General features: G+C 35.3%; 38 protein-coding genes (1 of these 38 running past the window's edge). 10 read left to right on the forward strand and 28 right to left on the reverse strand.

Going from position 1 to position 57671, the window contains the following annotated elements; translation table 11 throughout:
- Nucleotides 1-176: 176 nt before the first annotated feature.
- The gene (locus G9Q29_RS04010) at nucleotides 177-1379 is read right to left on the reverse strand and encodes an aminotransferase class I/II-fold pyridoxal phosphate-dependent enzyme (RefSeq protein WP_166133586.1); all 1203 of its coding nucleotides are present in this window, start codon (nucleotides 1377-1379) and stop codon (nucleotides 177-179) included.
- Between the two features lie 231 nt (nucleotides 1380-1610).
- Here G9Q29_RS04010 and G9Q29_RS04015 point away from each other — a divergent pair, with 231 nt between their 5' ends.
- Nucleotides 1611-2069, forward strand: coding sequence for an Lrp/AsnC family transcriptional regulator (locus G9Q29_RS04015; RefSeq protein WP_187038243.1), 459 nt, complete (start codon nucleotides 1611-1613; stop codon nucleotides 2067-2069).
- A gap of 146 nt (nucleotides 2070-2215) precedes the next feature.
- Nucleotides 2216-3619 (forward strand): dihydrolipoyl dehydrogenase, encoded by a 1404-nt coding sequence (gene lpdA / locus G9Q29_RS04020; protein ID WP_166133590.1) that lies wholly within the window; start codon nucleotides 2216-2218, stop codon nucleotides 3617-3619.
- Between the two features lie 50 nt (nucleotides 3620-3669).
- On the opposite strand, the gene G9Q29_RS04025 is transcribed toward lpdA, so the two are convergent.
- Entirely contained in the window at nucleotides 3670-4563 is an 894-nt protein-coding gene (locus G9Q29_RS04025) for a DUF4349 domain-containing protein (protein WP_166133592.1), read from the reverse strand.
- Nucleotides 4564-4813: 250 nt separating this feature from the next.
- On the opposite strand from G9Q29_RS04025, the gene G9Q29_RS04030 reads away from it, so the two are divergent.
- The 4 genes from G9Q29_RS04030 (at nucleotide 4814) to G9Q29_RS04045 (ending at nucleotide 11556) form a co-directional block, all read left to right on the forward strand.
- Nucleotides 4814-6103: an anthranilate synthase component I family protein gene (locus G9Q29_RS04030; protein ID WP_166133594.1), complete on the forward strand. Its 1290-nt coding sequence runs from the start codon at nucleotides 4814-4816 to the stop codon at nucleotides 6101-6103.
- Between the two features lie 24 nt (nucleotides 6104-6127).
- A complete protein-coding gene (tilS, locus tag G9Q29_RS04035; protein ID WP_166133596.1) occupies nucleotides 6128-7438 on the forward strand; it encodes a tRNA lysidine(34) synthetase TilS in 1311 nt (436 codons plus the stop codon).
- On the forward strand, nucleotides 7438-9474 hold the full coding sequence (locus G9Q29_RS04040; protein ID WP_166133598.1) for a protein-disulfide reductase DsbD family protein: 2037 nt from the start codon (nucleotides 7438-7440) through the stop codon (nucleotides 9472-9474). Before tilS ends, G9Q29_RS04040 begins: the two co-directional genes overlap by 1 nt.
- Before the next feature lie 234 nt (nucleotides 9475-9708).
- A complete protein-coding gene (locus G9Q29_RS04045) occupies nucleotides 9709-11556 on the forward strand; it encodes a CocE/NonD family hydrolase (protein WP_166133600.1) in 1848 nt (615 codons plus the stop codon).
- Between the two features lie 137 nt (nucleotides 11557-11693).
- On the opposite strand, the gene G9Q29_RS04050 is transcribed toward G9Q29_RS04045, so the two are convergent.
- The 4 genes from G9Q29_RS04050 to G9Q29_RS04065 all read right to left on the reverse strand — a co-directional run bounded on the left by G9Q29_RS04050 (nucleotide 11694) and on the right by G9Q29_RS04065 (nucleotide 18065).
- Nucleotides 11694-13010 (reverse strand): ammonium transporter, encoded by a 1317-nt coding sequence (locus G9Q29_RS04050; RefSeq protein WP_166133602.1) that lies wholly within the window; start codon nucleotides 13008-13010, stop codon nucleotides 11694-11696.
- 304 nt (nucleotides 13011-13314) lie between these two features.
- Nucleotides 13315-13692 (reverse strand): PH domain-containing protein, encoded by a 378-nt coding sequence (locus tag G9Q29_RS04055; protein WP_166133604.1) that lies wholly within the window; start codon nucleotides 13690-13692, stop codon nucleotides 13315-13317.
- 6 nt (nucleotides 13693-13698) lie between these two features.
- Nucleotides 13699-15006 (reverse strand): amidohydrolase family protein, encoded by a 1308-nt coding sequence (locus G9Q29_RS04060; protein ID WP_166133606.1) that lies wholly within the window; start codon nucleotides 15004-15006, stop codon nucleotides 13699-13701.
- 65 nt (nucleotides 15007-15071) lie between these two features.
- Nucleotides 15072-18065: an amidohydrolase family protein gene (locus G9Q29_RS04065; protein WP_166133608.1), complete on the reverse strand. Its 2994-nt coding sequence runs from the start codon at nucleotides 18063-18065 to the stop codon at nucleotides 15072-15074.
- Between the two features lie 235 nt (nucleotides 18066-18300).
- Here G9Q29_RS04065 and G9Q29_RS04070 point away from each other — a divergent pair, with 235 nt between their 5' ends.
- Entirely contained in the window at nucleotides 18301-19836 is a 1536-nt protein-coding gene (locus tag G9Q29_RS04070) for a YifB family Mg chelatase-like AAA ATPase (protein ID WP_166133610.1), read from the forward strand.
- Nucleotides 19837-20049: 213 nt separating this feature from the next.
- Here G9Q29_RS04070 and G9Q29_RS04075 read toward each other — a convergent pair whose 3' ends face one another.
- From G9Q29_RS04075 to panB, 7 genes are all read right to left on the reverse strand, one after another.
- Nucleotides 20050-21339, reverse strand: coding sequence for a DEAD/DEAH box helicase (locus tag G9Q29_RS04075; protein ID WP_166133612.1), 1290 nt, complete (start codon nucleotides 21337-21339; stop codon nucleotides 20050-20052).
- A 193-nt stretch (nucleotides 21340-21532) separates the two neighbouring features.
- On the reverse strand, nucleotides 21533-22393 hold the full coding sequence (gene ypfJ / locus G9Q29_RS04080) for a KPN_02809 family neutral zinc metallopeptidase (RefSeq protein WP_166133614.1): 861 nt from the start codon (nucleotides 22391-22393) through the stop codon (nucleotides 21533-21535).
- 45 nt (nucleotides 22394-22438) lie between these two features.
- The gene (locus tag G9Q29_RS04085) at nucleotides 22439-26464 is read right to left on the reverse strand and encodes a PAS domain S-box protein (protein WP_225872885.1); all 4026 of its coding nucleotides are present in this window, start codon (nucleotides 26462-26464) and stop codon (nucleotides 22439-22441) included.
- A 179-nt stretch (nucleotides 26465-26643) separates the two neighbouring features.
- The gene (locus G9Q29_RS04090; protein ID WP_166133618.1) at nucleotides 26644-27438 is read right to left on the reverse strand and encodes a hypothetical protein; all 795 of its coding nucleotides are present in this window, start codon (nucleotides 27436-27438) and stop codon (nucleotides 26644-26646) included.
- Nucleotides 27439-27584: 146 nt separating this feature from the next.
- On the reverse strand, nucleotides 27585-28913 hold the full coding sequence (locus tag G9Q29_RS04095; protein WP_166133620.1) for an aldehyde dehydrogenase: 1329 nt from the start codon (nucleotides 28911-28913) through the stop codon (nucleotides 27585-27587).
- Between the two features lie 139 nt (nucleotides 28914-29052).
- A complete protein-coding gene (locus G9Q29_RS04100) occupies nucleotides 29053-29742 on the reverse strand; it encodes an RluA family pseudouridine synthase (RefSeq protein WP_166133622.1) in 690 nt (229 codons plus the stop codon).
- Nucleotides 29743-29769: 27 nt separating this feature from the next.
- Nucleotides 29770-30588, reverse strand: coding sequence for a 3-methyl-2-oxobutanoate hydroxymethyltransferase (panB, locus tag G9Q29_RS04105; protein WP_166133624.1), 819 nt, complete (start codon nucleotides 30586-30588; stop codon nucleotides 29770-29772).
- Nucleotides 30589-30688: 100 nt separating this feature from the next.
- Here panB and G9Q29_RS04110 point away from each other — a divergent pair, with 100 nt between their 5' ends.
- Nucleotides 30689-31132: a nuclear transport factor 2 family protein gene (locus G9Q29_RS04110; protein ID WP_225872886.1), complete on the forward strand. Its 444-nt coding sequence runs from the start codon at nucleotides 30689-30691 to the stop codon at nucleotides 31130-31132.
- Nucleotides 31133-31185: 53 nt separating this feature from the next.
- Here G9Q29_RS04110 and G9Q29_RS04115 read toward each other — a convergent pair whose 3' ends face one another.
- The gene (locus tag G9Q29_RS04115) at nucleotides 31186-32613 is read right to left on the reverse strand and encodes an L-serine ammonia-lyase (protein WP_166133626.1); all 1428 of its coding nucleotides are present in this window, start codon (nucleotides 32611-32613) and stop codon (nucleotides 31186-31188) included.
- A gap of 235 nt (nucleotides 32614-32848) precedes the next feature.
- Between G9Q29_RS04115 and G9Q29_RS04120 the strand changes: the two genes are divergently transcribed.
- Nucleotides 32849-35356 (forward strand): DUF4350 domain-containing protein, encoded by a 2508-nt coding sequence (locus tag G9Q29_RS04120; RefSeq protein ID WP_166133628.1) that lies wholly within the window; start codon nucleotides 32849-32851, stop codon nucleotides 35354-35356.
- A gap of 63 nt (nucleotides 35357-35419) precedes the next feature.
- On the opposite strand, the gene tamL is transcribed toward G9Q29_RS04120, so the two are convergent.
- The 14 genes from tamL to G9Q29_RS04190 all read right to left on the reverse strand — a co-directional run bounded on the left by tamL (nucleotide 35420) and on the right by G9Q29_RS04190 (nucleotide 52969).
- The gene (gene tamL, locus G9Q29_RS04125) at nucleotides 35420-37711 is read right to left on the reverse strand and encodes a translocation and assembly module lipoprotein TamL (protein ID WP_166133630.1); all 2292 of its coding nucleotides are present in this window, start codon (nucleotides 37709-37711) and stop codon (nucleotides 35420-35422) included.
- 4 nt (nucleotides 37712-37715) lie between these two features.
- Nucleotides 37716-42704 carry a translocation/assembly module TamB domain-containing protein gene (locus G9Q29_RS04130; RefSeq protein ID WP_166133632.1) on the reverse strand — a complete coding sequence of 1663 codons (4989 nt, stop codon included), beginning with the start codon at nucleotides 42702-42704 and terminating at the stop codon, nucleotides 37716-37718.
- A gap of 362 nt (nucleotides 42705-43066) precedes the next feature.
- On the reverse strand, nucleotides 43067-43504 hold the full coding sequence (locus G9Q29_RS04135; RefSeq protein ID WP_166133634.1) for an acyl-CoA thioesterase: 438 nt from the start codon (nucleotides 43502-43504) through the stop codon (nucleotides 43067-43069).
- Nucleotides 43505-43728: 224 nt separating this feature from the next.
- Entirely contained in the window at nucleotides 43729-44490 is a 762-nt protein-coding gene (gene trpA / locus G9Q29_RS04140) for a tryptophan synthase subunit alpha (protein ID WP_166133636.1), read from the reverse strand.
- Between the two features lie 84 nt (nucleotides 44491-44574).
- A complete protein-coding gene (locus G9Q29_RS04145; protein WP_166133638.1) occupies nucleotides 44575-44892 on the reverse strand; it encodes a gamma-glutamylcyclotransferase family protein in 318 nt (105 codons plus the stop codon).
- A gap of 136 nt (nucleotides 44893-45028) precedes the next feature.
- Nucleotides 45029-46210 (reverse strand): tryptophan synthase subunit beta, encoded by a 1182-nt coding sequence (gene trpB, locus G9Q29_RS04150; RefSeq protein ID WP_166133640.1) that lies wholly within the window; start codon nucleotides 46208-46210, stop codon nucleotides 45029-45031.
- A gap of 18 nt (nucleotides 46211-46228) precedes the next feature.
- Entirely contained in the window at nucleotides 46229-46894 is a 666-nt protein-coding gene (locus G9Q29_RS04155; RefSeq protein WP_449528477.1) for a phosphoribosylanthranilate isomerase, read from the reverse strand.
- Between the two features lie 37 nt (nucleotides 46895-46931).
- Nucleotides 46932-47714 carry an indole-3-glycerol phosphate synthase TrpC gene (trpC, locus tag G9Q29_RS04160; RefSeq protein ID WP_166133642.1) on the reverse strand — a complete coding sequence of 261 codons (783 nt, stop codon included), beginning with the start codon at nucleotides 47712-47714 and terminating at the stop codon, nucleotides 46932-46934.
- A gap of 75 nt (nucleotides 47715-47789) precedes the next feature.
- The gene (gene trpD, locus G9Q29_RS04165) at nucleotides 47790-48782 is read right to left on the reverse strand and encodes an anthranilate phosphoribosyltransferase (protein ID WP_166133644.1); all 993 of its coding nucleotides are present in this window, start codon (nucleotides 48780-48782) and stop codon (nucleotides 47790-47792) included.
- Nucleotides 48783-48825: 43 nt separating this feature from the next.
- Entirely contained in the window at nucleotides 48826-49392 is a 567-nt protein-coding gene (locus G9Q29_RS04170; protein ID WP_166133646.1) for an anthranilate synthase component II, read from the reverse strand.
- A gap of 126 nt (nucleotides 49393-49518) precedes the next feature.
- Complete coding sequence (locus tag G9Q29_RS04175; protein WP_166133648.1) at nucleotides 49519-50919, reverse strand: anthranilate synthase component I family protein; 1401 nt, start codon at nucleotides 50917-50919, stop codon at nucleotides 49519-49521.
- 347 nt (nucleotides 50920-51266) lie between these two features.
- On the reverse strand, nucleotides 51267-51836 hold the full coding sequence (locus G9Q29_RS04180) for a YceI family protein (RefSeq protein ID WP_166133650.1): 570 nt from the start codon (nucleotides 51834-51836) through the stop codon (nucleotides 51267-51269).
- A 29-nt stretch (nucleotides 51837-51865) separates the two neighbouring features.
- The gene (locus G9Q29_RS04185) at nucleotides 51866-52498 is read right to left on the reverse strand and encodes an NAD(P)H-dependent oxidoreductase (RefSeq protein ID WP_166133652.1); all 633 of its coding nucleotides are present in this window, start codon (nucleotides 52496-52498) and stop codon (nucleotides 51866-51868) included.
- 15 nt (nucleotides 52499-52513) lie between these two features.
- A complete protein-coding gene (locus tag G9Q29_RS04190; RefSeq protein WP_166133654.1) occupies nucleotides 52514-52969 on the reverse strand; it encodes a MarR family winged helix-turn-helix transcriptional regulator in 456 nt (151 codons plus the stop codon).
- Between the two features lie 275 nt (nucleotides 52970-53244).
- On the opposite strand from G9Q29_RS04190, the gene G9Q29_RS04195 reads away from it, so the two are divergent.
- A protein-coding gene (locus tag G9Q29_RS04195; RefSeq protein WP_166133656.1) for a PAS domain S-box protein crosses the window boundary here: on the forward strand, nucleotides 53245-57671 show its 5' portion. Its footprint extends 1615 nt past the window's final position; the window shows 4427 of its 6042 coding nt (coding positions 1-4427); it begins with the start codon at nucleotides 53245-53247; its stop codon lies off the right edge, out of view.

Below are 57671 nucleotides of genomic sequence, written 5' to 3' on the forward strand. Positions count from 1 at the left end.
TGAAATTGGTAGACACGCTGGACTTAAAATCCAGTGAACAGCAATGTTCGTGCGGGTTCAAGTCCCGCTCTGAGTACTATAGCAACATGAAAAACTCCCTATTTTTAGGGAGTTTTTTGCGTTTGTTGTAAGTTGGTAATTTGATTTTTTTTGTACATTTAAAAATTATACTTTAATTAGAAGATGTTTAATTCAATCATACATTGTTTCATGGATTGGTATGTTCTTTCAATGTCATTATCTAATCCAATTGAAAATCTAATTAAGCCATCAGTTAATCCCATTTCTTTTTGTTCTTCTAAAGGAATTTCGCTTGAGGTTGATGTTCCTGGAGCACTAAATAAAGTTTTATAAAACCCTAAACTTACAGCTAGATAACCTAAATTTCTTTCTTGCATCAATTCCATAAGTTCATTTGCTTTTTCAAGTGTTCCTACATCTATGGTCATCATTCCGCCAAAACCGTATTCAGGATTAATCATATTTTTATAGAGCGTATGGCTTGGATGACTTGATAATCCTGGATATACGGTCTTTAATCCATCTTTTTCAAAACGTTCCGCTAGGAAAAAAGCATTGTTGCTATGCTGTTTCATCCTAATATGTAGGGTTCGTAAATTTTTCATTACGCTTGCAGATCTTAAACTATCCATTGTAGGACCTAATAACATGCTGGCTCCACTATTTACATTTTTTAAACTATTTATAAAGTCTTGAGATGCACAAGTTACACCTCCCACTGTATCACTACTACCATTTATATATTTTGTTAGACTATGAATTACAATGTCTGCGCCTAATTTAGCTGGTGAAACTGATAATGGCGAAAAAGTATTGTCAACCACGAGCGTTAAGTTGTGTTTTTTTGCAAGAGAAGAAAGTTCTTTAATATCAGCAACTTCTAGCAACGGATTACTAACTGTTTCACAATATAGTACTTTTGTTTCTGGAGTAATGGCAGCTTCTACAACATCTAATTTTGTAATATCTACAAAGGTAGTTTTGATTCCTAATCTTGGAGTGAAATTTTTTAAGAAAGCATATGTTCCTCCGTAAATTGTTCTGCTCGAAACGATGTTATCTCCAGTTCCGCATAATTGTAATAGTGTAGGTGTAATGGCACCCATTCCAGAAGCCGAAACATTGGCTGATTCTGTACCTTCCATAGCTGCTAATGCTTGATCCAAGTATAAATTACTAGGTGAGGAATGTCTCGAATATAAGTAACATCCTTCCATATTACCCTCAAAAGTATCAAACATCGTTTTGGCTGAAAGAAAAGTATAGGTAGAAGAATCAGAAATGGATGGATTTACTCCTCCAAATTCGCCAAAATATTGAAGGTCTTGAATGTTGTTTGCTGGATTGAAATTTTTCATTTGTTGATTATTTATTAATGATTTTTATTTTTAAAGTGAATTTCGTTGTTTTTATTATTCAATTGTAGTTTCTAGTATTTTAGGTCTAAATTCGATCTTTATAGGTGTTTTGTCAATAGTTGTTCATTATTTTAGTTTTATTATCTATTATTGTTTAATTTGGTAGTTTAAATAATTATCGGGAAGGCTTTTCTAATTGAATTTTAGATATTTTATACATTTTATTTTATGATAGTATTAGACGTGATTGATAAAAAAATTCTCGAGCTAGTTCAAAACGATAGTAAAAAAACAACTAAAGAGTTGTCGATAAAGCTAAATTTATCTGTTACTGCCGTTTATGAGCGCGTAAGAAAATTAGAACGGGAGGGAATTATTGAAAAATACGTAGCAATAGTCAATAAATCGAAAGTTGAAAAAGGGTTTTTAGTTTTTTGCCACCTTAAGTTAATACAACATTCAAGAGAATACATTCAAATATTTGAGAAGGAGGTAGCGCAACTTTCTGAAGTTGTCGAATGTTATCATGTGAGCGGAGATTATGATTATATCCTAAAAATAGTTGTGAAAGATATGGAGGCGTACAGGCAATTTTTGATAAACAAACTTACTTCATTGAGTCATATTGGTAGTACACACAGTACTTTTATGATTGATGAAATAAAAAATACTACACAAATTGTATTGTAGATAGAAATATTCGGTCGAAGGATTTAAATGATAAGTAAATGTTAATACCTCTAAAAAGCATACAAAAACCTTCAAAATTCAACTTTTAACAAAACTTAATTCCTTAATTTTGTATCACTTTTATAAAACCATTTAAAAAATTTACTATGAGTTCATTTGACGTAGTCATTATAGGTTCAGGACCAGGCGGATATGTATCAGCAATTCGTTGTGCACAATTAGGTTTCAAAACGGCCATTATTGAAAAATATTCAACCCTTGGCGGAACATGCTTGAATGTGGGTTGTATTCCATCTAAGGCATTGTTAGCTTCTTCTCATCACTACAGTGAAATTGCTCATTTTGCTGACCATGGTATTGAGCTTTCTGGCGAAGTAAAAGTAAATCTAGAAAAAATGATTGCTCGCAAACAAGCTATTGTTGATCAGACTTCTGGTGGAGTTAAATTTTTGATGGATAAAAACAATATTACAGTTTTGGAAGGTCTGGGTTCATTTGTTGATGCAACTCACGTAGCAATAGCAAAAGCTGATGGTACTTCTGAAACGATCGAAGCAAAAAACATTATTATCGCAACAGGTTCAAAGCCATCCTCTTTACCTTTTATCAAAATTGACAAGGAAAGAATTATCACTTCAACAGAAGCATTGAAGCTTAAAGAAGTGCCAAAACATTTGGTAATTATTGGTGGTGGAGTTATTGGTATTGAGCTTGGTCAAGTATACTTGAGATTAGGAGCACAAGTTTCTGTTGTTGAATATTTAGACAGAATTATTCCGGGAATGGATGCGTCTTTATCTAAAGAATTGACAAAAGTATTGAAGAAACAAGGTATGAAATTCTATGTTTCGCACAAAGTTCAATCGGTTGATAGAAATGGAGATGCTGTTGTTGTGCAAGCTGAAAATACAAAAGGAGAAACAATAACACTTGAAGGAGATTACGCATTAGTTTCTGTAGGTCGTCGCCCATACACTGATGGATTGAATGCAGATAAAGCTGGCGTTAAAGTAACCGAAAGAGGAATGGTTGAAGTAAACGATCATTTACAAACCAATATTCCTAATATTTATGCAATTGGTGATGTTGTTCGTGGAGCAATGTTAGCGCACAAAGCAGAGGAAGAAGGAGTTATGGTTGCTGAAATTTTAGCAGGTCAAAAACCTCATATCGATTACAATTTAATTCCAGGTGTGGTTTATACTTGGCCAGAGGTAGCAGCAGTGGGTCAAACGGAAGAGCAATTAAAAGCAAACGGCGTAGCCTACAAAGCTGGAAGTTTTCCTTTTAAAGCGTTAGGTCGTGCAAGAGCAGGTGGAGATACGGATGGTTTTGTGAAAATCTTGGCAGATGCAAAGACAGATGAAGTTCTGGGAGTTCACATGATTGGTGCTCGTTGTGCTGACTTAATTGCCGAAGCAGTTACGGCTATGGAGTTTAAAGCATCGGCAGAGGATATTTCTAGAATGTCTCATGCGCATCCAACTTTTGCGGAAGCAATTAAAGAGGCAGCTCTTGCGGTTACCGACAATAGAGCTTTACACGTATAAGTACATTATATTTTAACAAAAACCCGTTCAAAATTGAACGGGTTTTTTATTTAATTGCCTTTTTGAAAATATTTTTTGTAAACGAAATAGCCTAATATACCTATCAAAATAATCGACCATAATTGTACAATTACTGCTATTATTCCTTCGATAAGATACCAACCATTTTCTAGACCATCAATTATTTTCGAACCAAAACCTTGACGGTATTGTTTTTCATTAGCGATCATTTCTTTCTTAATAGTTTCACGCTGGTAAATTTGTAAAGTTAATGTGCTAAAATTTACTTGGTCAGCTAGTGAGATATTTTCGAGTTTACTATTGTCTTTTTGTTCAGATTTTTGATTCAGATCGTTTTCAGCTTGCACTACTTCATTTAGTTTCTTGCCTTTGCTGTCAATCGCTTTTGTGAGGCGCTTTTCCTGATTTGCTTCTCGTTTTTCTTTTAATTGATTAGAGAGTAGTTGTAATGAAACATCATCGGCTTTGATTACTCGGTATTCCAGAAAATCAATTTGTTTGGCAATGGTTTTAATTACGGTATCCATTTGTGTGTTGGGAACCCGAATGGTAATGTTATTTTCTACTGTATATTTGGTAATTTCTAAAGTGCTGTCTTGGCTAATTTTAACTTCATTCTTTTCAGAAATTGTGCTTTGTAAATTGGTATTAGTTACAAAACCTCCAAATTTAGTGGTAGCATTTTCAATGATGTAAGTGGAAATGGGAACATTTTTTACTTTAAATTTAATATCGGCAGTACGAACAAATTTCCGATCGCTATTTTTTGGTTCCACTGCAGCAGCTGAAGAAAGTATGTTGGTACTGCCGCTTGAAGAAGTTGTAGTATCTGAAGCAGTTTCTTCTAAAGCATCGGCTTTTTTGCAAGAAATAGCTAAAATTATTAGCAGTAAAGGCAATAGAACATGGTGTTTTTTAAGCATAATTTTTTTGTTTTTTAGGTGAATAATTTATTTGTTAATAGGTGTTTTCTTCTTCAATTGCGTTTTATTACTTAAGTAAAATGGTACAATTCACGCAATCCAAATTTCATGCCGATAAATTTAGGTTGGTATAAATGGGTACGCATTTTAATTAAAAACTTTGAAGATTATTACCTTCGAGAATAGTTCACGGTTGCTTTTTTCACGTAAAATTGTTGTAATTTTGAGCTATCAAAAACATTTCAATTCATTGAGAACATCCATTATAAAAAATGTCGAAAATCCATTGCAAACCAAGCAACAACTTGTAAAATGGGCGCAACAGTTTCGCGAAGTTGTATTTTTAAACAGTAATTCTTATCCACAACAATATTCTAGTGCCGATTGTATACTTGCTGTTGATGCTTTTACAGCCATACAAACAGACTATGTGAACGCTTTTGAAGACTTGAAACAATATCAAGAAAGTACTAAGGATTGGTTATTTGGTTATTTGTCTTATGATTTAAAGAATGATATTGAAAGCGTTACTTCTTCCAATCCAGATAATCTAGATTTTCCTGATTTGTTTTTTTTTCAACCTAAAAAGATATTTATCTTGAAGGGGCAAGAATTAGAAATGCAATATTTGTTTTTATGTGATGATGAAATTGAGTTCGATTTTGAGTCCATTCAGGCAACTGAAGAATCGCAAATTAATAGTTTGGGAACGGTAACTATTGAAGAAAGAATTTCACAAAAGGATTATGTAACCAAGGTTAATGATATATTAAGCCATATTCATCGAGGAGATATTTACGAAGTCAATTTTTGTATGGAGTTTTTTGCAGAAAAAGCTGAGATTAATCCGTTGGAAAAATTTTTGAAGTTGAACGAAATTTCAAAACCTCCATTTGCTGTATTTTTCAAGAATAATAAGCATTTTATTTTATCTGCCTCGCCAGAGCGTTACTTGCGTAAAGAAGTAGATTTGATAATTTCGCAACCAATAAAAGGCACGGCTAAGCGCTTTTTGGATGTGGAACAAGACGAGGAGTCAAAAAATGCCTTGCTCGCTGATCCGAAAGAACGCTCTGAAAATATTATGATTACTGATTTAGTTCGAAATGATTTGTCAAGAACCGCACAGAAGGGGAGTGTTCAAGTTACCGAACTTTGTAAAATTTATTCTTTTTTACAAGTACATCAAATGATTTCGACAATTACAGCACGTTTGGCAGAACCTTATACGGCTGTTGATGTCATAAAATCGACTTTCCCAATGGGAAGCATGACGGGAGCACCAAAAATTTCAGCCATGAATATTGTAGATCGTTTGGAAGAAACTAAACGGGGCGTTTACAGTGGTGCTGTTGGGTATTTTACTCCAAATGGCGATTTCGATTTTAATGTTGTTATTCGTAGTATTTTGTATAATGATGTGAAAAAATACCTTTCTTTTTCAGTAGGAAGTGCAATTACAGCTAATTCAATTCCTGAAAAAGAGTACGAAGAATGTTTATTAAAAGCTAAGGCGATGTATGCAGTTTTGCAAGAGTAAATTCTAATCAATAAAATTATCCTAATGATTAATACTTTAAAAGAAATTCTTTCGGAACGTTTTTCATTTCTTGATAAGAGGCGACTGTTGTTGGCTGTTAGCGGCGGAAAGGATAGCATGGTTCTGTTGCATTTGTTTCAGAATTTGAATTACGATTTTGCAATCGCACATTGTAATTTTCAATTGCGTGGTATTGAAAGTTTCGAGGATCAAAATTTTATAAAAACTTATGCGGAAAATCATGGCATTCCAGTTTTTATAACACAATTTGATACAAAAGCTTTTGCCGAAGATTATAAGGTTTCCACTCAAGTTGCCGCACGTGAATTGCGTTACAACTGGTTTTATGAATTGTTAGAAACCGAGAACTTTGATTATGTAATTACTGCACATCATGCAGATGATAGTTTAGAAACTTTTTTGATCAATTTAAGTCGAGGAACAGGTATAGAGGGTTTGACAGGCATTCCTGAGCAAAACGATAAAATAATTCGTCCGCTGCTTACATTTACCCTAGAAGAAATTGAGTTGTATGCGGCTGAAAACGGTATTGAATGGCGCGAAGACAGCAGTAATGCCTCTGATAAGTATCTTCGGAATAAAATTCGTCATCATTTAGTTCCTATTCTAAAGGATTTAAATTCGAATTTTTTGGTTTCCTTTCAAAAAACGCAAAACTATTTGCAAGAAGCGCAAGTAATGGTTGAAGATGCAGCAATCATGATTTACCAGCAAGTAGCAAAACAAGAGGATGATTCAATTTATTTTGATTTAAATAAATTAAAAAAGTTACCAAATTACCAATCCTATTTATACCAATGGCTTAATGAATTTGGCTTTACGGCTTGGGATGATATTTACAATTTGGTCGAAAGTCAGACGGGTAAGTTTGTTTATTCGCCAACATATCGCTTATTAAAAGACAGGAATTATTTAATCCTAAGTCCAATAAATTACGTAAATCCTGCTGAGGAATATTTTATTTCTGAAAATCAAAAAGAAGTTAATATTCCCTTAAATCTAACGTTTTGCAAAGTAGCCGACATTAGTATCGCCACAAATACTTCTATCTTTGTAGACTCAGATTTGTTACACTACCCATTACGATTGCAAAAGTGGAGTGAGGGAGCTGTTTTTCATCCTTTTGGTATGCAAGGGAAGTCAAAAAAAGTCAGTAAATTTTTTAAAGATGAAAAATTGTCTTTAAATGAAAAAGAGCAAACTTGGTTGCTATATTCCGATGAAAAAATTGTTTGGATTGTTGGATTAAGACCAGACGAACGGTTTAAAGTAACCGAAACAACTAAAAATATTTTAAAAATAGAACTACGCTAATGAAAAAATTATTCTTTCTTTTATGTGCTTTTTTGGTATACGCTAATTCAAGTGCACAAGTTTTAGATCCTGCTAAGTGGACTACCAAAATTGAAAATAAAGGGGGCTCTACTTATTTATTAACTTTTAATGCTGTTATTGAAAATGATTGGCACTTGTACTCTCAATTCACACCAGATGGCGGTCCTCTAGCATTAGAAATTATTTTTAAAAATCAAAAAGGCAGCTATACTTTGGTTGGTAAAGCCAAAGAAAGTAAAACTAGAACTGCCTACAATGATATTTTTGAAGTGAATGAAACTTTTTTCGAGAAGAAAGCACAAATCCAACAAGAAATCAAGGTTATAAATCCGAAATTAACCGAAATAAAAGTTGACCTTAATTATCAGGTTTGTAAAGAGGTTTGTATCAATCAGGAGAAAAATTTTACTTTAAAAGTTCCTGCAGCTACTGCGATCCAAGCTACAATGCCTACAATTGCAAAAGTTGATACCGTTAAATCAGCAACTGATTCAGTTGTTGCGCCAACAGCGGATACAGTTCAAGAACAATCTACAGCTTCAGTGCCTTCTACTGAAGTTGTAAAAGTGGAGGATACAACAGAGAAAAAGGGTTTGCTGTCTATCTTTTTTATTGCATTTTTATCTGGTTTTGCAGCATTATTAACACCTTGTGTGTTTCCTATGATTCCTATGACCGTGAGTTTTTTTACAAAACAGAGTAAAACCAAAGCAGCTGGAATTCGTAATGCAGTGATTTATGGCGTATCTATTATTTTTATTTATGTAGTTTTAGGATTATTGGTAACTGCTATTTTTGGTGCCGATGCTTTGAATGCGTTGTCTACAAATGTTTGGTTCAATATTATCTTTTTTATTCTTTTAGTTGTTTTTGCGGCTTCATTTTTAGGAGCGTTCGAAATAATGTTGCCTAACTCTTGGGCAAATAAAGTCGATTCGCAAGCTGACAGAGGTGGTTTGGTTGGTATTTTATTTATGGCTTTGGCTTTAGCAATTGTATCTTTTTCTTGTACGGGACCAATTGTTGGAACGTTATTAGTAGAAGCAGCCTCTAAAGGCGGAATTGCTCCTGTTGTGGGAATGTTTGGTTTTTCATTGGCTTTAGCGTTGCCGTTTATGTTATTTGCTATGTTTCCAGGTTGGTTGAATTCTTTACCAAAATCAGGTGGATGGCTAAATACTGTTAAGGTTGTTTTAGGATTTTTAGAATTAGCATTAGCATTCAAATTTTTGTCAAATGCAGATCTTGTATTGCAGTTACATCTATTAGAACGCGAAGTATTCTTGGCTATCTGGATTGCAATTTTTGGTGGTCTTGCTTTGTACTTATTAGGAAAAATTACGTTACCACATGATAGCCCTTTGAGTAGTATTTCTGTTGGTAGATTATCACTCGGATTAGTTGTATTAGCTTTTACTGTTTATTTAATTCCGGGACTTTGGGGAGCACCACTAAAGATTATTTCTGGTTTTCCACCACCAATGACTTATAGTGAAAGCCCTTATGGAGTTGGAAATTCAAAAGGAACTGCAGCAAGTTCAAGTCAATCGCTGCCTGATGGAGCACATCTTGGCCCACATGATTTAATTGCTTTTGAAGACTATGACAAAGGTATGGCTTATGCGAAGTCTGTTAACAAACCTGTTTTACTTGATTTTACTGGCTATGCCTGTGTTAATTGCCGTAAGATGGAAGATTATGTTTGGTCTCAGCCTAAGATTTTATCTATTTTACAAAAGGAAGTTGTTCTAATTTCATTGTATGTCGATTCTAAAAAAGATTTGCCAAAAAGTGAGCAATATGTTTCGAAAGAAACTGGAAAAGAAATCGTAACAATAGGAAATAAATGGAGTGATTTTCAAATTACAAAATTTAAATCCAATGCGCAACCATATTATATCATTATAGATCACGAGGGTAATTCTTTATCCCAAAAACCAGAAAGTTATAATTCAGATGCTACAGAGTATCAAACTTGGTTGCGTCAAGGTATTGATACTTTCAACAAAAAGTAATTACACTTTTTTACTTAAACAAAAAAGCACTAAAAGCACTAGAATAAAAGTGTCTTTAGTGCTTTTTCGTTTTCAGACTAATTTATTTGGCTCTCAATAGCTATTAAAATTGCATTTATTATTAATTTATTTTTTGAATTAATTATTTGATTTCTTTCTAAAAATGCGGGCTATTGGCTCTTAATTCCGAGTAGTTTTTATATCTTTAAACACTATTTTTTAATTAAAAAACTTATGAAAAAACTATTCAGTGTTGTACTGCTTTTTGTTGGTACAATTCTCTTAGCACAAGAAAAAGTGCCCAATTATGTAGCCGAAAACTATACAAAAAAAGAGGTACATATAAAGATGCGCGATGGGCAATCCCTATTCACTTCTATTTATTCTCCAAAGGATGTTTCTAAAAAATATCCAATCATCATGCAGCGTACGCCTTATAATTCTGGTCCGTACGGTGAAGGGCAGTACAAGCGTGCTGTTGGGCCTAGTGAAACAATGATGAAAGAAGGTTATATTGTTGTTTATCAGGATGTACGCGGACGTTTTATGAGCGATGGTCTGTATGACAATATGCGTGCGTTTATCCCGAATAAGAAAGGGAAAATAGAAGTTGATGAAGCTTCGGACACATACGATACGATTGATTGGTTGGTTAAAAATGTACCTAATAATAACGGAAATGTAGGTACTTGGGGTATTTCCTATCCGGGCTTTTATGCAAGTTATTCGTTGTTAAGTAATCACCCAGCTTTAAAAGCGGTGTCGCCGCAAGCGTGCATTGCTGATTTCTTTTTTGATGATTTTCATCACAATGGTGCATATTTATTGAGTTACTGGAAGGTAACACCATTGTTTGGACCACAAAAAACTAAGCGCACTACTGAACCGTGGTACAAATTTAGTAATGTAGGAACGAATGACGATTATCAGTTTTTCTTGGATGCAGGACCTTTATCTAATTTAGACAAGTATTATGGTAAAGACAATGAATTTTGGCAGCAATTGAAAGACCATTCAAGCTATGATGATTTTTGGCAAAAAAGAGGGTTACTGCAGCATTTAAAAAATATCAAGCCAGCAGTAATGACAGTAGGAGGATGGTTTGATGCGGAAGATTTGTATGGTCCATTAAATACGTACAGTACTATTGAAAAAAATAGCAAAAATTACAATACCATCGTAATGGGACCGTGGAGTCACGGTGATTGGGCTCGCAATTCTGCTAAACAAGTTATTGGTAATATCAATTTTGGGGATAGTATTTCAGCTTATTACCAAAAAAATATTGAGGCGAATTTTTTCCGTCATTTCTTAAAAAATAATGGCAAAGGAGAAAATAAGTTGCCAGAAGCCTATGTTTTTGATACAGGTAAAAAAGAGTGGAAAACCTATGAAACATGGCCACCTCAAAATACAGAGAAGCAAAATTTTTATTTACAAGGCAATCAGTTAACTAGGAAAGCTAATAAAAGTTTTGTTTTTGAAGAATTTGTGAGTGATCCTAAAAAACCAGTTCCATATTCAGAAGATATCAAGCAGCAAGGCCTTACACCCAGAAAATACATGACCGATGATCAGCGTTTTGCTGCTAGACGTCCTGATGTAGTTGTTTTTGAAACGGAAGTTTTACAAGATGACACGACTCTGGCTGGTGAAATTTTAGCTAAACTACAAGTTGCAACCACAGGAACTGATGCTGATTGGATTGTAAAAGTTATCGATGTTTTTCCTGCTGATGAACCAGAAACAAAAGACGTTGCTCCTTATTTAAAAATGAGTAATTACCACATGATGGTTCGTAGCGAAGTGATGCGTGGACGTTTCCGTAATAGTTTTTCTAAACCAGAACCATTTGTTGCGAATGAAAAAACACCAGTAAATATTAAGTTGCAAGATGTTTTTCATACTTTCAAAAAAGGACACAAAATCCAAATTCAAGTACAAAGTACTTGGTTTCCTTTAATTGATTTGAATCCACAGACTTTTGTAGAAAATATTTTTTATGCCAAGCCAGAAGATTTTCAAAAACAAACACATCGTATTTATAATGATTCAAGTATTGAATTTACAGTGTTAAAATAAATGAAATACTTATTCTTTATTCTTTTAAATAGTAAATAAAGGCTTGCTTTAAAATTTCTACTTAAAATCAAATTATGCCAAACAAAAAACACTCTGAATTTTCAGAGTGTTTTTTTATTTAAATTGGTTTGTTCTTCTTATAAAAACTCACCGTGTTGTGTGATGTCAAGTCCAAGTTCTTCTTTTTCTTCGCTTACTCTAAGTGGAGTAATTTTATTTACAATGAAAAACAAAGCGTATGAAGCAGTAAAGGCAAAAACAGATACAATTACCAAAGCAGTTAGTTGATTTAGAAATAAAGTTGCATCTCCAAAAATAAGTCCTTGGTTATCGCCAACTACTGAGTTAATTGATTTAGAAGCAAAAACTCCTGTAAGAAGCATTCCTACCATTCCGCCTACACCATGGCAAGCAAATACATCCAAAGCATCGTCAATTTTACCTTTATGGAATGCTCTCACAACAAGATTACTTACTATACTTGCGAAGGCACCGATAAAAATTCCGTGTGAAATACTAACAAAACCAGCTGCCGGAGTAATAGCTACCAAACCTACAACAACACCAATACATGCGCCCATTGCTGATAATTTTTGTCCAAGAATTTTGTCAAGAAATACCCAAGCCATTCCTGCAGCAGCAGCTGCAACAGTAGTTGTTCCTAGTGCTTGAACTGCTAAGCCGTTAGAACCTAATGCAGATCCAGCATTAAAACCAAACCATCCAAACCATAATAAACCTGTTCCTAATAATACGTAAGTGATACGTGCAGGATTAGGTTTTTGTGCTTTTCTTTTTCCTAAAAAAATGGCTCCTGCTAATGCAGCCCAACCTGCACTCATGTGTACAACAGTACCACCAGCAAAGTCTAATACTCCCATTTTAAAGAATATCCCATCAGGATGCCAAGTCATGTGTGCTAAAGGTGTATATATTAATAAAATGAACAATACCATGAATAAAAGGTAAGCCCAAAAACGGATTCTTTCTGCAAATGCGCCTGTGATTAAAGCGGGTGTTATTATAGCAAACTTTGCCTGAAACAAAGCAAATAATAAGAAAGGTATTGTTGGAGCAAGACTCCAAGCGGTATTTGTTCCTACGCCTTGAAACATTAAATTAGGTAATGGATTACCGATAATTCCGTTTACTGTTGGGCCGAATGATAAACCAAATGCAATTACAACCCATAAGACAGTTACGATTATCATAGCCATAAAACTTTGCAGCATGGTACTGATTACATTTTTTTTGCCAACCATTCCTCCGTAAAAAAAACCTAATCCAGGAGTCATTATTAAAACAAGTGCTGTTGCAACAATCATCCAAGCAGTATCTCCTGTATCAAATTTTACGGGTTCGGTAGGAGCGGGACTATCAATTATAAAATAATTTGAAAAAAGGGTCAGTAGCAAAATGGCGATTAAAATCACACTTAAAATAATTTTTCTCATAGTTGTTTGTTTTAAATTTCGATAAAAGTATAAAAATCATCATTATACCCCATAAAAAATAATAGTTACTATTAAATTTTTATCATTTTTTCATTAGTACCCCTTTTTTTTTATAGGTAAATGATAAATGGTCTCTTAATTTTGTAATTTGTTAAAGTAAGGTTAAAACTTAAATAGTTACGAATGATGATTGAAGTCTTACCGATAAATTGGTTAGTATAAATTTTGACATCAAATGTACTGCATAAAAAAAGCGCCATCCGATTTGACTCGAATAGCGCTTTTATTTTGAATTTAAATGTACCTACTTTAAAGTATGCTTACTCAAAATTTTGTATACTTCATTAATATTGTTACCTCCTTTTCCAAATTGTTTTGTAATTGGAGCATTATCATGGTTTAACCAAATTTTTAGCTCAGCATCCATATCTAAGATTCCAGCACTTTCTTTTGAGAACTTTTTAATGCTAGAGTAAGGAATCGTTAGATAGTCTACCTTGGTGCCTACAAGCTGTTTCTCGACTAATATAAGTCGCTTGTTTGTAAACAAAAAGAGATCTTTGATAAGCTTGTATGCTTTTTCAATATGTTCTCCATCGATCAAGATGGGCTCAAACTCAGCCGAAATTTTTTCGATATCAACTTCTGAGGCATTTCCTAAAATTGCATTAAATAGTCCCATTTTTATTTATTTTTGATTGTATTTTGTTTTGTAACGCTCGTTTAATCGTGTTTGGTGTGTTTCTAAACTAATAGCTCTTCCTTGAATAAAGGCGTTGGTAAGTTTATTTGTTCTCATATCCAAAGCATCTCCTTCTGATATAAATAAAGTTGCGTCTTTACCTTGTGTTAAGGTACCACATTGTTCATCAATACCCAAAATTTTAGCAGTATTTGAAGTAATTAATTGTAATGCTGTTTCTTTATCTAAACCATAAGCGGCACAAGTACCTGCAAGGAATGGTAAGTTTCTGGTGTTCATTCTTTCGTGTGAACCACTATTTTCTAACCCCACTAATACTCCTTTTTCGGTCAGTAGTCTTGCGTTTTTATAAGGCAAATCAACATCGTGATCATCGTTTTCTGGCATGTCGTGTACGCGCTTCAACAATACACCTACGTTGTTTTTTTGCAATAATTCAGCTGCTTTATACGCTTCATAACCTCCAATAATTGCCATTTTTTTAATTCCGTTTTGTTTGGCAAATTGTACGGCATCAATGATTTGTTTTTCTTCATTAGCATGAATGTACAATGTTTGCGTACCATCAAAAAGTCCTTTTGTAGATTCTAATACCAAATTTCTTTCTTTGGCCGTATCACCCAAATAGGCTTTTGCATTGGTGAAAAAAGAACTTAGATCATTCACTTGTTTTGGATAATCTTTATTCGCTTCAATTGCTCCCGGCTCAGCCCACCAACCGCTTCTTCTAAAAGTAGATGGAAAATTCAAGTGCATTCCATCGTTTTCCTTAACCAAAGCGTCTTGCCAATGCCAAGCATCCAATTGTACAATTGAAGATGAGCCTGAAATGATTCCACCTCTTGGCGTAATTTGAGCCATTAAAATTCCGTTTGGTCGTACGGTTTCGATTACTTTCGAATCAGCCGTGTAAGCAATTATACTGCGAACATTTGGATTCATACTTCCAATTTCGCTTTCATCATCAGATGATTTTACGGCATCAATTTCAACTAAACCTAATGTAGAGTTGGGTGCAATAAAACCAGGATATACGTGTTTGCCTCCTGCATTTATTGTTGTATCATAAGCATCTGCAGCCAAGCGGATTGTTTTTGCATCGGCAATTAGCGTTATTTTACCATCTTTAAAACCAATGGCGCTGTTTTCAATAACAGTCCCATCACCGATGTGTGCCGTTGCATTCAAGATCAAAACAGACTTGGTTTGCTTATTGGCTGGAGTTTGTTGCGCTTGCAAAAGAGTAGATGCACCAAGCATCAAGGTTGCAAGCATTATTTTTTTGTAGTTCATAATTTTAAATTTTAGGATTGAATCGAGCAGTGCTCTGCTTTTAAAGAAATCTATTGTACTACTAACTACAATTCTTCAAGAGAATCACAGTGGTATTCTACTTTTTCTTTCTTTTTAGCAGGTTGTGTGCTCATTCCTTTGTTTTTCTCTTGCAATAATTGACCAATCAATTCGCTTCTCTCTTTAATGATTGCTTTTCTTTGTTCTTCGTCTTTTTGAACATCATAATATACAACACCTTCAATTAAAGTTTTTTCTGCTTTGGCATAAATTGATAACGGATTGGCGTTCCATAAAACGATATCAGCATCTTTACCAGTTTTGATACTTCCTACTTTATCATCAATGTGTAATAATTTTGCAGGGTTTAAGGTTACAAATTTCCAAGCATCTTCTTCAGATACATTACCGTACTTAACTGCTTTTGCAGCTTCTTGGTTCAATCTTCTTGACATTTCGGCATCATCAGAGTTGTAAGCTACAACCAATCCAGCTTTGTGCATGATAGGTCCGTTGAATGGAATAGCATCATTCACCTCAAATTTGTAGGCCCACCAGTCAGAGAAAGTAGAAGCTCCAACACCATGTTCTTTCATTTTGTCGGCAACTTTGTATCCTTCTAGAATGTGCGTATATGTATTTACTCTAAAGTTAAATTTCTCGGCCACCTTCATCAACATCAAGATTTCTGATTGTACGTAAGAGTGACAAGAAATAAAACGCTCTTTGTTTAAAATTTCAGCTAAGGTTTGTAATTCTAAATCTACGCGAGGTGCTTTACCTTTTTTGTTGCTTGAATTGTATGCTTTCCAAGCTACATCATAATCTTTTGCACGTTGAAAATAATCAGTAAATACTTGTTCAACTCCCATTCTACTTTGTGGGAAACGAGTAGGGTTAACATTACCCCAGTTCGATTGTTTTACGTTTTCACCAAGTGCAAATTTGATAAAGCCTGGCTGGTTTTTGTATAACATTTCATCTGCAGCAGCACCCCATTTCCATTTTACAATGGCAGAGCGACCACCAATAGGGTTTGCTGATCCGTGAAGCAATTGCGAAGTAGTTACTCCACCAGCTAATTCTCTATAAATATTCACATCCTCTGAGTTTACTACGTCTTGAATAGTTACCTCGGCGCTAGAGTTGTGACCGCCTTCGTTTACTCCATTTGAAATGGCAATATGCGAGTGCTCGTCAATAATACCGCTAGTAAGGTGTTTTCCTTTTGCATCAACAACAGTGGCACTGGCATCTGAAAGATTTTTTCCAACGGCAGCAATTTTTCCATTCTTAACAAGTACATCTGTTTCTTCCAGAATTCCTTCTTTTTCGTTCGTCCAAACAGTTGCATTTTTGAATAAAAGGGTAGTTGCTGTTAGTTTTTTCGTGTTTCCGTAAGCATTGTTCGGGTAAGTAACTGGCATGATTGCAGGTCCTTTTTCTACTTTTGAGGAATCTATTGCTTTTGCAAATGCAGCCGTCTTTACAGCAGCCCATTTCAATTCTGATCCATCAAACAAAACCGCTTTTCCAGATAAATTATCGGTATTGTCAACATAACCAATTAATCTAGTAAAGTTCGTTTTGGTTGAATCAAGTGGTTTTACCACTGTAGAAACCCAGTTGTTGGTGAATGTCAATTTTGAATTCACTTTTTTAGCATCAGTTGTCGTAATTTCTGATTTAGGAGCGTTGATTTCGCCGTTGATTTTCCATTTGAACTTTTCGTTTCCAATCGTTAAATCGTAGTTTCCTCTAATGTCTTTGGTGTTTAAATCGTTGATGACGAATTTATTTCCTTGTACCCAGTTTTCGTACATTACAGTTTTGGCGTCAAAAATGGCTCCTGATGTAATCACAAAGTTGGCTAAACTTCCATTTTTCAAAGATCCTACTTCATTACTTTTTCCTAAAAGTGCTGCAGGAACGGTAGTTAGTGCCTCTAAAGCTTTAGTACTATCAAAACCGTATTGAATGGCTTTTAAAAGATTGGTTCTAAAATCTTCAATTTTTTTCAATTTATCAGTGGTCAAAGCAAAAACAATTCCGTTATCTGACAATACTTTTAAATTGCTAGGTGCTTGATTCCAATATCTCAAATCTTTTAACTCCATTTGGTTGGCCTGATTCGGGTCGGAAACATCATAAGCCTCTGGAAAGTTGATTGGAATGATGAATTTCGAATTCGTCTGTTTGATTTCTTCAATACGTTCAAATTCGTTACCGCTTCCTTTAAGGATGTAGCTTAAGCCGAATTCTTTTGCAATTTTGGCAGCACGTAAACTATTCAGTTTATCTTCGGTTGTAAAAATTTGCACCAATTTTTCATTACTCGCCAATGCTTCAAGAGATAAATCTTTTGTTTTGGAATTTCCTTTTTTATACCAATCCAAATCGTAGTACATCTGGCGTAATAGTGCCATCATTCCCATCAATGAACTTGGGTAAGATTGCGCCGTTGTTACACTTCTTGAAAAGGCAAAATGATTAGTCAACTTATCAGTTAGTAATTGATTGCTGTTATCAAAATTATTTAATGCAACTAGAGTTCCTGTACCGCGAGCAATTCCGTCAGGGATGTGCGAACCTACAACACCAAAACCAGCCTTTAGTAATTCTTCGGCCTTAGTTTGGTCGTACTTAAAGGCTTGGTAGGCGTTTTGCTCTGATTTGATGTTTTCATTCCAATAATAACCCACGCGTTTGGTATCGTATAATGAACCACGACCCGCTGTTGCTGCAGGTTTTGGTTTCTCTATTCCAAAGCTAGTGTACAAATCGATAAACGATGGGTAAATCGATTTACCATTTAGATCAATAGTAGTGCAGTTTTTTGGGATTGCTACATTAGTTCCCGCATTTACTACTTTTCCATTTTGGATTAATAAAGTTCCTTTCTGGATAATTTGTGTGGGTGTTACATAAATTTTAGCATTAGTAAATGCCGTAAAATTGTTGGTCTTGTTGGGGATACTTTCGTTGTTAGGAAAGTACTCCTGTGCATAGGATTTAGGCATGAAAATGCTTAAAACCAGCAGTAGTACGATTTTTTTCATAGTTTAGTTTATAATTAGTCCTTAAAAGTAAAAAAATGTTAATATTTCTCCTTGTCTTTAATGGATTTTAACATTTATTTTTGATAGTTAATCAACGAATTTGAAGTGATTTTAATAAAAATTTAAAGAGATATGCAATCTTTTTTAGCTAATGTTCAATAATTGATAAAATATGTAAGATTTGTAGGTATAATTTAAAATTTTTGTTTACTTTTAAAAATAAAATATTGATTGTATGCTAGTTAAAGTTTTTGGGAGTGCTGTTTTTGGAGTCGAAGCAACTACAATAACGGTTGAAGTTAACATGGATAAAGGTATTGGCTACCACTTGGTAGGATTGCCTGATAATGCCATAAAAGAAAGTAGCTACCGCATAGCAGCCGCTCTTAAAAATAACGGATTTGCCATGCCTGGTAAAAAAATTACAATTAATATGGCTCCTGCTGATTTGCGAAAAGAGGGTTCTGCTTATGATTTAACTTTGACGATGGGTATTCTTGTAGCTTCTGCGCAAATTCAAGCCGAAGCGTTGGCTGAGTATATTATTATGGGCGAACTGTCACTCGATGGCAGTTTACAACCTATTCGAGGTGCTTTGCCTATTGCAATTAAAGCGAAAGAAGAGGGTTTTAAAGGTTTTTTTCTGCCAAAGCAAAATGTAAAAGAGGCCGCTATCGTTGCAGGTTTAGATGTTTATGGTGTTGAGAACGTACAAGAAGTAATTGATTTTTTTGAAGGCAAGGGTACTTTGGAACCTACAAAAATAGATACGAGAGCTGAGTTTTATAAAACCTTAGACTTTCCTGAGTTTGATTTTTCGGATGTGAAGGGGCAGGAGAGCATTAAGCGGTGTATGGAAATTGCAGCAGCTGGAGGGCACAATATTATTTTAATAGGTCCGCCTGGAGCAGGAAAAACCATGTTAGCCAAGCGATTGCCAAGTATATTACCACCAATGACTTTACGCGAAGCGCTTGAAACCACCAAAATTCATAGTGTAGCTGGAAAATTAAAAGAAGTAGGCTTGATGAATCAAAGGCCATTCAGGAGTCCGCACCACACGATTTCAAACGTAGCTTTGGTGGGTGGAGGTAGTTATCCGCAGCCGGGTGAAATATCAATGGCACACAATGGTGTATTGTTTTTGGATGAGTTGCCGGAGTTTAAACGAGATGTTTTGGAGGTGATGCGACAGCCACTTGAAGATCGAGAAGTAACTATTTCACGAGCTAAATTCACAGTAACTTATCCATCTTCTTTTATGTTGGTGGCCAGTATGAACCCGAGTCCGAGTGGATTTTTTAATGATCCTGATGCGCCACAAACTTCTTCTCCGCATGAAATGCAACGGTATTTGAGTAAAATTTCTGGGCCTTTATTGGACCGCATTGATATTCATATTGAAGTAACCCCTGTTCCTTTTGATAAATTATCAGATGATCGCAAGGCGGAAAGCAGTGTTTCGATTCGTGAGCGAGTTACGGCAGCAAGAGAAATTCAAACGTTGCGTTTTGAGCAAATGGACCACATTCATTACAATGCACAAATGAATACCAAACACATTCGAGAATATTGTGTGCTTGACGATAGTTCTAAATTATTATTAAAAACAGCAATGGAGCGCTTGAACTTGTCGGCTCGAGCGTATGATAGGATTTTGAAAGTAGCAAGAACGATAGCCGATTTAGATGCGGCTCCGAATATTTTAGCTATGCATATTACAGAAGCCATTCAGTACCGAAGTTTGGATCGCGATGGTTGGCTGGGCTAGTTCTATTAAAGTGTCATTGAAAATTGGTAGTATAAATTCAAAATAAAACTACTCTCGTAAATGAAAGTAGTTTTGATTTTAATTTTGAAAGATAAACGTGATTTTAGCCCCAATTGAAGTGTAAATCCTCCCGATTTTTCTCGGGATATTGCAACGGAAAGCGGGACAAGTTAGGATCTGAAATGAGATTTTCTGCTCCTAAAACAACCAATATTAGTTAGATGAACGTCTTTCGTTATTTTGTTTAGGTTTTCGTGGTCCAAAGCTATTTGAGCTTGTACGTTTACTAGCATCAGCTTTAGGTTGCTTTGGTGTGGAATTGCGTTGCGGTCTGCCTTGCCCTTGTTTAATAGGAGCGGTAGATGCATTTGGGTCGGCCTCAAAACCAGGAATCTGCTCTTTAGGCAAGCGCAATCCAATTAGTTTTTCGATGTCTCTTAAAAATTGTGTTTCGTCAGGACTAAACAATGAAATAGCTTCGCCGCTGGCACCCGCGCGACCTGTACGACCAATGCGGTGTACATAATCTTCAGGAATATTTGGCAATTCGAAGTTAACTACGTGCGGTAATAATGGAATATCGAGTCCTCTTGCAGCAATATCGGTTGCTACAAGCACTGCGACAGTTCCTTTTTTAAAGCCGTCTAAAGCCTTTGTTCGTGCACCTTGTCCTTTGTTTCCATGGATGGCAGCAGCTACAATTCCGGCTTTGTTCATGCTCTCGCACAATTTATTGGCACCTTGTTTGGTGCGCGTAAAAACGAGTGTTTGTTTCCAATTACCCTCCGAAATCAATTTGATGATTAATTCGGTTTTTTTCTCTTTGGCTGCAGGATATATTTTTTGAGCAATTGCTTCAACAGTTGTGTTTTCAGGAGTTGCCTCAACATGAACGGGTTGGTGTAAAATACCTATTGCTAGTTTTTTGATATCTGGAGAAAACGTGGCTGAGAATAATAAGTTTTGTCTTTTGGCAGGAATGATTTTTAAAATTCGCTCAATGTCTCTTAAAAATCCCATGTCGAGCATGCGATCAGCCTCATCTAGTACAAGGATTTCAATTTTATTCAGGCTTATTAAACCTTGATTTTGTAAATCGATTAATCGTCCAGGAGTTGCAACCAGAATATCAACGCCTTGGCGTAATTGAGTTACTTGCGGATTTTGATTTACTCCGCCAAAAATTACAGCACTTTTTAAGTCTAAAAAGATGCTATATTCTTTAATATTTGCTAAAATTTGAGCTGCTAATTCACGTGTTGGTGTAAGTATTAGCGCTCTAATTGGGCGGTTGCGTAGTTGTACTCCTTGAGCGAGCGTATGTAAAATTGGTAACGTAAATCCAGCTGTTTTTCCGGTACCGGTTTGAGCTGAGGCTAATACATCTTTTCCGTCTAAAATGGGTGGAATTGCTTTTTGTTGTATTGGTGAAGGGGTAGTGTAACCTTTTTTACTGATGGCTTTGAGTAGCTCATCAGATAATCCTAACGATTTGAATGACATATATGGTGTTTACGAAGTATGTACATAAAAAAAATACTTCTTTTAATTGTGCGCGAAGGTACTGCTAATTTTTTGATATGCTGGTTTATAGCGAACATTACTTATTTTTTGTAATCTTTTAACTATAATATTGTTTTTTTAGTAAAAAAAAATAGGGTCGAACCCTATCTTTCTTTTTAATTCATTAAGACCTTTATAGTTCTTCGAAAGTATTTCCCTGTCTAATGTCACCACTTTTATAGCCTTTCATAAACCATTGTTTACGCTGCGCGGAAGTACCGTGTGTGAATGATTCTGGAACGATATGCCCTTGAATTTTCGACTGAATTGCATCGTCGCCTACGGCATGTGCAGCGCTAAGTGCATCATCTAGGTCTCCCTCTTCAAGGAAGTTTTTCATATTTTGATTGTAATGTGTCCATAGACCGGCATAAAAATCAGCTTGCAACTCGAGAGCTACTGATAATTTGTTTGCTTCGGCTTGACTTTTTCCTTGTTGCATTTGTCGCATCTTGGCTGATGTACCTAATAAGGTTTGTACATGGTGGCCTATTTCATGCGCAATTACGTAGGCTGTTGCAAAATCGCCTCCTTGAGCGCCAAATTTGGTTTTTAGATCATTAAAGAAGGTCAAGTCCATATAAACTTTTTGGTCAGCAGGGCAGTAAAAAGGTCCTGACGCTGATGTCGCACTTCCACACTCCGTATCTACAGCATCTGAAAATAAAACCACAGTTGGTTCTTTGTATTGTAAGTTGTTTTCTTGAAAAATTTTGGTCCAAACATCCTCAGTGTCAGTTATAATCGCATCTACCATTTTGCCCTCTGTAAGCTCAGCTTGCGTAAGGTCTCTTTGCTCGGTTGGCGCACTTTGACCGCCTTGATTTAATTGTTCTAATATAGGAGTTAGCATTTGCGCATTTTCACCACCAAAAGTATTTAATAGAATAATTATAATTCCTATTATTCCTCCGCCAACAATTGTTTTACCACCTGAAGACATTCCTCTGCGATCTTCAAGATTTCCGCTTTCGCGTCTGCCACTCCATTTCATAAGTTTGAATTTAACTGTTACTTTTTTATTGAATTTCTGTTTTTGTTACGCTTGTTGCCACTTGAAAAACGTTTCCTCGACAATGCCTTTAATAATTGGTTTTGGGATATAATCGTTCATGCCGGCTTTCAGGCAGTTGTCTCTTTCTTGTTTTTCGGTTCCGGCCGTGATTGCAATGATGGGTACCTGTTTGCCTGATTCTAATTTTCGTATTTGTTCTGTGGCCTCGTAACCATTCATGATTGGCATTTGGATATCCATAAATACAAAGTCAGGTTTCCATTTTTCAAATTGCTCTACAGCTTGTGATCCATTTGCGGCTTCGTGAATTGTAGTAGGAAAGGAAAGGTTTTTTAAAATTGTTTTTAATAACAGCATATTTACTTTATTGTCCTCTACAATTAGTATGGTTGCCATTTTTGAGCTGATTTTATTTTTTACAACCATGTCTTTTATGGTGTTAAAATCAGTATCAAAGAGACTTTCGCTAACAATAATTTCAGAGCAAGTTTGTAATTTTATGTCAAAATAAAAGGTACTACCTTTTTTGGAAGTGCTTTCGAGCTGCAACTTGCTATTCATTAGTCCAAGTAACTGGTTAGATATGGTAAGTCCTAAACCAGTTCCTCCAAATTTTCTTGTTGTAGATCCGTCTTCTTGTGAAAAAGCACGAAAGATTTTCTTTTTATTTTCGTCCAATATTCCTATTCCTGTATCCTTTACTGCAAAGCGAATAGTAGCGCTACCATCCTGAAGAGGGTTGAGCATTTTTACTTCTAATTTGATACTTCCTTTTTCAGTAAATTTTACTGCATTGGCTAATAGGTTAATCAAAATTTGTTTTAGTCGAACACTATCCAACAAGAAGAATTTTGGCAAATCCTCTGCGATATCCAATTGTAATGCTAACTTTTTTTGATTAGACTCAATTAAAATTAAATCAATCACTTGATGTAAAAGCTCTATAATGTTGCATTTTTCGACGTACAATTCTAGTTTTCCAGCCTCAATTTTCGAAAAATCTAGAATATCATTGATGATATCAAGCAAAGAGTGTGCAGACTGACTAATGGTTTTCATGTACTTACTTTGAGTAGGTCCTAGCGTCGTTTTCATTAGCAGATCTGTAAAACCGATAATGCCATTGAGAGGTGTTCGTATTTCATGGCTCATATTGGCTAAGAACTCTGATTTTGCCTTGTTGGCCGCTTCAGCCAGCTCTTTTTCTTGAATTGCGGTTTCAGCAATTACACGCTCAGTGATATCAATAAAAATACCTTCTAAAAAAGCAATTTTGTCATTTTTGTAGATGGCATCTCCAAATTCTTCAACCCAAACTACGCGGTTTTCTTTATGTATAATGCGGTATGTTTGTCGAATAGACTTTTTGTTTTCAATTGCTTCTTTTTGCTTGTTAATCGTTTTAATTTTATCCTCTGGATGAATGAGATCGATAAACGATAATTCATTATTTAAAAAAGCAGATTTTGCATATCCTGTTAATTTTTCTACTTCATCGTTTATATAAATTTTAGTATTGTTCTCATCGTAGTTTGACAAATATACCGTTCCAGGTATGTTGTTAGCTAAGGAACGAAATTTCTCTTCACTTTCATAAATGGCGGTTTCATTGGTAATGCGTTCTATAGAAGAGGCAATATTTCGAGCCAAGGTTTTTAAAATGGTTACCTCGTCTTCGCTCCAATAACGCTCTGTTACTGTATCATCAAAGCCTAAAAAGCCTTGAAATTTATCTTTAATGAAAACAGGAAACAATATAAGCGATTTTACATCAACACCCTCTAGTTTTTGGCGAAGCGATTTATTTTCGATATGCGAAATAGTAGCCTCGTAAATTTCGTTATTTAACAACGGAATTAAAAGATCTTCAAATTCTGAATGAGGTATGTTTTGAAGTCTTGGGTTGGTTTCAGTTAATTTATTGTTTTGTACAAACCAACGGTGCTTTTGACTAATTAATCCTGTTTCTTGATTGTGTTCGTAGTAATAAGATCGATGGGATTTGGTTGCTTTACCCATAATGATCAAGGCATCTTCAAAGATATCGTTGAGATTAGTAGAATTTAAGAAATTTTCGGTACACAAAGCCATTGCAGATAAAAGTTCACTCTTGTATGCGAGTTTACCTTCTGTTTCAAAGCGGCTTTGTGAAATGATATTTAGAGCAATAATATCTGCAATTGTTTTTGCGAAACTGATATCTTCATTGTCCCATTTTATTTTATAATGGGTCGATTCTAAACATAAAATTGCAAACAATTCACCGTTTAAAATTAGCGGAATATCTAGAAGTGATTTTATATTATGTTTTGTGAAATATTCGGCATTAAGTTCTTTTAGGCTTTTCTTTTTAACAACATTAGAGGCACAAATTTGTTTTCGAGTTGTTAATTTCTCAAAGTATAAAGGGAAATTTTCTTGGTACAATACTTCACCTTTGCTGAAGCAATTTCGATCTAATTCAAACAAACTTTCGCAAATAATTTTGTCTTTTTCATATTTCCAGTAACTTACCCTGTTACATTTCATGACTTTAGCAGAGGTCTCAATAATTTGATTTATACCAAGCTCAAGGTTACTATAGCTACTAAAATTGGTTGTAGATAGTTTTGTTATGGTTTTGTTGTATTCGTCTAATTTTTTCTGTCGCGTTTTGGTATCGAATTCAATTTCTTTGAACTTTGTAATATCTCTGGCGATACCTGAGTAAGCAATAATTTTACCTTGCTCGTTACGACGAATAATTACTTTTTGCGATACCCACAATTCATCGCCATTGCTTTTAATCATTGGGAATTCAACGGTTGGGAAAAAACTTTTATCAGTTGTGTTATTTAAATAATAATCAGTCATAGAAGATTCAAAGTCCTTACGTATGAAATCAGTAAAATAACTACCAATTATTTGTTCTTTTTTGTAACCTAAAGCTTTGATTGAGAATTCGTTTACAAATACAAACTGCCCCCTGTTATTTACTTCATAAATTAAATCAATTGCGTTTTGAATGAGGTTTTCATATTGATTTTGCATTTCCATTTCATGAGTAACATCTTGGCCAATTCCAATGATGAGGTCATCCGAAAATTTTTTGTCATTCCACCTAATTATCTTGTAATCTCCATTTTTACACTTGAGTCGGCGTGTAAATACGCGATCTACTTGAAATTTTTTGTGATAATCTTCGCCATAAAACTCCGTATCCTCAGTTAATTTCCAATAACCTAAGCCCATTACTTGATCTACAGAATATCCTAAAATAGTTTCAACATTTTCACTACAAAATACGATTTCACCTTTAATATTAGTTGCTAAAATTAACGAGTTCCCTTTATTAATAATTTGGTTGTTAAAATTGAGTTTGTTTTTTAAATTTAAAATAGAAAGCTGTCTTATGTAATTAACCACCACAACTGCTATGCAATAATTAAATAAAATGATGGCAGTGTTTATAGGAATGATTTCAAAAACCATTAATACAAGCAAGAAAATGAAAACAATTGCTACTAAGATCCAATACCATTTTTGTGGCTTTACTATAGAATACGAGAAGAAAAAAGCAGCAACAAATGCAATCGAAGGAATGATATCAGGAGAGTATAAAATGATATTTCGAGCAATGTAAACCAGAGCTATTAAGAATAATACTCGGAAAATTTTCTCTCCATTCTGGTAAATAAAATTATTTTTTTTGCTCAAAAAATAAAGTACCAAAAAATAAAGTACCAAAAAGAAAATACCTATGAAAGAATTTGTAGCTAACAAGCTGGAATCTCTTATTTCAAAAATTTCAAAACTAATTTCTAAAAAAGGAATTATAATTCCAATAAACAAAAAGTAAAGCTGGTATTCCTCACTTTTTGAGTCTTTTACAGAATTTCGTTTGATAAAATCGGGATAAAGAAGCTGTGTAATTTTTGAAAATTTGAAAATAATCAAAAACAATAAAAGTAAAATAAAAGGATTCAGAATGCGGAATAAATTATTATTCATCGCAAGTTTGTCAATGAATGAGACAGGAACAGCACTCGCAAGTACAGATATCTCTTCCATTAAGGAATTGTTTAATTGTAAAGCTGCTATAGTTTTACAAGCGTAAGTCATGATTTGTTTTGGCTTTAATTCAATAAAATTTGAAAAGTACTTCTAATTTGATTGAAAATTAAGTAATTTTTTAATAAGAACCAAAACAAGTAATCGGTCTGTTTTGGTTCTTATTAAAAAAAAAAATTCTAGCCATTATACTCCAAATCTTCAGGAGTTTCAATACCAATTATTTCTTTATAAACAACATAGTATAATGAAAAGACAAAAGGAATAGTAAATACTAATCCAATGCAACAACCTAAAAATCCAATCCAAGATGCAATCGAGCTTACGACTATCAAGCCTAAAAGAGTCAATGGCTGTTTAGAGGCCACAAGGATACTTGCTTTGATAGATTCAACTGCTTTTAAGTTTCCAAAAATGATAAAAGGTACAGTTAAAAAGGTAAACAGCGAAAGTATACTTGATATCACATAACCTAAAAATGGAATTTGAAAAAAAGCAATAGTATTTTGTATTGATGAACTAACGATAGCCAAGAGTACTGAAGCTATTAAGAGTTCAACAAAATAGGGCGCTTTATAATATTGAAACATGGTTGCAATACCAAATTCTTCATCTTTGTCAGCGCTTTGTGCCATTTTTGTTAAACCAGCTGGAAAAGGACATGTAATAGCAGCAATAAATACTGTTGCTACAGAAACATATAGTAAAATTTCCAGAGGTAAAGTTTCTAATTGTAAATTTTCTGGTTTTAAAATGGCTTTTAATTCAGGAAATCCAATAAAAGCAATGGCTATTCCGAAAAGAACTAAACTAAAAAGAGTAAAAAATACAAAAATCATTAAACCTCCATACCAGGCAATTTTTTTATAGTTTTCGATGGTGTTGTTGAATACGGTTCCAAAATCAAGTTCGTATCCTTGTTCTTTGATTTCGGCTAGACGTTTTTTTGTGTACGTGCTGGAGGTTGTTTGCATCGGTTTGGTTTTAGATTATTATGTTTTAATAGTCGCATTTTTTGTAAAAAGTTTCATTTTTTGTTTTAAATAATTTTATGAATCTACTACTTCTTCAAATATTATTTATCATAAAAAGATTGTGCGGCTCCGAATATTTTATGCAACTACATCCATTTTAGAAGTTTACGAATGGTTTTTAATTTTTCTTTATAAGGTGCGTAGCGCAGCGGTAGATCAAGCCAAGTTCCTCTTTTTACTATCGATTTTTGATGGGAGAAAATATCAAAACTAAGTTTTCCGTGATAAGCGCCCATCCCGGAATGTCCTACACCACCAAACGGAAGTATCTCGTTTACCAAATGCACCACTGTGTCATTGATGCAACCACCTCCAAAAGAATGATTTTGCAAAACATAATCAACATATTTTTTGTTTTCAGAAAACAGATAAAGTGCAAGCGGTTTTTCGTAACTGTTGATAATTTGATCTACTTCAGAAATATTAGTGTAGGAGATGATAGGAAGTATTGGACCAAAAATTTCTTCTGTCATTAGTAAACTATCTTTTGCGGGTTCGTCAACTAAGGTTGGAGCTACGTAAAAACTATTTTTGTCCGATTGGCCTCCAAAAAGTATCGATTGGTTTTCGAGAAGTTGTAATTGTCGTTCCCAATTTTTTTGGTTGATAATGCGAGCGTAATCTGGAGACTCTTGTGGATTTTCGCCCAATGCCGCGGTAATTTCAAAACGTAGCGCCTCAATTAATTGCTGTTTAACAGATTCATGTACCAAAACATAATCAGGTGCTACGCAGGTTTGTCCAGCATTTACAATTTTTCCCCAAATAATTCGTCGTGCGCTAATTTTAATATTGGCGGTTTCATCAACAATGCACGGACTTTTACCTCCCAACTCTAGTGTAACTGGTGTAAGATGTTTTGCGGCCGCCTTGGCTACAATTTTTCCTACTGCCACGCTACCCGTAAAAAAGATGTAATCCCATCGTTTTTCTAGTAAATCTGCCGCTACTTTGGCATCACCAGTAACCACGACCACATGTTGTACCGTAAAAGTTAAACGTACAATTTTAGCAATTATAGCGGCGGTTTTAGGTGTAAGTTCTGAGGGTTTTAGTGTAACAGCATTTCCCGCGGCTACAGCTGCAACAAGCGGACAAAAAGCAAGTTGAAAAGGATAGTTCCAAGGAGACAAAATTAAAACATGTCCGTACGGTTCGCTGTAGATGTAGTCAGATGAAGGAAAGTTGAGTAAGGAAGCGCGAACTTTTTTAGGTTTGGTATAAGAGTCAAAATTTTTGATAGTTGCTTTAAGGTCACTGATAACATAATTGGTTTCGGTTAAAACAGCTTCAAAATCAGGTTTTTTAAAATCATCATATAGGGCTTTTATAATTTCGTCTTCGTGTTGCGTAATTACGTCAAGCAATTTTTTTAACGATTCTTTTCGGTACCCTAGATCGGTTGTATATTTCATCAGATGTTTTTATTTTAAAAGTACAATTTAATTAGTTTAAAGCCAATTTTGATTTTAATAAAAAAGCGAGCTGTTATAGCTCGCCGTATTTGGTTTTCTTTTCTCTAAAATTAAGAGGAATAGATTTTTTGAATGTTGTTTAAATGGCATTCCAAATTACATCATCGGGTGTTGGAGCAATAATTTCTAGTTTTTCTTTTGTAACCGGATGGTCAAAAACTAATTTTCTTGCATGCAGGTGAATACCTCCATCGGGATTACTTCGGTCAAAACCATATTTTAAATCACCTTTGATAGGAGAACCAATTGCAGATAATTGGGCGCGAATTTGATGGTGTCTCCCGGTGTGCAAATTAATTTCAAGGGCACAATAATTATTAAGTTCTTTTATGATTGTATAATCTAAACTGGCCAATTTACTTTCGGGTACTTCTTTTAAATGTGCTTTAGAAGTATTGTTTTTTTCGGTTCTTTTCAAGTAGTGCACCAATTTGTCATGGCTTTTTTGCGGTTTGTTTTTAACCACACACCAATAGGTTTTTTGAGTTTCACGATTGCTAAACAATTCGTTCATTCTGCTCAATGCCTTACTGGTTTTTGCAAAAACTACAATCCCTGTAGTTGGGCGGTCCAAACGATGAACAACTCCTAGAAACACAGCACCTGGCTTATTGTACTTTTCTTTGATATATTCTTTTACAACCTCCGGTAAGGGTTTGTCTCCGGTTTTGTCACCTTGAACAAGGTCTCCTACGCGTTTGTTAACAACAATAAGATGGTTGTCTTCGTGCAGAATTTGAAGGTTGTTTTTATTTGATATTATTTTCATTCGGATTTCCCAGTAGGGGATTAGGGCTTAATATTGTTCGCTCGCATTTGGAAAATCAGATGATTTTACATCGGCCACATATTCTCCAATGGCTTGTGTCATTCCTTCGTAAAGGTTCATGTAGCGACGTAAAAAACGAGGACTGAATTCATTATTCATACCCAACATGTCGTGAATAACCAATACTTGACCGTCTACACCACCACCAGCACCAATACCGATTACAGGAATCGATATACTTTGCGCCACTTTTTCAGCTAGGTGAGCTGGGATTTTTTCTAAAACCAAAGCAAAACATCCTAGACGCTCTAATAATTTGGCGTCTTCGATTAATTTATCTGCTTCTTCTTCTTCTTTTGCACGAACTGTATACGTACCAAATTTATAGATAGATTGCGGTGTAAGACCTAAATGTCCCATCACCGGAATTCCAGCATGTAGTATTTTTTTAATCGAATCTTTAATTTCGTGGCCGCCTTCTAATTTAACTGCATGGCCGCCACTTTCTTTCATGATTCGGATAGCAGAGCGTAATGCTTCTTTTGGGTCTGATTGGTAACTTCCAAAAGGCAAATCAACCACAACTAAGGCTCTTTCAATAGCTCTCACTACTGATGAGGCGTGGTAAATCATTTGATCTAACGTAATTGGTAAAGTCGTTTCGTGACCTGCCATAACATTTGATGCTGAATCTCCTACCAAAATAACGTCAATACCAGCAGTATCAACAATTTTAGCCATGGTGTAATCATAAGCGGTAAGCATCGAGATTTTTTCGCCATTGGCTTTCATCTCGATCAATGATTTTGTTGTGATGCGTTTGTAATCTTTTTTTGCTACAGACATAATTCTTTTATTTGAGGCGGTAAAGGTACTAAAATGAATATTTTTTAATCAAAAATGTAACACTAAGTTTGTAAAAGTACTAATTATAAAAATGGAATATATGAAGCGTATAGTTACCGTAATGATTTTGTGCTTTTTTGTGGGAAGTTTGCAAGCACAGAAACAAGAAAAAGAAAAAATAAAAACTACAATAATTCAGTTTTTTGAGGCTTTTCATACCAAAGATACGGCGCAACTCAAAACCTTTTGTCACCCTAAAATGCTAATGCAATCCATAGCAGAAAAGCCAACAACTGCAACGGTAACTGGTGATGGAGTGGCGAGTTTTATGAAATCGATTGCTTCAATTCCAGCGGGAATGGCCTTCAAGGAAGAGTTAAAAGGCTTTAATGTTCAAGTAAATGGCGCTATGGCCCATGCTTGGACGCCTTATGTTTTTTCAGTGAATGGCAAAGTGAGTCATACTGGTATTAACGCTTTCACTTTCGTGAAAAATGCTGATACTTGGCAAATTGTGCACCTGATTGATACCCGCAAAAAATAGAGTTTATCGAATTATTTTAGTCGAAGGTTCAACAAAACGAGACGATTATTATTCTAACAATCGGCCATATTCACTGCAATGGCAAGACCGCCTTCAGATGTTTCCTTGTATTTGTTGTTCATGTCTTTAGCTGTTTGCCACATGGTATCGACCACTTTGTCTAACGGTACTTTTGCATTTTTAGGATCGGTTTGCAAGGCAAGTTCAGCGGCATTGATCGCTTTTATGGCGCCCATAGTATTGCGCTCAATACACGGAATTTGAACCAATCCGGCAATTGGGTCGCAAGTAAGTCCCAAGTGATGTTCCATCGCTATTTCAGCAGCCATTAGAACTTGTTCTGGAGTTCCGCCCATTACCTCGCACAAAGCGGCTGCGGCCATCGCTGATGATACACCAATTTCTGCTTGACAGCCTCCCATTGCTGCTGATATTGTAGACCCTTTTTTGAAAATACTTCCAATTTCGCCGGCAACCATCAAAAATTTCTTGATTTCTTTGTTACCTGCTTGATGATTTTCAATTACCAAATAGTACATCAATACGGCTGGAATTACTCCTGCGCTACCATTAGTAGGAGCCGTAACTACACGTCCGAGTGCAGCGTTTACCTCATTGACTGCAAGGGCAAAAGTAGAAACCCATTGCAAAATTTGTCTGAATTTAACTTCGGTTTTTCTGATTTCTTCCAACCAAGATTGTGGCGAATTATAGTTAGACAAACCAATTAAATTTTGGTGCATGTCGAAAGCACGACGACGTACATTGAGTCCTCCTGGTAATATACCTTCTGAATGGCAACCAATATACATACACTCTAACATGGTATGCCAAATGCGCAGTAACTCGTGATCAATGGTGTCTTCGCTTCGCATTGATTTTTCATTCTCAAAAACAATCTCCGAGATCGATTTGTTTTTCTGACGGCAAATGGCTAGTAATTCGGTTGCTTTGTCAATAGGATAGGGGAAGGCGCATTTTATCTTTACTTTTTCCTTGGCATTTACACGTTCTTCTTTTACTACAAATCCGCCACCAATAGAGTAAAAGGTGGAAGCATACTCTTTTTCATCGCTCAAATAGGCCGTAAAAGTGAGTGCATTGGCATGAAAAGGTAAAAAGTTTTTATTGAAAACAATGTCCTGTAAAAAGTAAAATGGAATATTTTTTTCGTCACCCAACAATATTGTATTCGTGTTTTCGATGTTTTGAATGATGCTGTTAATGTTGGCAATCGGAATGTACTCTGGATCTTGTCCGCTTAACCCAAGCATCACGGCAAGATCAGTTGCGTGTCCTTTTCCAGTTAGTGAAAGGGAACCGTATAAATCGATTTTGATGCGAGTTACTTCTGTAAAAATAGTTGCTTCACGAAGTTCTGTCAAAAAACGCTCTGCCGCTCTCCACGGGCCTAAAGTGTGGGAACTCGATGGGCCAACGCCAATTTTTAACATGTCAAAAACAGAGATACATTCTTCCATTTGTAGTGTGATTTTGTTGCTTGCAAATATAATAGAATGTGGCAATGATGCTAGTTAAAAATTAAATATTATTGTTTTTTTAATAATGATTGTAGCTGTATTATCAGTATTTGATAAAAAATAGTTGATTTTGATGGATGTATAATGAGTCATTCAAAACTACTTTTTCGGTTCAAAATAGTTTGTGGATAATACACTAAATGGCTATTTTTGAGGCATAACTAATTGAAACAATATGAAAAAAACTATTTTTTCTTTCGGACTACTGCTTGCTTTTGTCTGGAATATGCAGGCGCAAGTTCAAAGTCCTTCGGAATTTTTACCTCTTTATGGGAAACAAATTTCATACTACCATCAAGTAGAAAATTATTTCAAACATTTAACCGAAAAATCTCCTCTGATTAAACATCAAAAGTATGGTGTAACAGCTGAGCAACGCGATTTGAGTGTATATTTTATCTCCTCAGAAGAAAATTTATCGCAATTAGATGCTATCAGAAATAATAATCTTGCGGCCATCGGTATGTCAGCCAATCGTACTGCAAGTATTGGCGATAAATTGATTGTTTGGTTAAGTTTTAACGTACACGGAAACGAGTTTGCGGGAACTGAAAGTGCCATGACAGTGGCTTATGAATTGCTCAATCCAAGTAATGCAACCACTAAAAAATGGTTAGAAAACACGATCGTTATTCTTGATCCTTGTATTAATCCAGACGGATATTCAAGATATGGAAATTGGTTACGCGAAATATCTGGAAAGCAAACGCATCCAGAATTATCAGATAGAGAACACATGGAAGCTTGGCCAGGCGGGCGCTACAATCATTATATGTTCGATTTGAATCGTGATTGGGCTTGGCAAACGCAAATTGAGTCGCAGCAACGCATAGCGCTCTACAACCAATGGATGCCGCAAGTACATACCGATGTGCACGAAATGGGGTATGATTCTCCTTATTTTTTCCCGCCATCAGCAGAACCTTTGCACGAATACATTGAACCCTATCAAAAAGATTTTCATGCTACTTTAGGCCAAAATATCTCAAAGAAATTTGATGCTCAAAACTGGATGTACAATACAAGTGAGCGTTTTGATTTGTTTTATCCTAGCTATGGTGATACTTATCCAACCTATAACGGTGCAGTTGGAATGACTATGGAGCAGGGAGGAATAGGCGCTGGTCGTGCAGTATTGATGAGTAATGGTAATGTTTTAACTATTAAAGACCGTTTAACCCATCATGCCACTGCAGTGTTGACGGTGGTAGAATCGGCGTCAGGACAAGTGGATGTTTTATTGAAAGGCTTTAGAGGATTTATGAATAATTCTCGTAAAACGGTAAAAGGGAATTACAAAACCTATGTCTTGAAGCAAAACCCTAAATTAGTACAACTAGCCGATTTGCTCGCTAAAAACAATATCGAGTACAGCTATGCAGCAGGTACTCAAAAAGCAACAGGGTTTGATTATTACACAAAATCCGATAAGGCTTTTTCGGTAGAGCCAAATGATATGATTGTAAAAGTGGACCAGCAAAAGGCAGTTTTTGCACAAGTTTTATTTGAACCAAATCAAAAATTAAACGATAGTTTATCCTATGATATCACTGCGTGGGCTCTTCCGTTAGCTTATGGAGTTCAGGGTTATGCTGTAAAGAATAATCTTCTTGTTCCCACAAAAAAGAGGATTGAAATTGCTGAAAAAGTAGTTCCAAAACAGGTATATGCTTTTTATATTCCTTGGAATAACAGGGTTTCAGCTCAAGTTTTAGCAGCATTGCATCAAAAAAATATCAAAGTGCGTTCAGCTATGAAAAAAGCCGTTTTTGGAGATGTTGTGGTAGAGCCAGGCGGATTGATTGTGACCAAAACAGACAATATCAAAATGGCTGATTTTGAAAATACCGTTTCTAATATTATCAAAGTTAAGAACGATTACAATTTTATACAAACGGGATATTCATCTAATGCCAAAGATATTGGTGGAGAAAATTTCGTTTTGTTACGAGCGCCAAAAGTAGCTTTGTTATCAGGAAAAGGAGTGTCAAGCACCGAGTTTGGTGCTGCGTGGTATTATATGCAAGAAACAATTGGTTATCCGGTGAGTGTTGTCGAGACTTCTAATTTCAATAGAGTGAATTGGAACAGCTATACCACTTTAATTTTAGCTGATGGTTATTATTCCTTGTCAGAAGAGCAACAAAAAAAATTAGCCGAGTGGGTTTCTAATGGAGGAAAAGTCATTGCTATGAACAACGCATTGTCATTATTTGATGGCAAAGAAAATTTTGCTCTTACGCGTTTTGCCACTGATGAAGAAAAAGAAAATGCAGCGAAAGCCGATGACGAAGCCGAATTAAAAGAGCGGTTTTTGGATTTTCAAGATGCAGAACGTAGATCGATTTCAAAATCAATTCCGGGTGCAATTATTGAAAATGTATTAAACAAAACGCATCCGTTGGCTTTTGGTTTGGGCGATAAATATTTTAGTTTGCGTACCGATGATAGACATTATTCGTTGTTAAAAGGAGCAACAAATGTGGTTTACGTACCTAAAGATTTTAAAAGCTATGGCTTTGTTGGAAGTAATATTCGCAAAAAATTAGATAATACAGTAAGTTTTGCTGTTGATTATAAAGGAAACGGAACCGTAATTTATATGGTTGATAATCCTTTGTTTAGAGGTTTTTGGGAAAACGGAAACTTATTGTTCAGCAATGCTTTGTTCTTGGTAAATTAAACCAAATCCAACTTAAATAAAAAAGAGCATCATTACAAAATGATGCTCTTTTTTTATGCTTGTTTAAAAAGGATATCCAATGGCTAGATTGAAGATGAGGTTTTCTTTGCGCCAAGTTCCATTTCCGAAATTGATTTGATCTAAAACCCAACGATTTCCTGATGGTAAATTGGGCTTTCGCAAAGGAAAAGCAAAATCAGTACGCAAAACCAGAAATGAAAAATCAAATCGCAATCCTGCTCCGGCACCTACTGCGAGTTCACTCATGAAATTCTTCGTAAACTTAGCTCCTGGCTTGTCGCTATTTTCGTTCAACAACCAGATGTTTCCAGCATCTACAAAAAGAGCTCCTTTTACGGGACCATAAATTTGTGCTCGATATTCTGTATTGAATTCAATTTTGATATCTCCGGATTGGTCAGGTAAAAATGCATTACTGTTTGTAGTTGAACCATCAAAACTTCCTGGACCAATTGAGCGCGCTCTAAAAGCACGCAAACTGTTTGTGCCACCTATGAAAAATTGTTTGATAAACGGCATTTCTCTCGAGTTTCCATAAGCGTAACCTACACCTGCAATTACTCTTGTAGCCAATTGCGACTCGCGACCCAATTTATAATAATGTCTAAAATCATTTTCAATTTTTATAAACTGACTGAACGGAACATTAAAGATAGATATTGTATCGCCTTTTTGAATGTTTGCACCTGTTGCTAAACCTGCAATATTCCCTGCCAAGTCAATACTTCCTTTGTAATAAAAAGTGTTTTTCTTCCTTTTTTGCATCGTATTGGTGTACGTGTACGAATAGGTAGGACCAAAAATAAGCTGCTTTTCGATAACTTTTTCTAAAGTAGGGTTGCTAGCAATTTGTTGTAAATAAAGGTCGGTTACGTTTTGAGGACTCGCATAGGTAATCTCTGAAATTTGCAAAACGTGCTCTTTGCGTTCGTTTTCTTTCCACAAATAACCAAACGAACCTTTAAATGTTTGTAATGAATATAAATTGGTTCTGTTTTGAAACTCGTAACCAAGTGTTGCTTTTGTTTTTGGCACAAATCCTGTGGGCTCTTTCAATTTAAAAGGTGATATCAATCGTGGCCAAATTAAATTAGCTTCGGTTCCCACACGATACACATTAAAACCGTTATTCTGTCCCGATACTTGAACTTCGACCCCTCCAAAAGCAGATACTGTGAGTAATTCGGCTCCACGAAAAGTGTTTCGGTTACTCCAATTTAAGTTGAGTTCTGTACCTGTATAGTTAGCAGAGTTGGTTTTACCAAGAAGTTCTAACTGCAATGATTTTCTTGGTAAAGGAGTGAGGTAATAATACGCGTCAAGGTAGTTGGCGGTTGTATCTGATACTGTGAATTGATTTTTTACGAATTTAAAAGTACCCAAATTTACCAATCGATTTAAAGACAAATTATGATTAGTACGATTGTATAAATCGTTTTTTTTAAAGTAAAGTGCTCTGTCGAAAATGCGTGGTTTGAATAATTTTGCAGAATCAATAATGGTCAAATCATTGTACTTGGTGATAGAATCTGCTGATTGTTTGATGCCATTTGGACCAATAGAAAAATTTGGATAAACGATTATTTTGTTGATTTTGTATGGCGTTAACGCTAATTTTGGCGTAGCTTCTTTGATTTTTACAATTAAATCAACTTGATTTTTGGCTACGGTGCTATCCACTTGCACTAAGATATAATCAGCATTAAAATAATAAAACCCTTTTTCTTTCAAGCGGCTGTCAATACGAATGCGCTCCTCTTTTATAACCTCTAAGCTGTATGGTTTATTGATTTTTAAAAGGCTACGTCGCATCGCAGCGTTTACGGCTTTACCAATTACAGACGAGTCGGTTGGGAATTTTACAGATTTAATGGTATACGGTTTCCCGGGTTTTACCGTGTACAAAACACTAGCTAGTTTGCCTTTCGTGGTAGAGTCGGCTGTAACTCGTGTTGTAAAAAATCCTGAATTTTCACTAGAATTTTGCAGCACATTTTTGGTGTACTCAGGATCTACTTGGCTGTAAAGTACGGGCGCTTGTCCTGCTTTATTTTTTAACCAATACCTGAAACCTTTTTCTTTTTTTGGATTTCCTGCAAAGGCGTAAAGGTATAATCTTGGTCGCATGCCAAAAAAACTTGCGTTTGGTTTTGGGCGTACCAAATCTTCTAAACTATTTTTTAGTAATTTTTGATCTTCCTTTGAGGTGGCGGTATCTTTTACGATTACTTTGGCGCCAGTGTATAAAAGTTCACCTTCGGGTAAAAATTGTGTACCGCTGCAAGCAGATAGCAAAAATAGGCAAAGTACCAATGGTAAATAATGACTCTTCATGTTGTTATTTTTTTGGTGTTGCTTTTTTTGATTTTTCTTTTGGCGCTTGACTCTTTTTAAACAATTCGCTGAATTTATTGTAATCCATCGTAATTACAAATGACACGCCCGTTTCAATAACTTCACCTTGCAGCGCTACTTGGTATTTGTTTACTCGGTAGGCGCGCGCTTTGTATCTTCCATCTTTTGAAATTTGATAATCAAGAGCTACATCACCTGCAATATTGCTTGCGTTTTGATTGGCTTGCTGAGATCCTTCGAGGCCAAAACTACTTCCAACCGTTACTTTTAAACGGTCGTTCAACAACTTTTTCGAAATCCCGACACTTAAATCGGTTTTGTTTTCACGTTGACCGGTGGTGAAATCTTCGGAAGTATTTAAGTCAAAGTTCAGTTCAACACCTTGAATTAAATCGCCTGCTAAATTATTCAATTGTTGCGATAAAAGTTTGCTAGCACTCTCTCTTGCTAATGCTGAAACTGAGGTACCGCCATTTTCGCTGGCAAAAGGATTCTCGCCAATGAAACGATTCAAAAGTAAAAGGGCAAAAACTTGCTTATTCAATTCGTCCTGCTGTGTTCTAATTTGTTCTAATTTGGCTTGAGTCGAATTGATAATTTCGGTAGCCACATTATTATTTCCTTCTGGCAAAACAATATCAAAAGAGATAGTCGGTTGCAGCAATTCGCCATTCATTTTTAGTTCGGTTTCAAACGGAATTTTCTCTTTGTAGGTGTTGCGAACTGATGCACTTACATCGCCCAATTGATCATTAACCAAATCAATAGGAGCGGCTTCGGTTTTGTAAACTGCAGTAATGTTAATATCTGCTGTTGTTGGCTCGCCGGTCCATAAAATGTAACTTCCTGATTTGATATCGAATTTTCTTTTGATGGCGTTAAAATTCATTTTATAACTTCCTTCAGAAAGTTCGTAGCGGCCCGTTAAACTGGTTTTTCCTGATGGATCAATACCGCCGTTTAATTGTGCCTCACCTTTTAGTTTTAAGAAATCACCGTTTGCTTTATCGATAATAATTGATAATTCAGCCTCTTTGTCAACTTCGATATTTACCGATGCGTTGATTCCTTTTACCTCAGTGCTGCTGCTAAATTCTTGTAGTGCGATTGCTGTTGCAGCTTTTGGTTTGTCTTGATCAATAAATTCAACAATGCCTTCGCGGTCGGCAATTGATGGGTCTGATTGTGGTAAAACAATGTTAAATTTGGTGTCTTTGTTAATTTTAACTGTCCCATCAATTTGCGGGCTGTCTAATGTTCCGCTAATTTGTAATTGGTTGTCAAGATACAATTCACCATAATACAAATCGTTGTCTTTGGCTTTCGAGTTGACCGCTTTAAAGTTTTTAGCATCGATGGCTAAATCAAATCCCATATTGGTAAGGTTACTAATATCTATTTTACCGTCAATAATAAGGTCATTCTCTTTTTCATCTTTGATTGTAAAGCGATTTAGTAAAACGGTATTGGGTGTGAAAGTAATTTTATCATTGATTTGTTGGAACTTAGCGTTCAAGGGTTTCACTGTAAAACCAACAGAGTTGAATTGTACTTCTCCTAAAAGTTCAGGCTTTGAGGTGTTTCCTTTTAGATCCAATTGACCTGATAGAAAACCATTACTTTCAGTTAAATTACCCAAAGTAAAGCCTTGAATACTTTTTAATTGTAGCGCTTTTAGATCAATATTCAAGTCAAAAGTACTGTTTAGGGCATTGTAGATTCCCTTTAATTCCGCTTGATTCTCTTGACCACTTATTTCAATATTGGCATTGTATTGATTGGCTATTGCGTTATCAATTTTAATTTTCAGGTTACCAACGGTATCTTTTTTAAAGGTTAGATTCTGAACATCCAAATCAGAAGTAAAAAGTGGACTTGGAGTATTAATTGTAACCTTTGCTTCACCATTAATTTTACCGCTCAATTGCAGGTCGTTTTTCTCGACAAAACTTGTAATTGTGCTGATGTCAAAATCTTTGAATTCTAATTGCAAAGGTGCATTTTCGGTATTGGGTTCCGATTGAATTTGTATCCCGCTTCCGTTTTTATTCAAGTTAAAATCGGTAATCAGCAGTCCTTTTTTACCAAAACGAATGCGATTACTATTGGCAATTTCCCAAGGTTCGTAATTCAAAACGAAACGATTACTATCGAGAGACAGTTCTTGATTACCATTTATAGCAACTAATTCTCCTGTCAAAAGGTAGCGTTCTTTATCTTTCTTATCTTTTAATTGTAATAGGTATTCGACAGTATTATTTTTCACACTGCCTTTCAATTCTGTATGAGGCAATTCTAAAGCGCTGTTTTGGATGTCATCCACCAAAAACTCATACACTAAAGCTTGATTTTGGGTGTCAACTTTTAGAGCAGCGTTAGTTACGGTTACACCTGCATATACCATTTTTGGTACGGTTCCTTGCATTATAATTGTATCGTTAACTGAATTGTATCGACCTGATAATGCAATTGGCTCGATGCTTTTAAGATCTGGAAGCAATTGAAATAAGATAGGATGATCTACCAGAGCTACTTTAAAATCAAAGTGCTGTGGTGCTGTATTTTTTTTCTTTTGAACAGGATTTGTAGTGTAGTAAGCAGCGATTGATTGGGATAAAGCTGTTCCTAATTGTGAAAACGAAAAACGTCCATTTACAGCAGCATTCATAAATGGTGCTTTCAATTCTATTACATTGCTTTGCGCTGTAGATTTAGCTGTAACTTGAATAGAATCAATTACAAATTGCTCTTTTGCATTTGTAATTTCAATATTTTGTGCCACAATTGTTCCGTTCAGAAAATCTAAATTTGCCGACTGTATATCAGCATCTACAAAGCCTCTTAGTTTTAAAGGACCTGCATGCAGATTTAATTTTTCAAGATCGGCAATATCCATATTGAGTTTGATTTTTCCAGTTGGATATTTGTCTCTAAAACTTCCCGAGCTCAACATGGTGAAATTCAAATTAGGATCTTTTGCCGTGGCAGTTGCTTGAAATAATCCTTTTTTGATTGATCCTTTTAAAGCAATGTTTTTGTAATTGTATTTATTGAAATATGCCTTTACAACATTGGCATTTAATGCCGCTGTTGCAGTTTTTGGATTAAAACCAGTTCCTTTTACATTGGCAGTAGCACTTATTTTACCAATAGAATCATTTTTTAGTAGTTTCCCTAAGTCAAAATTTACAAATGTAGCTTGCGCTTGGTACTGTTCCGCGTTTTTTCTTCTTTGGTCCAAACTGGCATTTACTTTGGCAATTCCAATGCTGCTGTTTAAATTGAGCATTGTTTTGAAAGACTGAATGGTTCCTTTAAAAGTACCATTTAAGCTCAATCGTGCCGGGAGTTGAATCGTATTTGGAATTACGCCTTTTGGAGCAAACGAATAAATATCTTTTGCTGTTGATTTAAATTCTTTAATCTTTAAGTCGAAAACCGCTTTTTCCATGTCTGGTAAGCCTCTTATTATGCCACTTGCAGCTAATTTGGTACTGCCAATTCCGCTTACCTCAAGTGAGGGAATTACCAAATTTTTAAGTTTTCCTTTTACGGCTCCATCAATCAAGATAATAGCTTTGGGATTGGTTTTAAACGGTGGATTACTGGCTAATGCAGGTGCTAAAATCAAAATATCATGAGCACCCAAACGACTCTTTTTAAGACGCGCGATGACACTTAAATCTCCCGGATTTTTAGATAGTGCTTCAAGCGAAGGATAGCCAACTTGAATTTCATCGCGAAGCTCAGTAGTTGGGGTTTTTAGATAGAGATTTTTGATAAATGAATTCTTTTTTCCATAAAAGAAGTTTCCTTTCAAGGATTGAATGTTCAAACCGCTTTTATCTTTGATCGTAAGTTTGGTAAGGTCTCCTGAAATGTTTTCTGGATTGTAATTTAAAGATTCCAAATCCATATTAAAGTTGCGCAGGTGCAAGTGGTTATAATCAATGCCTTTTGCAACAGGAGCCGCGTTATTGTTATTAAATTTAAAATCAATACGCTGTAAAGCTGTTTTCTTTATTTTGATTTCCCAACCCGTTGTAGCAGCTACTTCTTGAACTTTTTCCACTTTTTGTGTGGTATTTTTGTCCAAAGCTAATTCTCCTTCAACTCCGGTTAATTCAACGCTTTCAAGAATTGCAAATTGGTTGTTGAGGTCAAATTTATCAATTGTTGCGAGCAGTTTTTTAAAGTAAAATTGAGTATTGATTTTGTTGTTTTCATCCGCATACGCTACTTTAATTTTACCAAAATCCAATACGCCTAGTTTTAATTGCAAAGGCGTTGCTGGATTCGAATTGTTAGCATCAATTTTTGTATTGCTAGGAGCTGATTTCCCTTGTTTGTAAAGAACTGCTAACCCATTTATTTTAATTTTTGGAACGTCAAAATCCATCTTTTCCAAATCAAACTTTTTAATGGTCGTTTGAAAATGATTGATTTTGGTATTTAGTTCATTGTTGGCAGACGCATCTTTGTAGCGCAATTGAATACGGTCAAGCGCAATAGACTCCACCGAAAATGTCATTGGTGTGCTATTTTTATCTTCTTTTTTTGGAGGTGATGCAAATGCTTGAGTAATATAATCAAAGTTAAATACGCCATTTTTTGACCTAGAAATATTAGCTGTGATTCCTTCGAGTGCGATACTATTAATTTCGACTTTATTGCGTAACAATTGAAACATACTGAGATCAACCGCAAGTTTTTCGCCAGCTAAAAGGGTATCTTTTTTTTGGTCTTCAAAGTAAACGCCTTGCAAGATTACATTTTTGGGAAAACCAATTGAGAGATGCTCAATTTTTACTTTCGTTTTAATTTTGTCTTGCAAATAAACTACGGCTTTGTCTTTGGCATAAAGCTGAACAGAAGGAATTTGAATGACAATCAAAAGCAGTAGAAAAAGGGTAAATAAACCACCCAAAATCCATAATGCGATTTTTAAACTTTTTTGTAAGTGTTTTTTCAAACGTAGCAATTTAAATTTAAACCAACTATTAGTTGCAATTTTGCAGTCCTGATGAGAACTCAATTGTTGCAAAGGTCGCTAATTTGCCTTACAATTGCTTATAAAACTTTTGTTTAAAATTGTATAATTTCTCTTTTCGCCGATACGTTAATTTTACTTCAAAATTTGAATAAAAATATTTTTAATTACAAACTAGTTTTGAGAGGTTTTTAAGTAGAAATGCCGTGAGGTTTTTTGCAAATTAAGTTAAAAAAGAGGTCAATAAAAAACTAGGAAAATTTTATAATAATCCTCCTAGTTTTGTAGGTACGCAAACCTTGTTTCCTTTAAAATAGGTTTAAAAGAGAGCGTTATAATTTGAATTATTTTGTTGAGAAATTATCGCTTTTAGGAAAAATACTCAAAGCTTGCATAGCCAATTCTGGAGTAGGAGAGGCCAGTTTACGCAGTTTTACATCCATCCAAGCGCCATCAACGGTTATGGTTGCGCACACTTGATCTTGCTCGTTTTTGAATTCGTGAATGATAGACCAGCGGGAGCCATCTTCATTAACTTTTGAGGTTTTGGTATGCATGACAATGCGATCCGAAAGTTTGATTTCTTTTCTGAATACGCATTCTTCTCTAAATAAAATAGGACCAAAACCTTGCGCTTGCATGACTCTCATAGTCAACCCCAAGCTTTCTAAAATTTCAATTCGATGTTGTGCACCAAAATCGTAATAAGCACTATGGCGAACATGAAAATTAGGATCAAGATCAGACCATCTAAAGGATAATTCTTTGGTAAATGAATTCATTTTTGGTGTTTTAAAGTATAAAATATATTTGTTGCTAAATTGCAAAAAAAGATTGACAATTTCTTGTGGTTTTTGACGAAAAATGAGCTGTGGGGAAAAGAAATTACTACTGAATGTATGGGGTTGAAATCATTCTTGCGCCTTCGTTTTTTTATTTATGTTGCATAAAAAAAAGCCTCTTGGTAGAGGCTGATTTGTATTTATGAAATTGTTTGTGGAAATGCTTAGCGAATCGTTTTTACAAATTCTGCAATGGTTCCTGTTCCTTGTTCCGTGAGATGTTTGATGAAAGCACTACCAATAATAGCTCCTTTTGCGTACTGTGTGGCTTGTTGAAAAGTAGCTGCATTATTGATACCAAAACCCACCACTTGTGGGTTTTTCAAATTCATATTGGCAATGCGTTCAAAGTAAGCTTCTTGTGAAGTTCCGAATCCGGTTTGTGAGCCGGTAACACTAGCCGAGCTTACCATGTAAATGAATCCGTCAGAAACACTATCAATAAATTGAATGCGCGCCTCAGAAGTTTGAGGAGTGATTAGGAAAATGTTTTTTAAACCGTATTTTTCAAAAGTAGATTGATAGGAATCAGCATAAACGTCAACGGGTAAGTCAGGAATAATGAGTCCGTCAATACCAATAGCGGCGCATTGTTTGCAAAATTCTTCAATTCCATATTGCAACATTGGGTTAAAATAACCCATAATTATCAAAGGAATAGAAACCGTTTTTCGGATGTCTTTTAGTTGATCAAACAAGACTTGCGTGGTCATACCGTTATGCAAAGCCTGAGTTGAACTTTCTTGAATGGTTGGTCCGTCAGCCAAAGGATCACTAAATGGCAAACCTATTTCGATCATATCGACACCATTTTTTTCTAAATCTTCGATGATTTGAACGGTATCATTCAAACTTGGGTATCCAGCTGAAAAGTAGATGGAAAGTATTTTTTTTGATTCTTGTAATTTCTGATTTATTCTGTTCATTGTAAACTCTTTTTGTGTCTTTCAGCAAGGTTTTAGCAAGCTAAAGGATTTATTTTTTGTGTTTGATGCGATTACTGTTTTCTATTAACTTTCAATAAAAATCCAAGCAGTGATGCCTGATTTTAATGTGATTTGAATTCTTTTGTAAGCGTTTGATTCAAATTGATCTGCTTTGATAAGATCATCGCTCGTCACTGCAAAGGCAATTCCGGTGATAGTGTCTGCAGGATTATCGCTTGGCATGGCTACAAAATAATCTTCCATTCCAAATTCTTCTTCAATTTGCAAACCTTTTAGTTTGTATCCTGTAAGTTGGTCTTCGGTTCCGATTAAAAGTTTATTAAAAACTTGCATCTGAATTTCTTTAGACTGAAGGGTACCGTAGGAGAATAAATATTCCATAAGTAGTTTGATTTCTGGTTATTGGTGTGCGTTAGGGATGGAAGCGGCATCCTTTTTCATGGCTTTTTTTGCCATGAAAAAGATACAGCGTACAGCCCGACCCGCCGCGGCGGGAAACGCCCCAAATATACTGATGTTATAAGTTGAAATAATCAATGTATGTATTTAAATCTTTGTCGCCACGCCCAGAAAGGTTGATGACTACAATATCCTCTGGCTTGAATTTCATTTCGTCTAAAACTGCAAAGGCGTGCGCGCTTTCGATCGCAGGAATTAATCCTTCGGTTTTTGATAATTTGATACCCCAATCCATAGCTTGCGCATCGGTAATTGAAATGAATTGTGCACGTCCAGAAGCAAATAAATGTGAGTGCATTGGGCCTACACCAGGATAATCAAGACCAGCTGAAATACTGTATGGCTCGGTAATTTGGCCATCGGTGGTTTGCATTAACAAAGTTTTACTACCGTGAATAACGCCAACTTTACCTAGTGCTGAGGTTGCAGCACTCTCGCCAGAATCAACGCCTAATCCTGCTGCTTCAACGGCAATAATGTTCACGTCCTTTTCGTCAAGAAAGTGGTAATACGTTCCGGCTGCATTGCTACCGCCACCTACACAAGCTACCACATAATCAGGGTTTTCACGGCCTTCTTTTTCAAGCAATTGTGCTTTGATTTCTTTTGAAATAACCGATTGGAAGCGCGCGACCATATCAGGGTAAGGATGCGGCCCCACCACTGAACCAATGATGTAATAAGTATCTAGCGGATTGTTAATCCAATCTCTAATTGCTTCGTTAGTAGCATCTTTTAAAGTTTTTGATCCTGAAGTTGCTGGACGAACTGTAGCACCTAACATTTTCATACGAGCCACATTTGGAGCTTGTCGTTTGATGTCGACTTCGCCCATGTACACAATACACTCTAAGCCCATTAATGCACATACAGTTGCTGTGGCTACACCGTGTTGTCCTGCACCAGTTTCAGCAATGATGCGGGTTTTTCCGAGGCGTTTAGCTAGTAAAATTTGACCGATTGTGTTGTTTACTTTATGTGCACCAGTATGGCATAAATCTTCACGCTTTAAGTAAATTTTGGTGTTGTATTGCTCTGATAATCTTTTGGCAAAGTAAAGTGGAGTAGGGCGACCTACATACTCACGCAATAAACTGTCAAACTCCTCTTGAAAAGAAGGTTCGGCTGTGATTTTTAAATAATTCTGACGTAGTTCCTCTACATTTGGATATAACATTTCAGGGATAAATGCACCACCAAATTCTCCGTAATAACCTTTCTCGTTTACATTGTAACTCATGATATTTTTTTTAAAAGTTTATTGTCTCAGTAGTTCCTGAAACTGCTTTAATGCATTACTGTTTTTTAATCCTGCCTCAATTTCAAATTTACTATTCAAATCTAAGGCGTATACGGGTAAGTTGCTTTTTGTTATTTCTTTTATTTGTGCTACTTCATCAAGACCTATTCCACCACTCAGAAAAAATGGTTTTTGTGAAGGATAATTTTGTAGCATTTTCCAGTCGAATACTGTACCGTTGCCTCCGGGTAATTTTCCTTTGGTATCGAACAAGAAGTAATCGCAACTGTCTTCAAATTCTTTTATAGATTCGAAATCAAAATCGCTTCCGACAGAGAAGACTTTAAAAATTTCGATGTTAACACCCAAAACTTCTCTTAATTCTTGGCAAAATGCAACAGATTCATGTCCGTGTAATTGTACGGCTTTTAAATCGTGTTGGTTGACTTTTGTTTGTATTTCAAGCACGCTTGCATTTACAAATACACCTACTTTTTTTATTGATGCCTGTAAGGTTGGAATAGTTCCTGTGAAATACCGTGACGAAGGTTCCCAGAAAATAAAGCCCATGTAATCTGGCAAAAGTGCAGCTACTTCGAGAATATTTTCAGAGTACTTCATTCCGCAAATTTTCATGGCATAGCCAGTTTGTTTTGCAGTGATTGGTATTTCTTGTTCGTTCATTATTAAGTGTATAATGGTGTTTATTGTAATTTTTTATTTAACCTAATTGTTGAATGAATTCAGTAGCTGCTGCGCCTGCGTTATCGGTTTTCATGAAGTTTTCTCCAATCAAAAAACCTTTGTATCCGTAAGGTTTTAATTCTTGAATGGCCGCTACTGATGAAATACCACTTTCGGAAACCTTAACAAATTCATCCGGAATATGAGATGCTAATTCTTTACTGAAATCTAAACTGACTTCGAATGTTTTTAAATTGCGATTATTTACGCCGATTAGATCCAATGAAGGCATTATCGATTTGTGTAACTCTTCAAGATTGTGTACTTCGAGCAACACTTCAAGATTTAAACTCTTAGCAAATTCAGATAATGATTTGATTTCGTCTCGCGTTAAAACGGCAGCGATTAGCAAAATTAAATCGGCGCCATGTGCTTTGGCTTCTAAAATTTGATACTCGTCAACAATAAATTCTTTTCGCAAAAGCGGAACATTTACACTTGCTCTTGCTAGAAGCAAATCGTCAAGCGATCCACCAAAATATTTCCCATCGGTTAGTACCGAGATTCCGCAAGCACCCGCATTCTCATAGCCTTTTGTTACTTCTTCTACCGTGAAGTCATAATTTATAGCTGCTTTTGATGGTGATCTGCGCTTGTGTTCGGCAATAATTCCGGAACTGCTGTTTAATAAATTAGTTCGCAATGAAATGGTTTCTTTATTGAAAAACACTGACGATTCTAACTGCGAAACAGGAATGATATTTTTTTTGAGAATGACTTCTCGTTTTTTGTCGATTATGATTTTATCTAAGATATTCATTCTTATGTGTTTAACGTTTTCTTTGTTTAACGTTTAAAGTTTTTCAAATCAATTACTTTAAACCCTAAATTTTTGTTATTTACTCAATTCTTGCAATTTGGTCAAAGATAAAAGTCCTTTTCCGGATAATAAACTTTCTTTTGCTATTTGAAATCCTTCTAAAGGACTGCATTTAGTAACCGTCGCGATTGCCATTGCTGCATTGGCACAAACTACATTATTTTGAGCCTCTGTACCTTTACCTGAAATGATGGTTGTAAACATTTGAGCTGATTCGTCAATTGTTTTTCCGCCTTCAATATCTGTTTGAAGTAATAGGCTAGCCCCAAAATCTTCAGGGTGCAACATGCCTTCCATTGTATTGCTAATGGTTTTGGTAGCACCTGTTAGCGATACTTCGTCATAGCCATCAAGTGAGTGCAAAATTGTGAAATTTACCTCGGTATTTTGATAGAGATAGGCATACATTCGAGCTAATTCTAAATTAAAAACACCTACCAATTGATTTTTAGGAAAAGACGGATTCACCATCGGTCCCAACATATTAAAAAAGGTTTTTACTGCTAATTCTTTTCTAATTGGTCCTACATTTTTCATGGCAGGGTGAAAAAGTGGCGCATGCAATACGCAAATACCTGCTTGATCGATAGAACGCTCTAAAAACTCAGGGTCGTTACTGAACTTAATTCCCATTTTTTCCATGACATTGCTCGATCCTGAAACAGATGATAAGCCATAGTTACCGTGTTTTGCTACTTTTATACCAGCACCCGCAGCCACAAATGACGCCAATGTTGAAATATTAAAAGTATCTTTTCCATCGCCTCCTGTTCCGCATAAATCAATAGCGTTATAGGCCGACAAGTCAACTCGAATGCACAATTCTAGCAAGGCTTCGCGAAATCCTGCAAGCTCATCAATGGTAATGCTTCGCATCATGTAAACGGTCAAGAAAGAAGCGATTTGGCTGCTGTTGTAACTTCCGTTCGAAATATTAATCAATACTTCCTTGGCCTCTTGCTTAGAAAGTATTTCATGATTAATTAGGCGATTTAATATGTTTTTCATTTTTTGTATCTGTCTTAAAGTTGAGAGTCTTTGGAGCCTATGACTAATTTTTCACCCAATTTTCTAATATCTTTTTACCATTAGGCGTCAAAACGCTTTCGGGATGAAATTGTACGCCGCGAACATCATAAGTTTTATGACGCAAAGACATAATTTGTCCGTTTTCATCAATAGAAGTGGCTTCAAGTACTTCGGGTAAATTGCTTTCGACAACCCACGAGTGGTAACGTCCTACTTCAAATGAATTACCTAAACCTTCAAATAAACCTTCATCAGTAACCGTGGTTTGAACCATAGAGCTTACACCGTGATAGACTTTATCTAAGTTGGTCAATGTTCCTCCGTATACTTCGCCAATAGCTTGTTGCCCTAAGCATACTCCAAATATACTTTTTGTTGGTCCATATTTTTGAATAACCGCTTTTAGTAAACCAGCTTCGTCAGGAATACCAGGACCTGGCGAGAGTAAAATTTTATCAAACGAAGCAATTTCGTCCAACTCAAATTCATCGTTTCGGTACACCGTAACTTCGCAATTTAAATCTTCTAGGTAGTGTACCAAATTGTAAGTGAAGCTATCGTAATTGTCTATGACTAGTATTTTTTTCATTTTTATTATTGAAAAATTGAAAGATTAAAAGATTGCTTCGCCAGTTCGTTGTTCAGGCTCGTGGAAAAAATTCTACTTTTAGACAATCTTTAAATTCTTGAATTATTAAATCTTTAAATTAGTATTTTAAATGGTCTCCGCTAAATCCAAAGCCGTATTTAATGCTCTTAATTTATTGTACACTTCTTGCATTTCATTTTCTTCATCTGATCCTGCAACAATTCCCGCGCCTGCTTGACAATGCAATTGATGATTTTTACTTAAAAAAGTACGAATCATAATTGCGTGATTAAAATTGCCTTCAAAATCCATGACACCAATGGCGCCTCCGTAAAAATTTCTATTTGTTTTTTCGTACTCTTCAATCAGTTGCATGGCTCTATGTTTTGGAGCACCACTCAAGGTTCCTGCTGGAAATGTATCGGCTACTACTTGCATGGTTGTAGCATTTTCATGCAAATGTCCTGTTACTTTTGACACCAAATGAATTACATGCGAGAAAAATTGAACCTCACGATAGCGCTCCACGTTTACTGCGTGGCCATGTCGACTGAGATCGTTTCGAGCCAAATCAACAAGCATAACGTGTTCGCTATTTTCTTTTTTATCTTCTGATAATTGTTTGGCTAATTCAGCATCTTTTTCGTCATCGCCAGTTCGTTTAAAAGTTCCCGCTATTGGATGAATTTCAGCCTTTCGATCTTTAACGATGATTTGCGCTTCGGGCGACGACCCAAATATTTTAAAATCGCCATAATCAAAGAAAAACAAATAAGGTGAAGGATTGATGCTGCGTAAGGCGCGATATACATTGAATTCGTCTCCTTTAAACCCTTGCGTAAATCGGCGTGAGAGTACCAATTGAAAAACGTCTCCGCGGAAGCAATGTTTTTTAGCCAAAGCTACATTGTGCTTAAACTCGGCATCCGTTAAGTTCGAAAATCCAGCTCCTTCTTTGGTGAATTTATACGAAGCAATATTGCGAGACTGAAGCAATTGCTCAATTTCTGAAATATTATTGTGACCGTTTATGCTGTGGCAAAATATATAAGCTTCATTTTTAAAATGGTTGATGGCAATTATATTTTGGTAAACCGCATAATAAATATCGGGAATGGTATTACTATTCTCTTTTTTAGCAATAGTTACTTTTTCGAAATAACGCACTGCATCATACGAAATATACCCAAACAAACCGTTATTGATGAATTTAAAATTGTTTTTTTCAGATTTGAATTGTCCAGAAAATTCTTGAATAATTGACGGTACATCTGTAGTAGCTTCGATTGCCGTTTTTTCAAAAGTTCCATCAGGGAACTGCTTGTAAACCGTTTCATTTTCTATTTTTATCGAAGCGATGGGATTGCAACAAATATAGGAAAAGCTGTTGTCGTTGCCGTGGTAATCGCTACTTTCGAGCAGTAAACTGTTAGGGAATTTATCTCTAATTTTTAAATACACACTTACAGGCGTGATGGTGTCTGCAAGAATTTGTTTGTAGTGAGTATGTAAAGCAAATGATTTCAAGATCTTGTATTTTTAGTTGATTAGTTTTGATTTTGTGATACATAAAAAAAAGGCTTGTCGTCATGACAAGCCTTTTTATATAAGTAGTTTTAAACATACTATAGGAGCTCTATTCACGACGACTGACGTAAATTGTTCCACCACCAAGTATTATTTAAAATTGTGTTCATTTTTTCTTTTGTATGGTGCAAATATAGAAATGATTATCGGACTTGCAAATAAAACGCTTGTTAAAAATGAAGCAGTTATCTCGCTATTTTGTTAAATCTTGACTGAAGATTAATTAATATATAAAAAAAAAACCCAACAATTGCTTGTTGGGGTTATAATGTGAGAGCAATAAATTCTTAGAATTTTAAAGCTACAGCTAATGTGAAATCATCGTTGATGGCTTTGTCACCAATTGCGCTGAAGATACTAGCTGAGTTGTACTCAATTTTGTATTTAGTTCTGTCAACTACTACGTTAGCATTTGCAGTGTTTGCAGTTGTAGTTAAGTCAAAAGTTACTGGTTTAGTAATTCCTTTTATAGTCAAGTCAGCAGTTACTGCGTAAGCGTTTGCAGATTTTGCAGTTACTTTTTTGAAAACTAAAGTTGAAGTTGCAAATTTGTCAGTTCCAAAAAAGTCATCAGCTTTTAAGTGTCCTTCTAATTTTTCTTTTCCTTGACCTGCTTTTAAGTCAGTTACATTCATTGAGTTCATGTCAACAACAAAGTTTCCACCAACTAATTTTTTACCTTTAAAAACAAGGTTTCCGCTTTTAAGGTTGATTGTACCTTCATGAGCACCTGTTACTTTTTTTCCAACCCATTTAATAGAACTTTGAGCAGCATCTACTTTTTTAGTTTGCGCGTTTCCTGTTACTGTAGCTAAGGCTACTACTACTGCTAATGCAATTGATTTTAGATTTTTCATTTGTTTTTTTGTTTAATGTGGATTAATAATTATAGTGTAATAAATAATTCTTCAGTTGATTTACGTACTTTTTTAGCAAATTGAGTTGCATCTTCTTCATGTCTGTAACCTACGGTCGCGATCAAAGAAGCGTTCAAGCCTAATTCGTTCAGTCCTAATATTGCATTTACATCAGCAGGAACAAATCCTTCCATTGGCGTAACGTCAATTTTTAGCTCAGCTGCAGCATTCAATAAGTTACCCATTGCTAAGTAAGTCTGTTTTGCTGCCCAAGTGTTACGTACTTCTTCAGGAAGTGTAGTCAAGTTGTTTTTCATCAAGTCAGCATAAGGCTTTAAATTTTCAACAGGAATACTTCTTGTTTCGCTCATGTTAGTAATCACAGCATCAATTCCTTCAGCTCCAAAATTTACCTCGTTAGCAAAAACTAAAAGGTGAGAAGCATCAACGATTTGTGTTTGTCCCCATGCTGATGGCTGAATTTTAGCTCTTAATTCAGGATTTTCAACAATGATAATTTTGTACGGCTGTAAACCATACGATGAAGCGCTGAGTCTAATAGCCTCTTTTAAAGTATTTAAATCTTCAGCGCTTACTTTTTTGGAAGCATCAAATTTCTTTGTTGCATATCTCCAATTTTGATTTTCTAAGAATGTATTCATTTTTGTTTTTGGTATTTATGGATTTCTATATTTTTCTAACAATTGATTTAGTGTTTCAATTTCTTTATCTGTTAACTTTTTTGAAAAAGACTGTTCGTGAGTCAAAACTTTTTCGTCTAATGCTGCAAGGATATCGAGTCCTTTTTGCGTAATCAAAACTTCAATTTTTCTGCGGTTGTCTGAGCAAACTTTACGAGTAACAAAACTTTTCAAAAGTAATTTATCTACTAACCGAGTTGTGTTGCTTGTTTTGGCTAACATGCGCTCTTGAATAACGCACATATTGGCTGGATTTCCTTTTTGTCCTCTTAAAATGCGCAAGACATTGTACTGTTCACTTGATATTTCAAAAGGTTTCAAAATTTCATTAAAATTTTCTGCTAGTACATTTTGCGTGTACATGATATTGAGGATAATTTTCTTAGAATTATCCATCGCAACAGTAGATTTTAATATTTCTTCAATTTTCATATTTGTATATATGTCATTTGTGGGTACAAATGTAGTCTTTATTTAATGTTGTATATACAAATGTTGATTAAATTTTTGTTAATTTTTTAAGAGCCAAGAAAAATTAGCAATTCAAAGTTATGTAAATGCATTCTTTAAACTTGAATTTTAAAACATTTTTAAATGCCTAATGATTTGATTTGTTGATTTTTTGAAGGTTTTAATTTGAAAAAAGTAAACTTGATTTAAGTTTTAAAAATTTATACATTTAGCTTTTTCTTTAATATTTTCACAATATGCAATCAAAAGAACCATCCTATGACGATCTAATCAGGCAACTCAAAGCCCAAGAGCAACAAATTAGTAGGTTGGAGCAAGAAAATGCTGAACTCAAAAATTTTGAAAATGGTTTCGATCAGTCCCACGAAGTGGAGTGCATGGTTGCATTCGATGGTTTATTTAAGCAAAATGACAGCACTTTCACAGCTAAATTTGGTTTTTCAGACCAAGATTTACTCAGTTGTTCCTTTTTAGATTTTATACATCCGGATGATCATGAAAAAACTGTGGAAGCATTAGACTTGTTAGCTAGTGGTATTTCTAGAACTTTTTTAAACAATAGATTGCTAGGGAATGATGGAAGAATTTTTGATTTTGAATGGCTATTGATACTGTCATCAAAAAGTAAGTGCATCCATTGTGTTGGTAGGGAAGTTGCTGTTTTAGAAACTACACAAAAATTATTACTCGATGGTGAGACAGTTTCCAATAATACTGAAAAAATTGCAAAAATAGGCAATTGGGAACTAGATCTTACATCAAAAAAAATGCAATGGTCGCAGAAGTTATGTGCTATTTATGAAGTTGAAAAAATATCACAATTAGATTTTTATCAGGAGTTTTTATCAGTTTTAACTAAGGAATCTGCTGCCCTTTTTTTAAACAAAATAGCAACTTGCGCAAGTGAAAAAGAAGAATTAGTATTTGAACAATGTGCGATTTTATCAAATGGAAAGAGGAAGTATTTAAATGTGAAAGTTTTTCCAATTGTTGATGAAGATGGAGTTGTACGCCATTTAAAAGGAACGATTCAAGACATTACAAATAAGAAAAATTTCGAACAAGAAATAAAAGAACGTGACGTTTCGGCAGTTGAGTACGAATTGCAACTACAAGAGCGAGAAAGTAATTCAAACTTTAAAACTTATATCGACAATGCCCCCGATGGCGTTTTTGTAATAGGTGAAAAAGGTCATTATTTAGAGGTCAACCAAGCAGCATGTACATTATCTGGATATTCAAGAGAAGAACTTTTAAAAATGAAGTTTGGTGATTTATCGATTGAAGAAGAGATTCAAGAGTACATTAAGGAATTTAAAAAATTGGTAGAAAATGGTGTTGGTAAAAAAGAAATTTTTATCAAAACAAAATCTGGGGAAGTGAGATGCTGGGCTGCCGAAGCTGTAAAGTTATCCGAAAATAAATTTTTAGGTTTTGTAAAAGACATTACAGAACAAAAAAACATTCAAGAACAACTTGTTCGCAATGAAAGACGATTTAGGGCTTTTATTCAAAACAATCAAGATAGTATCACTTTATTAGACGAAAACTATCGAATTTTATTTAAAAGTGAGTCTTCAAAAAAAATCACAGGTTGGACAAACGATGATTTTTCAGAATTATGCGGCCTAGATTTTATACATCCAGACAATTTACAATATGTGAAAGAAAAAATGGCTTTGGCTATCAAAAATCCGGGTTTGTCATTTCCGGTACAGTTTCAAGTCAAGCACAGTGATGGGCACTTTATTTGGATGGAGGGATACGTTAATAACCTTTTGCACGATCCTGATGTGCGCGGGATTATTACCAATATGCGAGATGTTACTCAAGCAAAAGCGGCTCAAATGCAATTGGAGCTGGAACGGGATAAATTTTTAAAAATTGCTGAAGCCTCGCCAGGAATGATTTATTCGTTACGACAAAATTTAGATGGAAGCTTTACTTATACCTACGCCAGTAGTGCGATTGTAGATGTTTTTGGATTTAGATTTGAAGAAATAGAAAACGATCAGCAACAAATTTATGCTGCCGTACATCCTGATGATCTTGCTCCTTTGTTAGCTAGCGTTACCAATACTAAAAATAATTTGGTACCACTACAAACAGAATACCGATATTTTCATCCTACAAAGGGTTTAATGTGGCATAATATAAATTCGTTGCCAATTTTGGAGCCACAAGGAACAGTAATTTGTCATGGCATTATAACAGATGTTACTGCTCGAGTGATAGCGGAACAAAAGATCATCAAAGCCAATCGTTTATACTCTTTTATTAGTCACATGAACCAAATGATTGTTCGTACGACGAATCAAGAAAATTTATTCTATGAGGCTTGTACAATTGCAGTTGAACAGGGAAAGTTCAGAATGGCATGGATTGGATTGTATGATGAGCAACTGCAGTTATTACAACCCGTTCGTATGGCGGGTGATCACCAAGACTATTTTAAAAATATTGTAATTCCTTCAACAAATGCAAATATACCTGAAGGTCAAGGCCCTGCTGCTAGAGCATTTCTTGAAAACCAATATATAGTTTGCAATGATGTTGAGATAGATGTAATGATGTTGCCTTGGAAAGAAGAAGCACTTAAACGCAATTATAAATCTGTGATAGCATTGCCTATTCAGAAATTTAAGGAAGTAATAGGTGTCATCATGTTTTATGCCGGTGAAAAGAACTTTTTTGATGAAGAAGAAATACAATTATTGCAAGAGGCAACCAACGATATTGCCTTTGCACTTGAAATTCTTGAAAATGAATCACAAAGGAAAAAAGCATCTGAAGCAATAATTGAGAGTGAACAACGCTACCACACTTTAACAGAAGTATCTCCCGTTGGAATTTTTAGAACTGACATTACAGGGTATACAACGTATGTAAATCCTTATTGGAGTCGGATTTCAGGTTTTTCTTTTGACGATGCCATTGGTTACGGTTGGCTCGATGCAGTGCATCCAAATGACAAAGATTATTTGGCAAAAAGATGGCATTTGGACTCAAAAACACAGGAAAAATCTATAACAGAGTATCGTTTTTTGAAACCCGATGGTACTATTGTTTGGGTAATGGGACAAGCAATACCAGAACGTAATATTAAAAATGAGGTAGTTGGATATGTTGGTACTATAACAGACATAACAGAACGCAAAAAATCTGAAGTTGCAATTTTAAAAGAGCAGCAGCTGTCTGAAGTAGTTATTAATAATCTACCAGGAATCTTCTATTTGTACAATGAGGATGGAAAGTTTGTAAAATGGAATAAAAACTTTGAAAATCTCACTGGTTATTCGTCCGAAGAAATGGGGCAATTAAGAGCGCTTGATTTGTTTGACGACGATGAAAAATCAAAAATTAGAGATCGAATAGAACTAGCATTTGCAATAAACTTTGAAGAAGGTGATAAATTGCCAGGAATTGAGGTTGTTTTTTATACAAAAAATAAGGTGAAGGTTCCGTATTTTATCAACTCAAAACCAATTCAATACAACGGTGAACGATGTTTGTTAGGAATGGGACTTGACCTATCTGAAATTAAAAAAGCCGAAGAGGAACTCAAAACTGCAAACTCCCGTTTTGAAACTATTGCAAAGGCTACAAATGATGCTGTTTTTGAAGTAGATTTAATTACCGGTCAAAGTTGGAACAATCAAACATTTATTGATCTGTTAGGTTTTGGCAGTTTAGAACCTAACGGGCTACAAAATACAGTTTTATGGCGTTCTAAATTACATCCAGACGATTTTGAACGGGTCACGAAAAAATTAGATGAAACTTATGCTGGAACGGAAAGCAGTTGGTCAGATGAATTTCGTTTTCTTAAAGCTGATGGAACTTATGGTATATTTTACGACCGTGGTATCGTCACCCGAGACCATAATGGTAAGGCTATTCGATTAAATGGGGCGCTAACTGAAATTACAGAGTTAAAAAATATTAAAGAAAAACTAAGTAATAGTGAAGAACAATACCGCAGTTTAATAGAGCAAGCATCAGACGCTATTTTTATAAATAATCTTTGTGGTGATTTGTTAGAGGTAAACGAAAGTGCTTGCAATATGTTGGGCTATTCTAAAGAAGAATTGTGCTCTAAAAACGTCAAAGATTTATATCAAATTGAAGAGCTCGAACGAATACCGATAATGTATAAAGAATTAGCAGATGGCCATCAAACGTTAATAGAACGCAGTATGCAACATAAAAACGGTTCTTTAGTCGCTGTAGAAATTACTGCTAAGATGATTGCTGACGGAAGGATTGTGGCAATTGTTAGAAATATTAGCGAACGGAAAAAAATTGACGACGAGTTTATGAAAATGCATAAAAAAATGGAGGCTATTCTTGGCGCCATTCCTGATATGCTTTTTGAGTTAGATGGCGATGGGAAAATATATAATTATCATTCCCGTACCAACGAATTGCTACTAGCAACACCTGAGTACTTTATTGGGAAATTATTTTCGGAGATATTACCAGCAGATGCTTCCAACTTAATATTATCTGCTTTAAAAGAAGCTAGTGAATTTGGATATTCAACGGGACGTCAATATTCACTTAACCTACCAACATCAGGCTTGCATTGGTTTGAACTGTCGGTTGCACCAATGTCTGACAGTGCAAGCGATGAGAAGCATTATATTTGTTTGAGTCGTGATAT

Source organism: Flavobacterium turcicum, from assembly GCF_011365745.1.
GTDB classification, from domain to species: Bacteria; Bacteroidota; Bacteroidia; order Flavobacteriales; family Flavobacteriaceae; genus Flavobacterium; species Flavobacterium turcicum.

Coding starts and splice junctions, on each gene's coding strand:
- G9Q29_RS04010 (WP_166133586.1), bottom strand. CDS start 1,379: ATGAAAAATTTCAATCCAGCAAACAACATTCAAGACCTTCAATATTTT.
- lpdA (WP_166133590.1), top strand. CDS start 2,216: ATGAGTTCATTTGACGTAGTCATTATAGGTTCAGGACCAGGCGGATAT.
- G9Q29_RS04025 (WP_166133592.1), bottom strand. CDS start 4,563: ATGCTTAAAAAACACCATGTTCTATTGCCTTTACTGCTAATAATTTTA.
- tilS (WP_166133596.1), top strand. CDS start 6,128: ATGATTAATACTTTAAAAGAAATTCTTTCGGAACGTTTTTCATTTCTT.
- G9Q29_RS04040 (WP_166133598.1), top strand. CDS start 7,438: ATGAAAAAATTATTCTTTCTTTTATGTGCTTTTTTGGTATACGCTAAT.
- G9Q29_RS04045 (WP_166133600.1), top strand. CDS start 9,709: ATGAAAAAACTATTCAGTGTTGTACTGCTTTTTGTTGGTACAATTCTC.
- G9Q29_RS04050 (WP_166133602.1), bottom strand. CDS start 13,010: ATGAGAAAAATTATTTTAAGTGTGATTTTAATCGCCATTTTGCTACTG.
- G9Q29_RS04055 (WP_166133604.1), bottom strand. CDS start 13,692: ATGGGACTATTTAATGCAATTTTAGGAAATGCCTCAGAAGTTGATATC.
- G9Q29_RS04060 (WP_166133606.1), bottom strand. CDS start 15,006: ATGAACTACAAAAAAATAATGCTTGCAACCTTGATGCTTGGTGCATCT.
- G9Q29_RS04065 (WP_166133608.1), bottom strand. CDS start 18,065: ATGAAAAAAATCGTACTACTGCTGGTTTTAAGCATTTTCATGCCTAAA.
- G9Q29_RS04070 (WP_166133610.1), top strand. CDS start 18,301: ATGCTAGTTAAAGTTTTTGGGAGTGCTGTTTTTGGAGTCGAAGCAACT.
- G9Q29_RS04075 (WP_166133612.1), bottom strand. CDS start 21,339: ATGTCATTCAAATCGTTAGGATTATCTGATGAGCTACTCAAAGCCATC.
- ypfJ (WP_166133614.1), bottom strand. CDS start 22,393: ATGAAATGGAGTGGCAGACGCGAAAGCGGAAATCTTGAAGATCGCAGA.
- G9Q29_RS04085 (WP_225872885.1), bottom strand. CDS start 26,464: ATGGAAGAGATATCTGTACTTGCGAGTGCTGTTCCTGTCTCATTCATT.
- G9Q29_RS04090 (WP_166133618.1), bottom strand. CDS start 27,438: ATGCAAACAACCTCCAGCACGTACACAAAAAAACGTCTAGCCGAAATC.
- G9Q29_RS04095 (WP_166133620.1), bottom strand. CDS start 28,913: ATGAAATATACAACCGATCTAGGGTACCGAAAAGAATCGTTAAAAAAA.
- G9Q29_RS04100 (WP_166133622.1), bottom strand. CDS start 29,742: ATGAAAATAATATCAAATAAAAACAACCTTCAAATTCTGCACGAAGAC.
- panB (WP_166133624.1), bottom strand. CDS start 30,588: ATGTCTGTAGCAAAAAAAGATTACAAACGCATCACAACAAAATCATTG.
- G9Q29_RS04110 (WP_225872886.1), top strand. CDS start 30,689: ATGAAGCGTATAGTTACCGTAATGATTTTGTGCTTTTTTGTGGGAAGT.
- G9Q29_RS04115 (WP_166133626.1), bottom strand. CDS start 32,613: ATGGAAGAATGTATCTCTGTTTTTGACATGTTAAAAATTGGCGTTGGC.
- G9Q29_RS04120 (WP_166133628.1), top strand. CDS start 32,849: ATGAAAAAAACTATTTTTTCTTTCGGACTACTGCTTGCTTTTGTCTGG.
- tamL (WP_166133630.1), bottom strand. CDS start 37,711: ATGAAGAGTCATTATTTACCATTGGTACTTTGCCTATTTTTGCTATCT.
- G9Q29_RS04135 (WP_166133634.1), bottom strand. CDS start 43,504: ATGAATTCATTTACCAAAGAATTATCCTTTAGATGGTCTGATCTTGAT.
- trpA (WP_166133636.1), bottom strand. CDS start 44,490: ATGAACAGAATAAATCAGAAATTACAAGAATCAAAAAAAATACTTTCC.
- G9Q29_RS04145 (WP_166133638.1), bottom strand. CDS start 44,892: ATGGAATATTTATTCTCCTACGGTACCCTTCAGTCTAAAGAAATTCAG.
- trpB (WP_166133640.1), bottom strand. CDS start 46,210: ATGAGTTACAATGTAAACGAGAAAGGTTATTACGGAGAATTTGGTGGT.
- G9Q29_RS04155 (WP_449528477.1), bottom strand. CDS start 46,894: ATGAACGAACAAGAAATACCAATCACTGCAAAACAAACTGGCTATGCC.
- trpC (WP_166133642.1), bottom strand. CDS start 47,714: ATGAATATCTTAGATAAAATCATAATCGACAAAAAACGAGAAGTCATT.
- trpD (WP_166133644.1), bottom strand. CDS start 48,782: ATGAAAAACATATTAAATCGCCTAATTAATCATGAAATACTTTCTAAG.
- G9Q29_RS04170 (WP_166133646.1), bottom strand. CDS start 49,392: ATGAAAAAAATACTAGTCATAGACAATTACGATAGCTTCACTTACAAT.
- G9Q29_RS04180 (WP_166133650.1), bottom strand. CDS start 51,836: ATGAAAAATCTAAAATCAATTGCATTAGCAGTAGTAGTAGCCTTAGCT.
- G9Q29_RS04185 (WP_166133652.1), bottom strand. CDS start 52,498: ATGAATACATTCTTAGAAAATCAAAATTGGAGATATGCAACAAAGAAA.
- G9Q29_RS04190 (WP_166133654.1), bottom strand. CDS start 52,969: ATGAAAATTGAAGAAATATTAAAATCTACTGTTGCGATGGATAATTCT.